Source organism: Paenibacillus sp. 1011MAR3C5 (assembly GCF_003591485.1).
GTDB lineage: Bacteria > Bacillota > Bacilli > Paenibacillales > Paenibacillaceae > Pristimantibacillus.
In genome coordinates this window covers 403,701-458,583 of sequence record NZ_QZCF01000002.1, presented here as the reverse complement: position 1 = coordinate 458,583, position 54,883 = coordinate 403,701, and the positions used below count along the sequence as shown (strand labels likewise).

71 protein-coding genes (2 of these 71 only partly in view) are annotated in these 54,883 nt (G+C 51.4%); 15 read left to right on the top strand and 56 right to left on the bottom strand.

Annotated elements, in window-relative coordinates; translation table 11 throughout:
- From xerD to D3P07_RS07035, 6 genes are all read right to left on the bottom strand, one after another.
- On the bottom strand, window positions 1-450 hold the 5' portion of the coding sequence (xerD, locus tag D3P07_RS07060; RefSeq protein WP_119799483.1) for a site-specific tyrosine recombinase XerD. 441 nt of this gene lie to the left of the window's left edge; 450 of the gene's 891 nt are visible here — the first part of the coding sequence; the start codon lies at window positions 448-450; its stop codon lies beyond the left edge, outside the window.
- A 114-nt stretch (window positions 451-564) separates the two neighbouring features.
- On the bottom strand, window positions 565-798 hold the full coding sequence (locus D3P07_RS07055; protein ID WP_119799482.1) for a DUF4227 family protein: 234 nt from the start codon (window positions 796-798) through the stop codon (window positions 565-567).
- Window positions 799-894: 96 nt separating this feature from the next.
- Window positions 895-2,037 carry an alanine dehydrogenase gene (gene ald / locus D3P07_RS07050; RefSeq protein ID WP_119799481.1) on the bottom strand — a complete coding sequence of 381 codons (1,143 nt, stop codon included), beginning with the start codon at window positions 2,035-2,037 and terminating at the stop codon, window positions 895-897.
- Between the two features lie 160 nt (window positions 2,038-2,197).
- Window positions 2,198-2,659 (bottom strand): ferric iron uptake transcriptional regulator, encoded by a 462-nt coding sequence (gene fur, locus D3P07_RS07045; RefSeq protein WP_119799480.1) that lies wholly within the window; start codon window positions 2,657-2,659, stop codon window positions 2,198-2,200.
- A gap of 92 nt (window positions 2,660-2,751) precedes the next feature.
- Window positions 2,752-3,369, bottom strand: coding sequence for a stage II sporulation protein M (gene spoIIM / locus D3P07_RS07040; protein WP_119799479.1), 618 nt, complete (start codon window positions 3,367-3,369; stop codon window positions 2,752-2,754).
- A 110-nt stretch (window positions 3,370-3,479) separates the two neighbouring features.
- Window positions 3,480-4,043, bottom strand: coding sequence for an NUDIX domain-containing protein (locus tag D3P07_RS07035; RefSeq protein ID WP_119799998.1), 564 nt, complete (start codon window positions 4,041-4,043; stop codon window positions 3,480-3,482).
- Between the two features lie 100 nt (window positions 4,044-4,143).
- On the opposite strand from D3P07_RS07035, the gene mciZ reads away from it, so the two are divergent.
- A complete protein-coding gene (mciZ, locus tag D3P07_RS27855) occupies window positions 4,144-4,311 on the top strand; it encodes a Z-ring formation inhibitor MciZ (protein WP_119799478.1) in 168 nt (55 codons plus the stop codon).
- A gap of 27 nt (window positions 4,312-4,338) precedes the next feature.
- Here the strand turns inward: mciZ and D3P07_RS07025 are convergent, their stop codons facing one another.
- Window positions 4,339-5,475, bottom strand: a complete 1,137-nt coding sequence (locus tag D3P07_RS07025) for a M20/M25/M40 family metallo-hydrolase (protein WP_119799477.1) — start codon at window positions 5,473-5,475, stop codon at window positions 4,339-4,341.
- Window positions 5,476-5,560: 85 nt separating this feature from the next.
- On the opposite strand from D3P07_RS07025, the gene prli42 reads away from it, so the two are divergent.
- Complete coding sequence (prli42, locus tag D3P07_RS26890; RefSeq protein ID WP_165867512.1) at window positions 5,561-5,662, top strand: stressosome-associated protein Prli42; 102 nt, start codon at window positions 5,561-5,563, stop codon at window positions 5,660-5,662.
- Here the strand turns inward: prli42 and lipB are convergent.
- The 5 genes from lipB to lpdA form a co-directional block, all read right to left on the bottom strand.
- A complete protein-coding gene (gene lipB, locus D3P07_RS07020) occupies window positions 5,648-6,364 on the bottom strand; it encodes a lipoyl(octanoyl) transferase LipB (protein WP_119799476.1) in 717 nt (238 codons plus the stop codon). The genes prli42 and lipB overlap by 15 nt on opposite strands.
- A 17-nt stretch (window positions 6,365-6,381) precedes the next feature.
- On the bottom strand, window positions 6,382-7,698 hold the full coding sequence (locus D3P07_RS07015; protein WP_119799475.1) for a dihydrolipoamide acetyltransferase family protein: 1,317 nt from the start codon (window positions 7,696-7,698) through the stop codon (window positions 6,382-6,384).
- A gap of 44 nt (window positions 7,699-7,742) precedes the next feature.
- Complete coding sequence (locus D3P07_RS07010; RefSeq protein ID WP_119799474.1) at window positions 7,743-8,726, bottom strand: alpha-ketoacid dehydrogenase subunit beta; 984 nt, start codon at window positions 8,724-8,726, stop codon at window positions 7,743-7,745.
- On the bottom strand, window positions 8,726-9,760 hold the full coding sequence (locus tag D3P07_RS07005; RefSeq protein WP_119799473.1) for a thiamine pyrophosphate-dependent dehydrogenase E1 component subunit alpha: 1,035 nt from the start codon (window positions 9,758-9,760) through the stop codon (window positions 8,726-8,728). The genes D3P07_RS07010 and D3P07_RS07005 overlap by 1 nt, the downstream gene beginning before the upstream one ends.
- A 99-nt stretch (window positions 9,761-9,859) precedes the next feature.
- Window positions 9,860-11,287 (bottom strand): dihydrolipoyl dehydrogenase, encoded by a 1,428-nt coding sequence (gene lpdA / locus D3P07_RS07000; RefSeq protein WP_119799472.1) that lies wholly within the window; start codon window positions 11,285-11,287, stop codon window positions 9,860-9,862.
- 216 nt (window positions 11,288-11,503) lie between these two features.
- Between lpdA and D3P07_RS06995 the strand changes: the two genes are divergently transcribed.
- Together D3P07_RS06995 and D3P07_RS26885 are read left to right on the top strand one after the other, a co-directional pair.
- Complete coding sequence (locus D3P07_RS06995) at window positions 11,504-11,797, top strand: DUF2627 domain-containing protein (RefSeq protein WP_119799471.1); 294 nt, start codon at window positions 11,504-11,506, stop codon at window positions 11,795-11,797.
- A gap of 138 nt (window positions 11,798-11,935) precedes the next feature.
- Window positions 11,936-12,100 carry a hypothetical protein gene (locus tag D3P07_RS26885; RefSeq protein WP_182914211.1) on the top strand — a complete coding sequence of 55 codons (165 nt, stop codon included), beginning with the start codon at window positions 11,936-11,938 and terminating at the stop codon, window positions 12,098-12,100.
- 17 nt (window positions 12,101-12,117) lie between these two features.
- On the opposite strand, the gene D3P07_RS06990 is transcribed toward D3P07_RS26885, so the two are convergent.
- The 27 genes from D3P07_RS06990 to D3P07_RS06860 form a co-directional block, all read right to left on the bottom strand.
- Window positions 12,118-13,224: a GGDEF domain-containing protein gene (locus tag D3P07_RS06990; protein WP_119799470.1), complete on the bottom strand. Its 1,107-nt coding sequence runs from the start codon at window positions 13,222-13,224 to the stop codon at window positions 12,118-12,120.
- A 249-nt stretch (window positions 13,225-13,473) separates the two neighbouring features.
- Complete coding sequence (gene spo0A / locus D3P07_RS06985; protein WP_119799469.1) at window positions 13,474-14,286, bottom strand: sporulation transcription factor Spo0A; 813 nt, start codon at window positions 14,284-14,286, stop codon at window positions 13,474-13,476.
- Between the two features lie 250 nt (window positions 14,287-14,536).
- Entirely contained in the window at window positions 14,537-15,865 is a 1,329-nt protein-coding gene (gene spoIVB / locus D3P07_RS06980; RefSeq protein ID WP_182914210.1) for a SpoIVB peptidase, read from the bottom strand.
- Window positions 15,866-15,988: 123 nt separating this feature from the next.
- Window positions 15,989-17,698 (bottom strand): DNA repair protein RecN, encoded by a 1,710-nt coding sequence (gene recN, locus D3P07_RS06975; RefSeq protein WP_119799467.1) that lies wholly within the window; start codon window positions 17,696-17,698, stop codon window positions 15,989-15,991.
- Window positions 17,699-17,730: 32 nt separating this feature from the next.
- Entirely contained in the window at window positions 17,731-18,183 is a 453-nt protein-coding gene (gene ahrC / locus D3P07_RS06970; protein ID WP_119799466.1) for a transcriptional regulator AhrC/ArgR, read from the bottom strand.
- 21 nt (window positions 18,184-18,204) lie between these two features.
- Window positions 18,205-18,669: a hypothetical protein gene (locus D3P07_RS06965; protein ID WP_119799997.1), complete on the bottom strand. Its 465-nt coding sequence runs from the start codon at window positions 18,667-18,669 to the stop codon at window positions 18,205-18,207.
- 143 nt (window positions 18,670-18,812) lie between these two features.
- Window positions 18,813-19,643: a TlyA family RNA methyltransferase gene (locus D3P07_RS06960; RefSeq protein WP_119799465.1), complete on the bottom strand. Its 831-nt coding sequence runs from the start codon at window positions 19,641-19,643 to the stop codon at window positions 18,813-18,815.
- Window positions 19,644-19,661: 18 nt separating this feature from the next.
- Entirely contained in the window at window positions 19,662-21,560 is a 1,899-nt protein-coding gene (gene dxs / locus D3P07_RS06955) for a 1-deoxy-D-xylulose-5-phosphate synthase (protein ID WP_119799464.1), read from the bottom strand.
- Window positions 21,561-21,674: 114 nt separating this feature from the next.
- On the bottom strand, window positions 21,675-22,586 hold the full coding sequence (locus D3P07_RS06950; RefSeq protein WP_397334540.1) for a polyprenyl synthetase family protein: 912 nt from the start codon (window positions 22,584-22,586) through the stop codon (window positions 21,675-21,677).
- Window positions 22,587-22,588: 2 nt separating this feature from the next.
- Entirely contained in the window at window positions 22,589-22,843 is a 255-nt protein-coding gene (xseB, locus tag D3P07_RS06945; protein WP_259391386.1) for an exodeoxyribonuclease VII small subunit, read from the bottom strand.
- Window positions 22,833-24,197: an exodeoxyribonuclease VII large subunit gene (xseA, locus tag D3P07_RS06940; protein ID WP_119799463.1), complete on the bottom strand. Its 1,365-nt coding sequence runs from the start codon at window positions 24,195-24,197 to the stop codon at window positions 22,833-22,835. Before xseA ends, xseB begins: the two co-directional genes overlap by 11 nt.
- Window positions 24,198-24,200: 3 nt before the next feature.
- Window positions 24,201-25,061 carry a bifunctional methylenetetrahydrofolate dehydrogenase/methenyltetrahydrofolate cyclohydrolase FolD gene (gene folD / locus D3P07_RS06935; protein ID WP_119799462.1) on the bottom strand — a complete coding sequence of 287 codons (861 nt, stop codon included), beginning with the start codon at window positions 25,059-25,061 and terminating at the stop codon, window positions 24,201-24,203.
- A gap of 89 nt (window positions 25,062-25,150) precedes the next feature.
- Window positions 25,151-25,594: a transcription antitermination factor NusB gene (gene nusB / locus D3P07_RS06930; RefSeq protein ID WP_119799461.1), complete on the bottom strand. Its 444-nt coding sequence runs from the start codon at window positions 25,592-25,594 to the stop codon at window positions 25,151-25,153.
- 113 nt (window positions 25,595-25,707) lie between these two features.
- Window positions 25,708-25,938 (bottom strand): DUF2273 domain-containing protein, encoded by a 231-nt coding sequence (locus D3P07_RS06925; RefSeq protein WP_119799460.1) that lies wholly within the window; start codon window positions 25,936-25,938, stop codon window positions 25,708-25,710.
- 13 nt (window positions 25,939-25,951) lie between these two features.
- Complete coding sequence (gene amaP / locus D3P07_RS06920) at window positions 25,952-26,509, bottom strand: alkaline shock response membrane anchor protein AmaP (protein ID WP_119799459.1); 558 nt, start codon at window positions 26,507-26,509, stop codon at window positions 25,952-25,954.
- Window positions 26,510-26,609: 100 nt separating this feature from the next.
- On the bottom strand, window positions 26,610-27,014 hold the full coding sequence (locus D3P07_RS06915; RefSeq protein WP_119799458.1) for an Asp23/Gls24 family envelope stress response protein: 405 nt from the start codon (window positions 27,012-27,014) through the stop codon (window positions 26,610-26,612).
- Window positions 27,015-27,131: 117 nt separating this feature from the next.
- Window positions 27,132-28,505: an acetyl-CoA carboxylase biotin carboxylase subunit gene (gene accC, locus D3P07_RS06910; protein ID WP_119799457.1), complete on the bottom strand. Its 1,374-nt coding sequence runs from the start codon at window positions 28,503-28,505 to the stop codon at window positions 27,132-27,134.
- Window positions 28,506-28,550: 45 nt separating this feature from the next.
- Window positions 28,551-29,051 (bottom strand): acetyl-CoA carboxylase biotin carboxyl carrier protein, encoded by a 501-nt coding sequence (accB, locus tag D3P07_RS06905; protein ID WP_119799456.1) that lies wholly within the window; start codon window positions 29,049-29,051, stop codon window positions 28,551-28,553.
- A 177-nt stretch (window positions 29,052-29,228) separates the two neighbouring features.
- The gene (locus tag D3P07_RS26880) at window positions 29,229-29,843 is read right to left on the bottom strand and encodes a SpoIIIAH-like family protein (protein ID WP_182914209.1); all 615 of its coding nucleotides are present in this window, start codon (window positions 29,841-29,843) and stop codon (window positions 29,229-29,231) included.
- Between the two features lie 238 nt (window positions 29,844-30,081).
- Window positions 30,082-30,711, bottom strand: a complete 630-nt coding sequence (gene spoIIIAG / locus D3P07_RS06895) for a stage III sporulation protein AG (RefSeq protein WP_119799455.1) — start codon at window positions 30,709-30,711, stop codon at window positions 30,082-30,084.
- 21 nt (window positions 30,712-30,732) lie between these two features.
- Window positions 30,733-31,464 carry a stage III sporulation protein AF gene (gene spoIIIAF, locus D3P07_RS06890; protein WP_119799454.1) on the bottom strand — a complete coding sequence of 244 codons (732 nt, stop codon included), beginning with the start codon at window positions 31,462-31,464 and terminating at the stop codon, window positions 30,733-30,735.
- Window positions 31,465-31,589: 125 nt separating this feature from the next.
- On the bottom strand, window positions 31,590-32,831 hold the full coding sequence (gene spoIIIAE, locus D3P07_RS06885; RefSeq protein ID WP_259391385.1) for a stage III sporulation protein AE: 1,242 nt from the start codon (window positions 32,829-32,831) through the stop codon (window positions 31,590-31,592).
- Entirely contained in the window at window positions 32,828-33,229 is a 402-nt protein-coding gene (gene spoIIIAD / locus D3P07_RS06880; RefSeq protein ID WP_119799994.1) for a stage III sporulation protein AD, read from the bottom strand. The genes spoIIIAE and spoIIIAD overlap by 4 nt, the downstream gene beginning before the upstream one ends.
- Before the next feature lie 9 nt (window positions 33,230-33,238).
- Window positions 33,239-33,442 carry a stage III sporulation protein AC gene (gene spoIIIAC / locus D3P07_RS06875; RefSeq protein ID WP_119799452.1) on the bottom strand — a complete coding sequence of 68 codons (204 nt, stop codon included), beginning with the start codon at window positions 33,440-33,442 and terminating at the stop codon, window positions 33,239-33,241.
- Between the two features lie 15 nt (window positions 33,443-33,457).
- On the bottom strand, window positions 33,458-33,976 hold the full coding sequence (spoIIIAB, locus tag D3P07_RS06870) for a stage III sporulation protein SpoIIIAB (protein WP_119799451.1): 519 nt from the start codon (window positions 33,974-33,976) through the stop codon (window positions 33,458-33,460).
- Entirely contained in the window at window positions 33,973-35,007 is a 1,035-nt protein-coding gene (spoIIIAA, locus tag D3P07_RS06865) for a stage III sporulation protein AA (protein ID WP_119799450.1), read from the bottom strand. The genes spoIIIAB and spoIIIAA overlap by 4 nt, the downstream gene beginning before the upstream one ends.
- Window positions 35,008-35,099: 92 nt before the next feature.
- Window positions 35,100-35,366, bottom strand: a complete 267-nt coding sequence (locus tag D3P07_RS06860; RefSeq protein WP_182914208.1) for a YqhV family protein — start codon at window positions 35,364-35,366, stop codon at window positions 35,100-35,102.
- 134 nt (window positions 35,367-35,500) lie between these two features.
- Between D3P07_RS06860 and comA the strand changes: the two genes are divergently transcribed.
- The 3 genes from comA (at window position 35,501) to D3P07_RS06845 (ending at window position 37,603) form a co-directional block, all read left to right on the top strand.
- Window positions 35,501-36,328: a phosphosulfolactate synthase gene (gene comA / locus D3P07_RS06855; RefSeq protein ID WP_119799448.1), complete on the top strand. Its 828-nt coding sequence runs from the start codon at window positions 35,501-35,503 to the stop codon at window positions 36,326-36,328.
- 17 nt (window positions 36,329-36,345) lie between these two features.
- Entirely contained in the window at window positions 36,346-37,065 is a 720-nt protein-coding gene (locus D3P07_RS06850; protein ID WP_119799447.1) for a 2-phosphosulfolactate phosphatase, read from the top strand.
- 76 nt (window positions 37,066-37,141) lie between these two features.
- Window positions 37,142-37,603: a DUF441 domain-containing protein gene (locus D3P07_RS06845; protein ID WP_119799446.1), complete on the top strand. Its 462-nt coding sequence runs from the start codon at window positions 37,142-37,144 to the stop codon at window positions 37,601-37,603.
- Window positions 37,604-37,684: 81 nt separating this feature from the next.
- Here D3P07_RS06845 and D3P07_RS06840 read toward each other — a convergent pair whose 3' ends face one another.
- The 5 genes from D3P07_RS06840 to D3P07_RS06820 form a co-directional block, all read right to left on the bottom strand.
- Window positions 37,685-38,938: an aspartate kinase gene (locus D3P07_RS06840; protein ID WP_119799445.1), complete on the bottom strand. Its 1,254-nt coding sequence runs from the start codon at window positions 38,936-38,938 to the stop codon at window positions 37,685-37,687.
- 218 nt (window positions 38,939-39,156) lie between these two features.
- Window positions 39,157-39,714, bottom strand: a complete 558-nt coding sequence (gene efp / locus D3P07_RS06835) for an elongation factor P (protein WP_119799444.1) — start codon at window positions 39,712-39,714, stop codon at window positions 39,157-39,159.
- Window positions 39,715-39,742: 28 nt separating this feature from the next.
- Window positions 39,743-40,816: a M24 family metallopeptidase gene (locus D3P07_RS06830; RefSeq protein WP_119799443.1), complete on the bottom strand. Its 1,074-nt coding sequence runs from the start codon at window positions 40,814-40,816 to the stop codon at window positions 39,743-39,745.
- A gap of 13 nt (window positions 40,817-40,829) precedes the next feature.
- The gene (gene aroQ, locus D3P07_RS06825; RefSeq protein ID WP_119799442.1) at window positions 40,830-41,282 is read right to left on the bottom strand and encodes a type II 3-dehydroquinate dehydratase; all 453 of its coding nucleotides are present in this window, start codon (window positions 41,280-41,282) and stop codon (window positions 40,830-40,832) included.
- Between the two features lie 89 nt (window positions 41,283-41,371).
- The gene (locus D3P07_RS06820; RefSeq protein WP_259391384.1) at window positions 41,372-41,884 is read right to left on the bottom strand and encodes a YqhR family membrane protein; all 513 of its coding nucleotides are present in this window, start codon (window positions 41,882-41,884) and stop codon (window positions 41,372-41,374) included.
- A 255-nt stretch (window positions 41,885-42,139) separates the two neighbouring features.
- On the opposite strand from D3P07_RS06820, the gene D3P07_RS06815 reads away from it, so the two are divergent.
- Together D3P07_RS06815 and D3P07_RS06810 are read left to right on the top strand one after the other, a co-directional pair.
- Window positions 42,140-43,054: a DUF1385 domain-containing protein gene (locus D3P07_RS06815; RefSeq protein WP_119799993.1), complete on the top strand. Its 915-nt coding sequence runs from the start codon at window positions 42,140-42,142 to the stop codon at window positions 43,052-43,054.
- 16 nt (window positions 43,055-43,070) lie between these two features.
- Window positions 43,071-43,391: a hypothetical protein gene (locus D3P07_RS06810; protein WP_119799440.1), complete on the top strand. Its 321-nt coding sequence runs from the start codon at window positions 43,071-43,073 to the stop codon at window positions 43,389-43,391.
- A 66-nt stretch (window positions 43,392-43,457) separates the two neighbouring features.
- Here D3P07_RS06810 and mntR read toward each other — a convergent pair whose 3' ends face one another.
- Entirely contained in the window at window positions 43,458-43,880 is a 423-nt protein-coding gene (gene mntR / locus D3P07_RS06805) for a transcriptional regulator MntR (protein ID WP_119799439.1), read from the bottom strand.
- Window positions 43,881-44,106: 226 nt separating this feature from the next.
- Here mntR and splB point away from each other — a divergent pair, with 226 nt between their 5' ends.
- Entirely contained in the window at window positions 44,107-45,177 is a 1,071-nt protein-coding gene (gene splB / locus D3P07_RS06800) for a spore photoproduct lyase (protein ID WP_119799438.1), read from the top strand.
- On the opposite strand, the gene D3P07_RS06795 is transcribed toward splB, so the two are convergent.
- From D3P07_RS06795 to D3P07_RS06745, 11 genes are all read right to left on the bottom strand, one after another.
- A complete protein-coding gene (locus D3P07_RS06795) occupies window positions 45,174-45,887 on the bottom strand; it encodes a cytochrome c biogenesis CcdA family protein (RefSeq protein WP_119799437.1) in 714 nt (237 codons plus the stop codon). The two genes, splB and D3P07_RS06795, sit on opposite strands and share 4 nt — an antisense overlap.
- A 36-nt stretch (window positions 45,888-45,923) precedes the next feature.
- Window positions 45,924-46,730, bottom strand: a complete 807-nt coding sequence (locus tag D3P07_RS06790; RefSeq protein ID WP_119799992.1) for a metal ABC transporter permease — start codon at window positions 46,728-46,730, stop codon at window positions 45,924-45,926.
- Window positions 46,714-47,439, bottom strand: a complete 726-nt coding sequence (locus D3P07_RS06785; RefSeq protein ID WP_483870194.1) for a metal ABC transporter ATP-binding protein — start codon at window positions 47,437-47,439, stop codon at window positions 46,714-46,716. Before D3P07_RS06785 ends, D3P07_RS06790 begins: the two co-directional genes overlap by 17 nt.
- 162 nt (window positions 47,440-47,601) lie before the next feature.
- Window positions 47,602-48,660, bottom strand: coding sequence for a metal ABC transporter solute-binding protein, Zn/Mn family (locus D3P07_RS06780; RefSeq protein WP_119799435.1), 1,059 nt, complete (start codon window positions 48,658-48,660; stop codon window positions 47,602-47,604).
- A gap of 196 nt (window positions 48,661-48,856) precedes the next feature.
- Window positions 48,857-50,842 carry a methionine--tRNA ligase gene (metG, locus tag D3P07_RS06775; RefSeq protein ID WP_119799434.1) on the bottom strand — a complete coding sequence of 662 codons (1,986 nt, stop codon included), beginning with the start codon at window positions 50,840-50,842 and terminating at the stop codon, window positions 48,857-48,859.
- Window positions 50,843-50,846: 4 nt separating this feature from the next.
- Window positions 50,847-51,167 (bottom strand): hypothetical protein, encoded by a 321-nt coding sequence (locus tag D3P07_RS06770; protein ID WP_119799433.1) that lies wholly within the window; start codon window positions 51,165-51,167, stop codon window positions 50,847-50,849.
- A 104-nt stretch (window positions 51,168-51,271) separates the two neighbouring features.
- Entirely contained in the window at window positions 51,272-51,517 is a 246-nt protein-coding gene (yidD, locus tag D3P07_RS06765) for a membrane protein insertion efficiency factor YidD (RefSeq protein WP_220482018.1), read from the bottom strand.
- Window positions 51,518-51,534: 17 nt separating this feature from the next.
- Window positions 51,535-51,972: a Fur family transcriptional regulator gene (locus D3P07_RS06760; protein ID WP_119799431.1), complete on the bottom strand. Its 438-nt coding sequence runs from the start codon at window positions 51,970-51,972 to the stop codon at window positions 51,535-51,537.
- Between the two features lie 75 nt (window positions 51,973-52,047).
- Window positions 52,048-52,272 carry a hypothetical protein gene (locus tag D3P07_RS06755; RefSeq protein WP_147384493.1) on the bottom strand — a complete coding sequence of 75 codons (225 nt, stop codon included), beginning with the start codon at window positions 52,270-52,272 and terminating at the stop codon, window positions 52,048-52,050.
- A 39-nt stretch (window positions 52,273-52,311) separates the two neighbouring features.
- Entirely contained in the window at window positions 52,312-52,512 is a 201-nt protein-coding gene (locus D3P07_RS06750) for a hypothetical protein (protein ID WP_119799429.1), read from the bottom strand.
- A 167-nt stretch (window positions 52,513-52,679) separates the two neighbouring features.
- Window positions 52,680-53,108: an Hsp20/alpha crystallin family protein gene (locus D3P07_RS06745; protein WP_119799428.1), complete on the bottom strand. Its 429-nt coding sequence runs from the start codon at window positions 53,106-53,108 to the stop codon at window positions 52,680-52,682.
- Between the two features lie 132 nt (window positions 53,109-53,240).
- On the opposite strand from D3P07_RS06745, the gene D3P07_RS06740 reads away from it, so the two are divergent.
- The 5 genes in view from D3P07_RS06740 to D3P07_RS06720 are tightly spaced (at most 40 nt apart) and all read left to right on the top strand, a layout consistent with a single transcriptional unit that may run on beyond the window.
- Window positions 53,241-53,474 (top strand): spore germination protein, encoded by a 234-nt coding sequence (locus tag D3P07_RS06740; protein WP_119799427.1) that lies wholly within the window; start codon window positions 53,241-53,243, stop codon window positions 53,472-53,474.
- On the top strand, window positions 53,471-53,671 hold the full coding sequence (locus tag D3P07_RS06735) for a spore germination protein GerPB (protein ID WP_116044940.1): 201 nt from the start codon (window positions 53,471-53,473) through the stop codon (window positions 53,669-53,671). Before D3P07_RS06740 ends, D3P07_RS06735 begins: the two co-directional genes overlap by 4 nt.
- 40 nt (window positions 53,672-53,711) lie before the next feature.
- Window positions 53,712-54,452 (top strand): spore germination protein GerPC, encoded by a 741-nt coding sequence (gerPC, locus tag D3P07_RS06730; RefSeq protein WP_119799426.1) that lies wholly within the window; start codon window positions 53,712-53,714, stop codon window positions 54,450-54,452.
- Window positions 54,453-54,454: 2 nt separating this feature from the next.
- A complete protein-coding gene (locus D3P07_RS06725) occupies window positions 54,455-54,679 on the top strand; it encodes a hypothetical protein (RefSeq protein WP_310732532.1) in 225 nt (74 codons plus the stop codon).
- Window positions 54,669-54,883, top strand: partial view of a spore germination protein GerPE gene (locus D3P07_RS06720; protein WP_182914207.1) — the 5' end (the start) only. The gene runs 268 nt beyond the window's last position; only the first 215 of its 483 coding nucleotides appear in the window; the start codon lies at window positions 54,669-54,671; its stop codon lies beyond the right edge, outside the window. The genes D3P07_RS06725 and D3P07_RS06720 overlap by 11 nt, the downstream gene beginning before the upstream one ends.

The following is a 54,883-nucleotide window of genomic DNA, read 5'->3' as shown; positions in this document are numbered from 1 at the left end:
AAGCTCTGTTACCCGAATTCCGGTTGCGTAAAGCAGCTCAAGCATGGCCTTGTCGCGTTTGCCCGAAGCGGTGGCCGTATTCGGCGTCTCCAGCAGTGCGCTGGTCGAAGCCACAGTCAGGACAAGCGGAGGCTTCTTCTCCTGCTTCGGCGATTCCATATGTATCGACGGGTCCGACACAATAATGCCTCTGAGTGCCAAATAATGAAAGAAAGCGCGCACCGATACGATGTGGCGGGAGATCGTAGCCGCCTTCCGGCCCTGCTCCTTCAGCAGCATCATATATTTGGACAGATGATGGCGATGGACGCTTGCCCATTCCCCGATCCCTTCATCCTGCACATATCGAATGAACCGGTTCAAATCCCGTTCATACGAAGCGAGTGAATTGGGAGACAGCTTTCGTTCCAGCTGCAGATGAGACATATAAAGATTCAATTGAGCTTTCAATTGCAACTTCCTTTCGGGGATAATGCCAATACTTCTAGATGGACCTCCATCATGATTCAACATTCGACAACTATATTCCTGCTTTTGTATCGAATATCATGCGGCTTTACGCCATTATTCCCCGTACCAATAAAACCATCTTAGCCGGTCCGCTCCATACCCGGCCTCAGGCGACTCCGGATCCGTCACAAACACCTTCATCGCAGCGCCCTTCGGCTTCTGATAAGGATGAACAGGCGAAACGATATCGACCAGCCACCGGTAACCACCGACGGCAAAAAACAGCAGAAACCCGAATACGAGCAAGAACCAGATCCGGTTAAGCCAGCCCCGGAATGAAAATACCATGCCAAGCAGCCTCCTCTCCTCATACATCCGCGAATAGTCTGTCCCTATCACAGTATGAGCTAGCTGCCTGGATTATGTTAGCGACCAGTTGGAGCGCTAAGGCTCCAGCGAGTCGTATGCGATGCTCTCCAGAGCCTTCACAATGGGGGTGTAGGTATAACCCGTCGCTGTGGCTACCGCCTCATTCGTCACCATGCCCGCATACGTATTGACACCGCGCTGCAGCGGGAGACTCTTCCGTACGGCCGCCAGTCCATTCGTCGCAAGCTCAAGCGCGTACGGCATCGTCACATTGGTAAGCGCAAAGGTCGACGTGCGTGGGACGGCGCCTGGAATGTTGGCGACCGCATAATGCACGACGCCATGCTTCACATAGACCGGGTCATTATGAGTCGTCGGACGATCCACCGTAGCGATAGAACCGCCTTGATCGACGGCGACGTCTACAATAACGGCCCCTTTCTTCATCCGCTCCACCATCGCCTCTGTCACCAGATGCGGCGCTCTGGCTCCCGGAATAAGCACTGCGCCGATGACCAGATCCGCGTGGCTTACCGCCTCCGCAATATGGAACGGGCTAGACATTAATGTACGGATTCTTCCCTCGAACACTTCATCTATATAGCGCATTCTTTCGGCGCTCCGCTCAATCACGACGACATTGGCACCGAGGCCAAGCGCCATTCTCGCAGCATTCGTCCCGACAATCCCGCCGCCGATCACAACAACCTCAGCCGGCGGAACGCCAGGCACGCCACCCAGCAGCACGCCCCTGCCGCCATTGAAGGCTTCAAGAAACTGAGCGCCAACCTGAACAGCCATTCGTCCGGCCACCTCACTCATCGGCGTCAGCAGCGGAAGACTCCCGTTATCCAGCTGGATCGTCTCATAGGCAATGCCCGTGACGCCGCTCTCCACCAGCGCCTTCACCAGCTCCGGCACAGCAGCCAGATGCAAGTATGTGAACAATAGCAGCCCTTTTCGAAAATAACCGTATTCCGAAGGCAGCGGTTCCTTCACCTTCATAATCATGTCTGCTTCCGCCCATATTTCGGACGCGGCACTGCGCATAGATGCGCCTTCCCTGACGTAATCCTCGTCCTCGAAGCCGCTGCCGGCTCCCGCTCCGGACTCTACGACCACGGTATGTCCCGCCGCCGTCAGCATCGTGACCCCCGCAGGCGTCAAAGCAACCCGATATTCGCTTTGCTTGATTTCCTTCGGAATTCCTACAATCATCTGCCACGCCTCCTAATGGATTGTCACTAAGCGTACCTTATCCAGCATTGGCTTAAATTATGTGTATGCCGGCTGGTGCCGGAACGGAATCCCGCAAGTCTCTCCTATGAACGGCAAAACGGCTCTGCTCTCTACATCCGGTGGATGGATCGCATAGCCGTTATGATGGGCTTGAATGATCGTTTTTCTCTCTGCAGCGCACACAGACGCCTTGGAAGTCCAGTCTATGGTCTACTACGAAGAAACCATATTCCTGTTCCAGCCTCTCTTCCAGCGGCAGCAGCCAGTCTTCCTTAATCTCCTCCATCGTCCCGCACTGCACGCAGATGAGATGATGATGGTGATGCTTATTGCTATCCGTACGAAGATCGTATCTTGCCACACCATCTCCGAAGTTCATCTTCTCGACGACATGCATCTCGCTCAGAAGCTCGAGTGTCCGGTACACGGTTGCAAGGCCAATCTCGGGGGCTTTATCCTTCACCAGCATGAACACTTCTTCCGCGCTCAGATGGTCTTCTTCATTCTCCAGCAGCACGCGAACGGTAGCTTCACGCTGCGGGGTCAGCTTATAACCCTGCGACTGCAATTGTTGTTTGATCTTCTCAATCCGGGCTTCCATGATCTCCCCCCTACCACATGTCCGCGCCTCATACAAGAAACGTTTCCTTTCATTATAGGGGCTAACCGCAGGGAAAGTCAAACAAAATGGTGTCAAACCATGCCGTTACGAGGCGAAAGATAGGGAGCCGCCCAACCGATGACAGCCGGCGAAATAAAGGCTTCCACCAAGGCTGCGCCGGCGAACAAAAGCAGCATAAGCATTGCGGTCGATGTCAGTGCGCCCAATTGAGGCAGAAGCGTCCCCGATTGCTGCAGCAGTCGGTTCTTCACCATGTAGACGCCGAATGAGATGGAAGCTGCGCTAGTAATCATCAAGGCGGGTACAGCAATGGCGTTTTGCGGAGCCAACGTGACAAAAGAGAAAAAAATGCCTTTCCATTCATATTGCTGAATGAGAATTCCGATCGAAAAACCGATCAGCGCGCCTTTTAAAAAATTCAGCACCAGAATGCCCGGTATACCGATCACCGTCACGCCGAGCAGCCAGATGAGCATCAGCCATTTCAGATGAAAGAAAAACCGCTCCCAAAATATATCTTCGGCCGTAGCGCCGAGTCCGATCTGCATGCTCTGTACATAATGCCCCACTTCCGACGCCAGCTCCTGCTGCTGCTCCAGCGTCAGGGCATTGACGAGCAGTGCTCCGAATATGCCCCCTACAGCGAACAATACCGCTACGAACAAATAGAGATTAAAATGAGCCCTCACAACGCAAAGCCCCCTTGCTTACCTCAGAATGTGTACGAACAGTTCTCCCTATGGGGGAGGTTGTCCTTTTCATTCTATGTAAGCAAGGGGGCACTTATGACGTATAACAACTAGAATGCACCTGTAGCCAAATAGAGCTTCCATGCATAAACGGCCAATATCGTCTTGGCATCGCTGATGCGTCCTTCGGCTATATAAGCATCGGCCTGTTCCACCGTAATCGCCTCTACCCGCAAATCTTCATCCTCGTCGAGGCGCTGCTCGCCTGTCTCCAGTTGATCCGAGAAATACAGATACAGCTTTTCGTCCGCAAATCCGGGCGAGGTGTAGAAGGCGCTAACAAGCTTCAGCTCCTTGGCCCGGAAGCCGGTCTCCTCCTCCAACTCGCGCGCTGCCGCTTCCATCGGATCTTCACCGGCGTCAAGCTTGCCGGCCGGAATCTCGATTTGGAACTTGTCCATCGGTTTCCTGTACTGATCGACAACCAGCAGCTTGCCGTCCACCAGGCCCATGACCGCTGAAGCGCCCGGATGCCGCACAATCTCGCGCTTTGCCTGCTTACCGTCAGGCAAAGCGACTGTATCCACCTGCAAAGTAATGACTTTACCCTGGAAGATTGGCTCCGTATGTATCGTTTCTTCACGCCAGATCGGCTTATTATTCCCTGTTTCCATACCGGACACCTCCTGTAGCTGCGCCTGCCGGGCAGGCATAACTTGTCCCCCTTGCGCATACCTATCCAATATCAAAATCATAAGGTAGGAGCGATGGAAGATGAAACAATATATTACATCGAATCAATTAAGGCTGATCGGCAAGGGCTGGGAGATTCGCCATCACTTAAGGAAGCTCACTGCGGCAGGAGACGCTAGGCTTTTGTCTCGGTTCACGAATGAGCTTCCGCCTATTAAAGTGACGCTCGGAGGCTCCCGCCGCCCTTAGCCAATAAATGCTGATTCCGCTAAAAACTTATTTGACGACTCCGGCTTGTTTAATGATTTCGACAACCAGTTCGGCCGTCTTCGCCAGATCGTCTGCTTTGATCTGTTCTTTGGTCGTATGAATATATTCATATCCCACTGCAAGATTGACCGTCGGTACGCCCAAGCCGTTGAAGATGTTGGCATCGCTGCCGCCGCCTGAATGGAATGTTTTTGGCGTGGCGCCAATCGCTACGATCGCTTTTTTCGCCAGCTCCACCACCGCATCCCCGTCTTGATAGAGATACGCCGGATAAATAATGTCGCTTTCGAATTCGGCACGAGCTCCGTATTCCTTCGCTGCGCTTTCGACCGCTTCCTTCATCGCCGCCAGCTGCGCGTCCAGCTTCGGTTGTACAAGGCTTCTCGCTTCTGCATCCAGCTTCACATAGTCGCATACGATATTCGTTGCGCCGCCGCCCTCGAATTTGCCAATGTTAGCCGTCGTCTCGGAATCGATTCGTCCCAGCGGCATGCGGGCGATCGCCTTCGCCGCCACCTGAATCGCACTGATGCCATCCTCCGGATTAACGCCGGCATGTGCCGACTTCCCGAACAGCTTGATCGTCACTTTCGCTTGTGTGGGCGCAGCTACGGCAATCTCTCCGATAGCGCCATTGGAATCCAGCGCATACCCGAATTTGGCTTCCAGCTTGGAAGCGTCCAATGCACGGGCGCCCAGCAGTCCCGACTCTTCGCCGACTGTAATGACAAATTGAATGCGGCCATGGGGAATCCCTTGCTCCTTCAATACGCGGATCGCTTCGAACATGGCAGCCAGTCCCGCTTTGTCATCTGCACCCAGAATGGTAGTACCGTCACTGCGAATATAACCGTCCGCATCCAGCTGCGGCTTAATGCCGTTGCCAGGTGTTACGGTATCCATATGGCTTGTGAAGAAAATCGTAGGCGCATTCGCATCCCCGCCGTTCGCGCTCTCCAGCATGGCGAACAAGTTGTTCGCTCCGTGCCCTGTTTTGGCAGCTGCATCGTCCTCTGTAAGAGTCAAGCCTAGCGCCGCAAATTTCTCCTTCAGCACTTTGCTGATTTCAGCCTCATGCTTCGTCTCGCTGTCCACCTGCACAAGCTCCATAAATTCTTGAACCAAACGATCTTTTTTAATCATTCTGTTTCCTCCGTCCATCTCTATCGTTTACAATAGAATATAGTGTAACTAGTTGTTATTTTTATTCAGAAAGGAGAACTGTCTTATGCGTCAGCAAAAAATGATTCGTATCGTCGCCATCGTCGTCGTTGCCGCGCTTGTTGTTACTACTTTATTTGCCGGTGTCGGCTCGTTATTCCTTGGTTAATGCTTTCTCGGACAATTGGAGTCCAAATTGTTTTAGGAAGTATGGCAGCAATTCAGCAGCCGCAGCCTCCACCGTCATATCCAATCCCGTCAGATCGTTAAAGGAGGTCACGCCGTATTGCTGAATGCCGCATGGCACAATACCGGCGAATCCTTCCGAAGCGATGCCTGACTTTATATTGAGCGCAAAGCCATGGCTCGTAATAAAGCCCCTCCTACGACGGGCTTTATTAAATTTCACGCCGATCGCTGCAATCTTTTCATCCTTGACCCATACACCTGTATATTCCGGCTTACGCCCCGCTTCTATACCATATTTTCCGAGCCAATCGATAATGACCTGCTCCAAGCTTCTCAGATAGGCATGCAGATCCAGTCCGACCGCCTCCAGATAAAGCAGCGGATAACCGACCAGTTGCCCGGGGCCGTGGTATGTAATGTCGCCGCCGCGATCGATCTCAAACAGCGAGATGCCCCTCTCCTTCAGCTCGTCCTCATCCAGCAGCAAATGCTCGGGATGGCGGTCGGAACCCATCGTATAAGTAGGCGGATGCTGAAGAAGGAGCAGCGTCTCCAGACGCTCCTCCCGGTCAATCTCCTTCACATATGCCTTTTGCAGCTCCCATGCGTCCGCATAGGGGACTGTCCCGATGTATCCGGCAGCCACCGGTCTGGAATCAGTATATCGTTCTGTTTCCTTCATGATGGTTACCCCATTTCTTAATACAGTTTGCTGTCGAGCGTGAAGCTTTCCAGATTGTCCTTCACCCGCTGCAGAAATCTGCCGCAAATGACTCCGTCCAAAATACGATGGTCCAGCGACAAGCACAGATTCGCCATTGAACGTACCGCAATCATATCATTAATGACGACCGGACGTTTCACGATGGATTCAAACGTAAGGATCGCGGCTTGCGGATAGTTAATAATTGGATAGGACAAGATGGAGCCGAATGAGCCTGTATTGTTTACAGTGAACGTACCGCCCTGCATATCCGACAGCGTCAGCTTGCCTTCGCGTGTCTTGCGGGCCAGCTCTTCGATTTCCTTCGCCAGTCCTGCGACGTTTTTGTGGTCGGCGTTTTTGATGACCGGCGTCAATACTGAATCTTCCGTGCCGACGGCAAGTGAGATGTTGATATCGCGTTTTACGATAATTTTATCCACAGCCCAAGTGGAGTTCATAATCGGATAATCCTTGATCGCATTGACAACGGCTTTCAGCAGGAACGCCAGATACGTCAAGTTGATGCCTTCGCGCTTCATGAACTCATCCTTCAGTTTGTTCCGCAGGACGACCAGATTCGTCACATCAACCTCAATCATTGTCCAGGCATGCGGAATTTCACTAACGCTTTGTCGCATATTGCGAGCGATTGTATTGCGGATCGGCGTCACATCGATGAAGGTCTCACCGCGTCCTGGCGTGCTGCTTTCGATCTCGATCTTCGGAATACGCGGCGTCTCGGACAAATGGATGCCGGAGGAACGCACCTGCGCTTTCGGATCAATAGATGCAGAGGCGGAAGAAGCCGCCTGCGGACTCGATGATGCATGAGCGCCCGAAGCAACATACGCAAGCACGTCTTTGCGCGTAATGCGCCCGCCAAGCCCTGTTCCCGTAAGTTCACTCAAACGAATGCCATGCTCGGCGGCCAACTGCTGCACTGCAGGAGAGAACCGGTTGCGCATCGGCGCATCTTCTTCGGTCGCCATGGCTACCTGTCCTGCTGCGGTTGCCGCAGGCACGTTAGTTGCCATCTGTCCCGAAGGCTCGGCGGTATCTCCCGCCGCTTCTGTCTCGATGATGCAGACCGGTGTTCCGACAGGTACCGTCTCGCCGCTGCCTACCAATATTTTAACCAGCTTGCCTGACACTGTGGAAGGAAGCTCCGCATTTACTTTATCGGTTAATATTTCGCAGATGGGCTCATAGATATCCACCCAATCTCCCGGCTGCTTCAGCCACTTGTCAATCGTGGCGTTCACAAGCGATTCCGCTAGCTGCGGCACGATAATTTCCGTCAAAGTTTTCATTCAACCAGCTCCTAACTGTCCAAGCCTTAAAGGCCCCGCAATCCTTAATATAATGCCAAATTTTTCATTGCTTCTTTGACTTTGTCCTTGTTCAGGAGGAAGAACTTCTCACCCGGAGGATTAATCGGCATCGCCGGCACGTCCGGTCCGCAAAGGCGCATGATCGGCGCATCCAGCTCATACAGCAGCTCTTCCGCGATAATTGCGGATACTTCAGCTCCCACGCCGCCTGTTTTGTTATCCTCGTGAATAATCAATACCTTGCCCGTCTTGCGGACAGCCTCCAGAATGGCTTCCTTATCAAGAGGCTGCAATGTGCGCAGATCAAGAATATGGGCGCTGATGCCTTCCTGCTGCAGCTCTTCGGCTGCCTGCTCAACGAATCGCAGCGGCATGCTGTAGCCGATAACAGTAATATCGTCACCCTCACGAAGCACATTTGCTTTTCCGATCGGTACGATATAATCCTCTTCCGGCACTTCGCCGTTCACGAGCTTGTAGCACTTCTTGTTCTCGAAGTAGATAACCGGATCTTCGTCGCGCACAGCCGCCTTCAGCAGTCCCTTCGCATCATAAGGGCGATATGGAGCAACAATCTTGAGGCCCGGCGTTCCGAAAAAAACCGATTCCGGACATTGCGAATGGTATAATCCGCCGAACACGCCGCCGCCGATTGGCGCACGGATGACAATCGGACAGGTCCAATCGTTATTGGAGCGGTAACGGATCTTGGCCGCTTCGCTTATAATTTGGTTGGTTGCCGGGAACATGAAGTCCGAATATTGCATCTCTGCAATAGGCTTCATACCATACATTGCCGCACCAATCGCTACGCCTGCAATCGCTGATTCCGCCAGAGGCGTATCCATGGCGCGCAATTCGCCGAACTGCTCGTGCAAGCCTTTGGTCGTCGTAAAGACGCCGCCCTTCACGCCGACGTCCTCGCCAAGCACGAATACATCCTCATCGCGCTCCATCTCTTCCTTCATCGCAAGCCTGATTGCATCAATATAATCCATGACGGCCATTAGCGCAGCCCCCCTTGCTTGTCATCGTTCGCATAGACATGGAGCAGCGTCGACTCCGGCGTCGGGAAAGGCGCTTTGTCTCCGTATTCCGTTGCATCGTCAAGCTCTTTTCGTATATTAGCCAGCATCTCGGCTTCCTGTTCATCATTCCAAATTCCGCAATCGATCAAATATTGCTTGAATTTCGGAATGCCGTCCTTCGCCCGATTCTCATCGACCTCTTCCTTCGTCCGGTAAGCCAGATCATTGTCCGATGTAGAGTGCGGCGACAGGCGGTACATCATCGCTTCGATCAGGGTTGGCCCTTCTCCTGCAATAGCGCGCTCGCGCGCTTCCTTCACAACTCGGTACACTTCCAGCGCATCGTTGCCGTCTACCCGCAAGCCCGGAAAACCATAGCCGATCGCCCGGTCCGACACCTTGCCGCCCAACTGCTTGTGGACAGGAACGGATATCGCGTATTGGTTGTTTTCGCACATCAAAATAACCGGCAGCTTATGCACACCCGCGAAATTGCAGCCTTCATGGAAGTCTCCTTGATTGCTGGAGCCTTCTCCGAACGTCACAAAGCTGACCAACGGTTTTTTCTTCATCTTGGCGGCAAGCGCGATGCCTACCGCATGCGGAACTTGCGTTGTTACCGGACTGGAGCCGGTCACAATGCGCAGCTTCTTATGACCGAAGTGACCCGGCATCTGGCGTCCGCCGCTGTTCGGGTCTTCCGCCTTGGCGAAAACCGACAGAAGCAGCTCGCGCAGCGTCATTCCTACCGAAAGCACAAATCCGTAATCGCGGTAATACGGCAGGAAATAATCCTCATTGCGATCCAGCGCGTATGCCGCGGCTACCTGTGCGACCTCCTGACCGATTCCCGATACGTGGAAGTTGATTTTCCCTGCACGCTGCAGCAGCAGCATTCTTTCATCAAATTTCCTTGCCTTTACCATTGTCGTATACATATCGATAGCTTGCTCATCGCTTAAACCCAATTCCAAATGGCGAGCTTTTTGACTTGCTGAAGAGATTCCGGCCATTCAGGCATTCCTCCTTGTTTGCCAGCTATTATAACCTGGTACTAAGACCTTGTCATACTTATTATAACCGCTTTGCGGGCAAAAAGAAATCCGTCTTCTTTAAAACGCGATCGCCTTCCCGTCTACCGCCAGCATCGCTTCTCCTAACGCCTCCGCCAAAGTCGGATGCGGATGCACCATTGCGCCCACTTCCCACGGCGTGGCATTCAGCCAGCCGGCCAGCGACGCTTCCGAAATCAAATCCGTCGCATGCGGTCCAATCATATGTACGCCCAGAATATCATTAGTTTTGCGATCGGCGATGACCTTCACAAAACCTTCCGCTTCGCCCATTACGATCGCTTTGCCGATTGCTTGGAACGGAACTTTCCCGATCTTGATATCATGGCCTCTTGTGCGCGCACCGTCTTCGGTCAATCCGTATGATGCAATCTCCGGACTGGAATAGATGCATCTTGGGATCCAATGATCCGCTATCGAATGCGGTTTCTCTCCGCAAATATGGTCAACCGCATTCAGCCCCTCATGGGATGCGGCATGCGCTAACTGCACGCCTCCGATTACATCGCCAATGGCATAGATATGCGGCTCAGTCGTCTGGCCGAAATCATTCACTTCAATAAAGCCGTCTTTCGTTCGAATATCCGTATTCTCAAGTCCGATGCCTTCCACATTCGCGATACGGCCTACGGACAGAAGCAGCTTGTCCGCCGTCAACTCAACGTCGCCATCATGCGTCGATGCTTTGATGGAGATACCATTGCCTTCTGCCGCATAGCTGGTTGTATCCAGCTGAACACTGGTTAGAATACGTACGCCGCGGCGTCGCAGCGCCCGCGTAAGCTCTGCCGACACTTCCGCGTCTTCGCCCGGGAGCAATCTTGCGCCAGCTTCTATAAGCGTCACGCTCACGCCAAAGTCATGCAGCATGGACGCCCACTCGACGCCGATGACGCCGCCGCCGACGATCAGAATCGACTCTGGCAGCGCGTCCAGCTGCAGGGCATCGTCACTTGTCAGAATACGGTCGCCATCCGGCGTCAAGCCTGGAAGAGACCGTGGCCGGGAGCCCGTCGCAATAATCAGGTTGGTCGAGACCACAGATTCCATCTCTCCGTCCGCCAGCTCGACAGCAAGCGAACCGCTCTTAGGAGAGAAGATCGATGGGCCAATCACTCGTCCTTTGCCGCTCACAATCTCTATCCCATGCTTTTTCATAAGCCCTTGCAGACCGCTGAACAGCTGGTCGACGGTCGCCGATTTGCGGGTCTGTACCTTCCCAAAGTCTAATGAAACCGCTCCTTCAGCTACTTCAATGCCATACTGCGCTGATCCTAACAATGTCCGGTATACCTCTGCGCTCCTCAGCAACGATTTGCTTGGAATGCATCCTTTATGTAAGCAAGTGCCGCCCAGCTTGTCCATCTCAATGATGGCTACTTTCTTGCCGGCTTGCGCAGCACGTATCGCCGCTGTATATCCGCCTGGTCCGCCTCCAAGTACGGCAACATCTACTGTTATCGCCATTTCCTGTCCCTCCAATTCATGTAGTTCTATTATATGCCTGCCCCACTCTAGTATTCATGCGAAGCAGGCGATGTCTGGTAGATCCGCAGTACCATTGTACCCCTTTTTTCCGTTCATTTCACTGACTTGCAGTAAAATAGACACCATGCGCAGAAAAAGGTATGATAGATACATAAAAAATTCACGACCGTACATAAGCAAGGAGATATCGATCGCATGAAACTAGTTATTGTCCGCTTTATAGCCGTCATTATGCTGGTTATTCCCGGCATTCTCGCGTGTTTCGGATTTCTGAAGATGAAGGATTCGCTATTTATCTACTTCTCCGATTTCGGCAACGACGCCGTTACGCCAAGCTTCGACTGGCTCACTTTCCTGCTTGGATTCGTCATGTTTGCAGCCGGAGCAGGCTTTATTGGCGGCTGGATTTTCTTCCGGGACCGCAAACGTAATTATGTAGCACCTAGATTCAAAGAGAAGCGCCCTCGTCCGCCCAAGCCACAGGCTTAGCGTCGTTGGCGCTTCTTTATTTTACAATGCGATGACGATCGCGTCCAATCTTTACACTTTTACGGAGCTCGATTGATTCATTCGTAACGTTAGAAGCATACAATGGGTACATCGAGCCAAGAAGCGAGGTGAACCCACTTGAATATTGTATTTGACGTCCTGGTTGACGGAAAGAAGCAGGAGACATTGCGGCCGAATAAGCAGAAGCTGCAGGACATCCGAGTATTCGTAAAAGCGGAAGCAGCTAATCTGATTCGCAAATACGGTCGCAACGTCTACTTAAATCGCAGATTTGAATATTAATTCAATCTGCGATTTTTTTATGGACGAAGAACCGCTACCTTCTGATTGGAGCATACCTGGTTTCTCCCGTTGGCTTTTGCCTTGTACAATGCTTCGTCCGCTTGCTCCATCAATTGCTCCCTGCTGGTATAAGGGAAGGTTGCAACGCCGATGGATACCGTCACTTTCAAACTGGTCCCATCCGTCAATTCAAAAAGATGCTTGCTCACAGCCTGACGCATCTTCTCCGCGATGCCAAGCGCATGCTCATGCGGTGTATCATATAGCAATACAGAAAATTCCTCCCCGCCATTGCGGGATACCGTGTCAAAAGCCCTTGCGGTTTCCCTCAATATCATACCCATCTGCTTCAACACCACATCGCCATTCACGTGGCCATATGTATCATTAACCTTCTTGAAAAAATCAATATCGATCAACGCGATCGATAGACATTCCCCTTTTGCTGCTGCAGTTTGAAGCAGGGTCTGATACTTAGTATCGAAGCTCCGATTGTTGCTGAGCCCCGTCAAGAAATCCACAGTCGCTTCCTTTTCATTCCGTTTAAATTGCACATTCGCTTTATTGAGGAAGTCAACCAGGTACGCGGTCAGAAGCCCGCCAATAGTCATCATGACGACAAAGGATGCAATCGGGAAAACCGCCTGTTCACCCACATTAATAATAAAGACGAATGCCGTACACACATTGCAAATCACGATCGAATAGATCCACTTTTTTCTGTATGAAAAAGCCTGATAGCATACCGCTCCTACTGCTAGTGCAATAAGGATCGTATTGCTTGCCGCGATCACCGTAGATATCGTGACCTCGCCAAAGGCGAACAGCCGCATGGCTAAGATCATAACAGCAGCGATCAATGAAGAATAGATCCCTCCATACATAGCTGCGATAATTAAGGCCAGCTGGCGGAAGTCCAGAAGAGTTCCATTCATATGAACCGTGAAGCTCATCAATAGAATGCCAAGCAGCCCTGCGGCAAATCCTACTTTCCATATCATGATGGAAGAGGCTTTCTCCCCCAATTCAATGTTCTTTAATATGAGCTGGTTCGTAAAGAAGAGGTACGCCGTCACGATGGCTAAGTTAGCTACGATGTCTTCGATGGTATCTAGCAGTGTCAAATCTTCCTTCACCTTTCACGTATGAGATATCTGTTCGATTATAGCATAGTTTTCATACCCAATCTCCTTAATCAATCGAATGTTTGGAGATCAAAATAGAGGTTAATATCTCATTTCATCCATTCGTCGAACTTCCTTCAATTCACAAAAAAAAGCCACTTCTGCATTGGTTTAATCAACCAATCCATAAGTGACTTTTCTTCTTAATAGCTGATCATGAGGAATAGAGATGAATCAATCTTCTTTCTTTCACGAAACCTTATGCTCAATTCTCAGCTTGTCTGCTACCATCGCGATGAATTCGCTATTCGTTGGTTTCGATTTGCTGATGTTGATGGTGTAGCCGAACAAGTGGCTGATGCTGTCGATGTTGCCGCGTGTCCAGGCCACTTCGATTGCATGGCGGATCGCGCGCTCAACGCGGGATGGCGTTGTTTTGAACTTTTCGGCGATAGCCGGATATAGCGTCTTCGTAATGGCGCCCAGAATTTCAATATTGTTGTATACCATCGTAATGGCCTCACGCAAATATTGATATCCCTTAATGTGTGCAGGTACGCCGATTTCATGGATAATGCTTGTAATGTTCGCATCCAAGTTTTTGCCTTTGGCAAGCGGCACCACGTTCGACTTGATTGTCGAAGATCCAGCATTGTAATTTGCAGAGCCCGTGAACGTTGTGTTGCCAACCAGTTGGCGGATACGGTTTGCAAGGATATCCATGTCAAACGGCTTCAGTATGTAATAGGAAGCGCCCAGTTGAACGGCCTTTTGCGTAATATTTTCTTGACCGAACGCTGTCAGCATAATAATTTTCGGCATGGGGGACAAATTCATTTCTCTCAATCGTTCAAGTACACCTAAGCCATCCAAGTGCGGCATTATAATATCAAGAATTAGTATATCCGGCACGTTCCTGGATTGCTCCAGGTGACGAATAACCTCTTCTCCATTATACGCGACGCCACTTACATGCATATCACTTTGTTCGGATATGTATTCCGATAACAAGTTGGTGAACTCCCTGTTGTCATCTGCCAATAATACTTCGATCTTATGCAAAGTCTAATCCTCCCTTAAATGATATTTATGTGTTGGTCCATTCGCTGTCTGAGTTTAAGTTTTCGACATCCACAATGGAATTCCTTCTGTCGAAAATCTTTTTTCTTTATTTTTTTATTAGAGTTCGATATAATTAATAATTTATTGCATGAAACGAACAATTTCGGGATGCTTCGACACATTCTTGTCGAATTGGGCTAATAAGAAACGTCTTCCGCGAACTTCCATTCGCAGAAGACGTTTTATCGCATTAAGCCGCTTTATCGTCAAAGCTTCCCGAAGACTTCATCAGAACGCCTGCATCCTGAAGCATCCACTCAATGAAACATCCGTAACCGGAAGATGGATCATTAACGAATACATGCGTAACTGCGCCGACCAGCTTGCCATCTTGAATGATGGGACTGCCGGACATCCCTTGCACAATCCCTCCGGTCTTACTAAGAAGACGTTTGTCCGTTATCTTGATTACCATACCTTTGGTTGCCGGGCCGGATTGCTTGGATACATGCATGATTTCGATGTTAAAACGTTCCACCTTCTGCCCGTTGACCACCGTTAAGATTTGCGCTGGTCCTTCCTTGACATCCTCAGCGAATGCAACTGGCAATGCCTTGCCGCTGTAGCTGTGGGTAGGAGCTTCTTTCATTTTGCCGAATATGCCGAATGGCGTATTCCGTTCAATGTTGCCCAAAACTCTGCTTTCTTTCACAAAATGCGCTCTCTTCTCGCCGGGTTCGCCAGTCTGGCTTTTATTGATGGATGTTACGCTGGATTGCAGGATTTGTCCTTCACCAACCTCAATTGGCGTTTGAGTGTCCATATCTGTGATGATATGTCCCAGCGCACCGTATACGCCTTGATCAGGAGCATAAAAGGTGAGGGTGCCTACGCCCGCAGCGGAATCGCGGATATATAACCCCAAGCGCCACGCTTTGTCGTCTTCGTCATAGACGGGACTAAGCTTTGTACGGTTAAGCTGTCCTCCGCGCTTGTACGTAACCTCAAGCGGCTGCTTCTCTACTCCGTACCGCTCGCATAGCACGCCCACTTTGTGAACTTCGTTCACAGGAGTTCCGTTAATGCTCATGATCAAATCGCCCAGCTTCAATCCGGCTGCCTCGCCTGGAGACTGCTTCGCCCCATTGCGGTCCACCACTTGATGGTGCCCTACGACGAGAATTCCGGCCGATTTGACTTTCACACCGATCGTCTGTCCGCCGGGTATGACGCGAAGATCAGGCACTACATGAACTTTAATCGTTTTGAAAGGAATTTTACCAAATAATTTCACCTTCATGTTGGTATGACCGCTTTGGCTAGGTTGCAGTGATAGCGGCTCGCTCAACTTAACGGATGTGGATTGTCTGGACATGCCGTTAACTTGAAGCATCTGGGGATCGACCGTGACCTCCGCATGAACGGGTACTCCAACCTGCAATCGTTTCATTTGGCCTGAGAATAAACGAAGTTCATTCGGAAATGCGGCGAATTGTTGAAACGGGGTGGAGAAACCGATCAGGCAGACGAAGGACACGAGGATCAACCCAAACCATCGTTTCCGAGGATTGGAGTTCAATGATTTCACGCTCCCTGTCATTCCATCGCATGACGAAAAAGGTTATGTCGCCATTGGCGTACCTTTAAGTTACCCTGCACCCCAGCTTTTATGTCCGCAAAAACATTCCCTGAAACCCTTCCTTTACGCCCCCTTCAATGTATGAGCCAAATCAAGCATTTCTTGTGCGTGATGTCTTGTTTTTTCCGTTACTTCCACGCCGCCGAGCATACGCGCCAGCTCCCCGATTCGCTCTTGATGAAGCAGCTCCGCCACCGATGTGGAGGTCCGATTGTGCTGAATTTGCTTGCGTATCTCATAATGATGATCCGACATACACGCCACTTGTGGCAAGTGAGTAATCGAGAACACCTGACACTTCGCAGCAAGCGCAGACATCTTCTCGGCAATGGCTTGAGCAGCCCTGCCGCTTACGCCGGTGTCGACTTCATCGAATATAAGAGTTGGAATTTGGTCGATCTCTGCAAAAATGCTCTTGAGCGCCAGCATGATGCGTGACATCTCGCCGCCCGAAGCAATCTTATTCAGGGGCTTTAACGGTTCGCCCGGATTCGTCGTCAGCATAAAAGCCGCTTCGTCCATCCCTGTTGCGTTCAGCTTCACCCGTTCGTCTTCAACATCGCCGGCCGAACGATCCAATTTCACCTGGAACTTCGCCGCAGGCATCTGGAGCTGCTTCAGCTCGCCCTCAATTGCATAGGAGAGTCTCTCCGCCGCATGTTGACGCAATTGAGACAGTTCTTTGGCTAGCTTGACGGCTTGAGCAACAAGCACTTGCTCTTGCTTCCTTAATTCCTCAAGCAATTCATCACGATTTTCAATTTTGTCGCGTTCGATAATGGTTTGTTCCAGATAAGCCAATATATCAGGTATAGTCTCACCGTATTTGCGTTTTAATCCGTTAATCATATCCAGCCTGTCCTCAATCATGGTCAGCGCTTCAGGATCGGATTCAATACCGTCCCGATAATCCCTAAGCTGGAATGCCGCGTCCTCCGCCTGGTAAAAAGCCGATTGAAGCTGCTCTATCAAGGGATTGAGTACGGTCTGATCGTAGCTTTGGATATCGCTAAGCTTCGTGATGGCTCGGCTCAGCACATCGAGACCCTGGCCTCCATAGATGAGCGAATAAGCTTCAGATACAGCATCCATACGTTTGCCTGCATACTGCAGCTTGCGCCGCTCTTCCTCCAAGGTCTCATCCTCGGAAGGCTTCAAGTTCGCACTGGAAATCTCTTCAATCTGGAAACGGTACAAATCAAGCATTTGCACATTCTGGCGCGAATGGTCCTCTACTTCACGCAAGGCTTGACGCACACCCACTAATTCGCGGTATACCGTACCGTATTGCCCCTTACGGTCAAGAAGAAGGTCGCCGCCAAACAAATCAAGCCATTCCAGATGCTTGTCCGTACGCAGCAAGGATTGATGCTCATGCTGGCCGTGAATATTGACGAGATGCTCGCCAATGTCCCTAAGCATCGTAATGGTCACCAATTGTCCATTGACCCGACTGCTGCTTTTCCCGTGGGATGACAGCTCCCTTCGAATAACAAGCATCTCTTGCGGATCGTATTGTACGCCCAGTTGCTGTAACTGCTTCCATACAGGATGCTGGGGAGAGAGATCGAACATGGCTTCCATCTCTGCCTTGTCGCAGCCATATCTCACCATATCGGCAGAGCCCCGCCCGCCCACAATCAAACTAAGCGCGTCAATCAGAATAGACTTTCCGGCGCCCGTCTCGCCTGTCAGCACATGAAACCCATGATGAAAAGCAACATGAACCTCTTCTATAACAGCCAAATTTCTAATCGATAACTCACGCAGCATGGTTGATATCCTCCCTGTATGGTTTTTGAATCTTAGTTCATGACAGCTAACAGCTGTTCAACAATATATATGCTTTGTTCCTTCGTGCGGCAAATAATCAATATCGTATCGTCTCCGCATATCGTGCCCATGACTTCAGGCCATTCCATATTGTCAATCAAGCCGCCGATCGCATTCGCCGTTCCCGGCAGGCACTTCAGCACGACCAAGTTATCCGTATAGTCGATATGCGTGAAGTGATCCAGCATAGCACGCTTCAGCTTATGCACCGGATTCTGGCGCTGCTGCTCCATCGGCATCGAATATTTGTACCGGCCCTCATTCAGCGGTACCTTAACGAGCATCAATTCCTTTATATCTCTAGACACTGTCGCTTGCGTAACCTGCATGCCGGATGTCCGGAGCGCCTCCACTAATTCTTCCTGCGTCTCGATTTCTGCATTTGTAATGATTTCTCTAATTTTGAATTGCCGCATACTCTTCATATGTAAGCAACCTCCGCAATGTTAGTCAGCTATATCGAAAGTAATTTTACGTATCAAATTTCCTTTGGGGTCTACATACAGCACGCCTGCGCAATCGGGCAGCAGCAGTGCATAGATTAGCAGCCTGTCCCTGAGCCCGCTTGCCGTCCAATCCATCGGCATACGTTCGCGTGCCGTCTTCACAATGTAAGTCAGATGATCCATCTCTGCGATATAATCGATGAAGATCCTTGTTCCTTTCCCAAGCGGAGCATCATCCAGCTCAACCGGAATCGGAATCACATGCTTGCCGGATACAACGCGATAACCGTTCCTCTCCAGCAGCTGCACATGCTCGTCATCCTCAGCGATTGCTCCGCCCTTGCCGAGCTTGACCTTGTTCATGGTTGCAGGAGCGTGCAGCCAGCGGTAGAAAGCCCCATAGAGCCAAATGGATACCAGCACTCCTGCTATCGCCATAATAAGCCAATCGCCATACTTGTCCATCGTCGCCATACACCTCTTTGCATCGGTATCTTTTTAGCGAACGTTTGTTTGGTATTAGTGTATCAAATAACCGGCATCCCTGTAAAGCAAAAAGATGCCCAAGCAGTTGATACTGATCGGCATCCTTCCTGGCTGCAAGTTATTTATTTGTTGATCTTGAATGTATCGTTCGCTTCTTTGACTACTTCTCTAAGCATGTCCTTATCCGGTGCTCCGCCATCCGGTACACCGTCCCAAATCCAATAGGCCAAAAACTCGATATTGCCTTCTCCTCCCGTTATGGGGGAGAACGTCAAATTCTGAAGCTTGTAGCCGATAGATGCAGCATGACCAAGTACCGTCTCCAATACATTCAGATGAACCCCAGCGTCTCGTACAACGCCGGACTTGCCCACCTTCTCCCGGCCGGCTTCGAATTGCGGCTTGATAAGCGCAACAATTCCCGCACCCTCCGAGATCAGCGTCGCCAGCGTCGGCAAAATGAGCTTCAGCGAAATAAAGGAAACGTCGATGCTCGCAAAGGTAGGAGAAGGACCTTCAAGCTGCTCCGGCTGCAAATAGCGGAAGTTGGTCTTCTCCATGACTTTGACTTGCTCGTGGCTTCTAAGCGACCAATCCAGTTGATTGGTTCCCACGTCGATTGCATACACATAGGAAGCCCCATGTTGAAGCGCGCAATCTGTGAATCCGCCTGTAGAGGCCCCGATGTCGAGCATGACCCGATCCTTCATATCCAAATCAAAAGAGCGTATTGCCTTCTCAAGCTTTAGCCCGCCGCGGCTGACATAAGGATGGATCGCGCCCTTCACCTTAATATCAACCGCTCTTGAAACCTTCATTCCGCTTTTGTCGATGGGCTCATTGTCTACAAGCACAAGACCTGCCATTAGTGCTTTTTTGGCTTTCTCCCTGCTGTCATAAAAGCCCCTCTCGACAAGCAAGACATCTATTCGTTCTTTCCCAGTGTTCGTCATAGCTCTCCCTAGTTGACCCTAAGTCTGTCCGGTAACGCGTTTGATTCTGCGCGGAAGCATGGCGCGCAGCTCGGCTGCAACCTGTTCGGCTGTCAAGCCGACTTCCTCGCGTTGTTGTTGAATGGAGCCGTGCTCAACGAAAATATCCGGAATGCCGATGATTTTGACCGGAACGTCATAGATGCCGCGAATCGAGAAGAATTCCAGAATGGAGCTTCCGAATCCGCCTTGCTGGGAGCCTTCCTCCAAGACAAGCAGACGTTTGCCGGACTCCGCGAACGACAGAAGCATGCGCTCATCCAGCGGCTTGATGAATCTGGCATTGACGATGCCTGCATTAATCCCTTCGCGTTTCAGCAATTCTGCAGCTTGCTCCGCCACTTCGATCATAGGGCCGAGCGCCAATATCTCGAATGCATCGCCTTCACGAAGCGACTCCCAAGTTCCGATCGGGATCGGAGCCGGATCGGCATCAAGCGCGACGCCTACGCCGCTAATTCGCGGATAACGCACCGCAATCGGCCCTTCATCGTAGAGGATCGCCGTCTTCATCATGCGTCTAAGCTCGTTTTCATCCTTCGGCATCATAATGACCAAATTAGGCACATGACGCAAGAACGCAATGTCGTATACACCCTGATGCGTCTCGCCATCAGCACCCACGAAACCGGCGCGGTCAATGGCGAAAACAACATTCAGGTTTTGGCGGCAAATATCATGTACCACCTGGTCATACGCACGCTGCAGGAACGTCGAGTAGACGGCATATACCGGTTTTAATCCTTCCAAAGCCATGGCAGCGGACAATGTCGCTGCATGCTGTTCCGCTATTCCTACGTCAATCATGCGGTTCGGGAACTTCTCTGCGAACTCCATCAGACCGGAGCCGCCCGGCATCGCCGGCGTAATGGCAACGATCCGCTCATCCTCACTCGCCATCTGAATGAGCATATCTCCGAACACCTTCGTATACATCGGTGGCCCGACAGCCTTCACCATCTGACCAGATTCAATCTTGTACGGCGAAGCGCCATGCCACTTATGCGAATCCGCTTCAGCAGGCTTGTAGCCCTTGCCTTTGACCGTCAGTACATGGACCAGCACCGGACCAGGCATAGAATCCGCTTGTTTCATGATTTCCATGAGGCCGTGAAGATCATGGCCGTCCACCGGTCCCAGATAGGTCAGACCGAATTGCTCGAACAAAATACCGCTGACGAGCAAATACTTCAAGCTATCCTTGAATCGCTCGGCTGTCTTCGCCAGCTTGCCGCCTATCGCCGGTATTTTGTTCAGCAGCATTTGGAGCTCATCCTTGGCTTTCTGGTAATGGCGGTCAGTTCGGATCTTGCCCAAATAATGGTGAAGCGCACCCACGTTAGGCGCGATCGACATCTCATTATCGTTCAAAATAACCATCATATTGCGTTTCTCATGACCGATATGGTTCAGCGCTTCAAGCGCCATACCGCCAGTCAATGCGCCGTCGCCAATAACAGCTACGACACGATTGGTACCGCCTTTTAGGTCACGCCCCAGCGCCATGCCCATAGCTGCGGACAGCGAAGTGCTGCTATGTCCCGCTTCCCATACGTCATGCTCGCTCTCCGAGCGCTTAACAAAGCCGCAAAGCCCCTTGTACTTGCGGAGCGTGTCGAATTGATCCTTGCGGCCGGTAATAATCTTGTGAACGTAAGACTGGTGCCCCACGTCGAATATAAATTTATCATCTGGACTATTGAATAAATAATGCATAGCCAGAGTCAGCTCTACGACACCCAGATTCGGCGCCAGGTGACCTCCGGTAATGGAAAGCTTCCCAATTAGAAATTGCCTGATTTCCTCGGCAAGCTGTTCCAATTGAGCGACTGTCAAAGCCTTCAAATCTTGAGGTCCGTTAATATGATCCAGCAGCACGTTGCTTTCCTCGCTTTCGAAAACAGCAGTTAAGCCGTCCTATGAACGTCTACATTTTACTTATTATAACATATGCCCGATTTGATTCCCAATCTTTCGCCATTTTTCCCGATATCAGTGATCGCGCTGCACCAGATAATCAGCAATTTGGAGCAAAATAGAAGGGTTGGACAGGGCGGCATTCCTTACCGCGGACTTCGCTTCCTCAGTTAAACGGTCCACAATTGCCTTGCTCTCTTCCATGCCGACGAGATATGGATACGTCACCTTTTGCTGGTTGACATCGCTATTCGTCTTTTTGCCCAGTTTGCTTTCATCACCGATCAGATCCAGTATATCATCTTGAATTTGGAAGGCGAGTCCGATATTGCGGGCATATAGCGTCAGCTGTTCCAATTGGGATTCTGTTGCGCCGCCGATACGAGCACCTGCTCTAACCGAAAAGACGACCAAATCGCTTGTTTTATGCAAATGAATGTATTCCAGTTCCTTTACTGTCGTGAGGCCTTGCTCACCCAGCATATCGGCCACTTGACCGCCGACCATACCGGAAGCGCCGGCTAAGCAAGATAAATCCTCTACGATTGCAAGCGCCACGTCGAGCGGTACGCCTTGACGGCTGGATTGCGCAACCAGGCTGAACGCATGAGTGAGCAGCGCATCTCCAGCCAGGATCGCCATAGCTTCGCCAAACACTTTATGGTTGGTCAGCTTGCCCCGGCGATAATCATCGTTATCCATAGCGGGCAGGTCGTCGTGAATAAGTGAATACGTATGTATATATTCGACCGCGCAAGCGACTGGTCGCGCTGCGTCACGCGCATCCGACGAACCTCGAATCGCTTCGGCAGCCGTCATCACAAGTGCAGGCCGAATACGCTTGCCGCCTGCTTCAAGGGAATACATCATAGCTTCGCGAAGCGTTGCGGGAATATCCCACTCCCGTGGAAGAGAAGCTTGCAGAGCAGTCTCCACCTCAGATGCGCATTGCTTCAAATATTCTCGGATATCAACGCTAACGTTCAAGTTTATTCCCCTTTGTCTTCGTTTGCCGCTACAAACGGTTTTTTCTGGAAGCCTTGCTCCGACTCCACAAGGAGCTCGATCTTGCTCTCCACTTGTTCAAGCTTGCCGCCGCATAGCTGCGACAGCCTCATGCCTTCCTGAAACAAATCGATCGCTGTCTCCAGCGGAACGTCCCCGCTCTCCAGCTTAGCCACGATACCTTCCAAACGAAGCATCGCTTCTTCGAAGCTTAGCTCTTCCTGTTTCTCAGCTTTCACGTCTCTCGCCTCCTTCAACCGATTCCACGCGGCATACTAATCGGCCATTCATCAATCTCACCTGGACCGTATCGCCGCTATTGGTCTCATTGACCGACTTGATAAGCCGTCCCGAATCGCTGTCATAGACCAAGCTGTATCCTCTCGCCATTACTTTCAAAGGGCTCAAAGCATCCAGCTGGCCAATTGCGCCATTCAGCCGCAATCTGTGTTCCTTCAGCATCGAAGCCACTGACATCTCAAGGCCTCGTGTAACAACCGCAAGTCGTCTGATCGATTGCTGTAAAGTTGCTCCCGGATGCCGCGCAGACAGTCTTGCTTGAAGATGAGACAACCTAGCGTCTTCCTTTGATAGTCTCTTATGCATGCGCTGCTCCAACTGCTCCTTCATGCGATCCAGCCGCTGTGCTTGATCCAGCATATAACGACGGGGTTGCAGGAAGAAAGGAGAACGCCTGATGCGAGCAAGCCGTTCTTTCTCCGCGGTTATCGATCTGTGCATCGCGCCAATGAGCCGCTGACTCATCCGTTCCCGCTGCTGCTTAAGCTCTGCAATATGCGGTACGGCAAGCTCGGCTGCGGCAGTCGGAGTCGCTGCCCTCATATCGGCTACAAAGTCGGCAATCGTAAAATCAGTCTCATGACCGACAGCGCTAATAACAGGAATTGCGGAACCTGCAATAGCTCTGGCTACCGACTCTTCATTAAAAGCCCAAAGCTCTTCCAATGAGCCTCCGCCGCGACCAACAATTAATACGTCGCAATCGCCAAAACGATTCATTGCTTCAATCGCACCGGCAATCGAGGGGGCTGCTCCCTTTCCTTGAACCAAGACGGGATATACATAAACCGGGATAAACGGATACCTTCGTTGAATAGTCGTAATTATATCTCTCACCGCAGCACCTGTCGGGGACGTAATGACGCCAATCGCCTTGGGATAGACAGGCAGTTCCCTCTTGCGGGCGCTTGAAAAGAGTCCCTCGCTCTCCAGCTTGCCCTTCAATTGCTCGAAGGCCAGATACAAGCTGCCGATTCCGTCTGGCTGCATCGCCATCACATAAAATTGATAGTTGCCGTCCCGTTCATAGACCGAAATATTGCCGCGTGCCATCACCTTCGCGCCTTCCTTCGGCTTGAATGGAAGACGTGCGTTATGAGAGGCGAACATGACGCATTTTAAGCGGCTGTCGCTGTCCTTTAACGTGAAGTACATATGCCCACTGGAATGATGGGTGAAGTTCGAGATCTCGCCTCGCAGCCAGACATCGCCAAGCACCAAGTCCGTCTCCAGCTTCATGCGAATATATTTGTTGATTTCTTTGACGGAATAAACTTTGGGTTCCTTCCCCATTGTCTACACCTCGATTCCGTTAGCCCTTTTTGCAGCCGTAATCGTGTTCTTCATAAGCATCGTAATGGTCATCGGACCTACTCCGCCCGGAACCGGCGTAATATAACCTGCTTGATCCAGACAGTCATTGTAATCGACATCTCCAGCCAGCTTGCCGTCCGGCAGGCGATTGATTCCTACATCGATGACTACAGCGCCCGGCTTCACGTAACGGCTGTCAATCGCCTTCGCTTTGCCTATGGCTACGACCAGGATATCCGCTTGCTTCGCAAGCTCCTCCATGTTCGCCGTTCTAGAGTGACAGATTGTCACAGTAGCATTCTCGCGCAGCAACAGCATCGCTACCGGCTTGCCTACAATGTTGCTCCGGCCGATGATAACAGCGTGTTTGCCTGCGATGTCCACACCGCTACGCTTGATCAGCTCAATTACGCCTGCAGGCGTACATGGAAGAAGGCTGTCATCGCCAATTGTCAAATTGCCGACGCTCTCCGGATGGAATCCGTCGACATCTTTCTCTACGCTAATTGCGTCAATGATCGCTTTTTCATTAATATGTTTGGGAAGAGGCAATTGCACCAGGATTCCATTGATAGACGCTTGTCCGTTCAGACGATCAATAAGACCCAATAGCTCAGCTTCCGAAGTATCTGCCGCAAGGCGATGTACCTCGGAGTAGATACCAAGCTGCTGGCATGCCTTTTCTTTGGAACCGACATAAACCTTGGATGCCGGGTCATCTCCTACGAGAACGACCGCAAGTCCGGGAATGACATTTTTAGTTTTCAGAGCCGCAACTTCTTCTACCATCTCTATCCGCATTTGGTCTGAAACTTTTTTACCTTCAATAATTTGAGCGCTCATGCTTGAAATCGTCCCCTTCATCTTTATCGTGTCTGATAGAATGAATTACCGTTTGCCGCAAGCCTCTCCCATCTCTAAGCCTTCAACATCTATGCCTTCAACTCATCGATTTCTTGCAGCAGCTTGCCGAGCACGCCATTGACGAACTTGCCCGATTCATCGGTGCCAAAATGCTTCGCCAGCTCAATCGCCTCATTAATGGCAGCTTTAGGCGGCACATCGCTCCGGAATACCATCTCGTAGCAGGCGAGGCGCAACACTTGACGGTCTACTCTGGACAGCCTGTCCACTTGCCAGCCTGTCAGAAATTGCTGCAGCATGCCATCGATTGCTTGTTTTCTTTCCAACACACCATGCACCAGCTCACGGGCGAAATCGTCCGTGCTTCCAGCTTCCTTCGGATCCGCGCCGAGCTCATTATCCTCGCGGAGCTCTTGCATCAGCATATCGACGGCTTCAGCCGCCGTCACTTCGTTCATTTCCATCTGATATAAGCTTGAAATCGCAATTTCCCTAGCCAACCTACGTTTCATGTGACCTCCACATCCGTTCATGCCAAAATATAGTTTGCATAAAAAACTATGATCTCCTCCTTGCCCCGAATTAGCGGCTGTCCGAAATCCGGAATACGGAGGAGACCACAGAATTAACGAAACGGGCGGAATCGCTCAAGCAGCGCGTACCATAATCGCTGCCAAGGAATAGCCGGACCGTCCGATAGCTCTTTCTGTTTGCCAAACCAATAACCGACAAATACAAGAAGCGCTACAAAAAGCATATCCCAAAAACCGAATGCTAAATAGACAATACCGAAAAACAAACCGACTGCCGCGCCGATCAAACGTTTCCAGTAGATTCCCCAAAAATCCCTCCACATCGGTACGTCACCTCTATTCTACGCGGCTCTTGAATGTATTCGCCTGAATCACGTTTGCGACAAACACAGCGACATTTATAACCGGAATTCCCGTAATGTCTTCAATATGCGTTTTGACCGCACGTTGAATGTCTTCCGTCAATGTCGGAATGGAATGCTCGCCGTCTACAACAGCTCTGAGCACGATCTCCAGTCCCGCATCTGAAGCACGTACGCGTGCGCGCAAATCCTTGACACCGCGCTGCTTGGAAGCAGCTTTCAGCGATAAGTTTTCAATGGTCTCGATCGAAATCCGAATATCGCCGAATTCCGTTCTCTGATCAATGGATTGCGAGGAAGCGGAGCCTCTTGCCAACGAGACAAAAAAGAAGCGCAGGCTGAGCAGGAAGAGAATAACGCCAATTACGCCAATGGTGATGGATACAGAATCATACCGGTAGAAGTCGGTAAGCATATCAGATAACAACTCGCGAGAAATCCAGCCAAAGGCCAAGCTCGCCATAAATACCGACACGGCTCCGATGACGATGCTGTACAAAAACAATAGTAGCTTGTCCACAACTTTTATCAAGTCAGCCAAACCTCCCGGGGGACCGAATGAAAACCCCCTTGCGCCGAGCGCCATGCCCAATCACGAGGGGGTTGTACGAATTAAAGCTTGATATTGATCTTTATTTTACGCGCAGCTGGGAATCGTCATCCTCCAGCTTCTCTGCTGGTTTGAAATAAACGTCATGAATATGAACGTTCACTTCTACGACATGAAGACCGGTCATCATCTCGATAGAACGCTTCACGTTTTGTTGAATCTCGGAAGCAATCTCCGGAATTTTGTTTCCGTATTGAATAATGATGGAGACATCTACAGCCGCTTCTCTTTGACCGACTTCGACTTTAACGCCCTTTGACAAGTTCTTGCGGCCCAACAGCTCCGCAATACCGCCTGCGAATCCGCCGCTCATCCCTGCCACACCTTCGACTTCAATCGTCGCGAGACCAGCAATAACCTCAATAACTTCAGGTGCAATCTGAATCGTACCGATGTCTGTTTTCTCAAATTCAGCTATCGTACTCATGTTCGTTGTACACCTCCCTAATGTTGCGTAGCCTAGCCCAAGGCCAAGCTGTGATCCGCATCTTATTTCTATACTATAACATTCAGCCTGATTTATGACAAACGATTTGGACTGGTATTACTCGACGCCCGCAACCGCTGCCGGAGCGTTAATATCATGCTCCTCCAGGAACTTGATATCGAAGTCGCCCTTTACAAATGTAGGATGATTCAGCAGCTTCAAGTGGAATGGGATCGTGGTCCGGATACCCTCGATCGCAAATTCGGACAGCGCCCTCTTCATGCGGGCAATTGCCTCCTCACGCGTCGCGCCCCACACAATCAGCTTAGCGATCATGGAGTCGTAATGCGGAGAAATCGTATAGCCCGGATATACCGCACTGTCAACCCGAACGCCTGCGCCTCCCGGCGGCAAGTAGAACGGAATGTTGCCTGCCGAAGGCATGAAGTTCCGCTCGGAATCCTCGGCATTGATCCGACATTCGATAGACCAACCATTAATGCTCAGATCTTCCTGTCGGAACGATAGCGGATTGCCTTCCGCAACGCTGATCATTTCTTTGATCAGGTCGACGTTCGTAATCATCTCCGTAACAGGATGCTCAACCTGAATGCGTGTATTCATCTCCATAAAGTAGAAGTTGTCGTCAGGTCCTAGCAAGAACTCCAGCGTGCCTGCACCCGAATATTGCACCGCAAGCGCGGCACGCACCGCCGCTTGACCCATTGCTTCTCTCAGCTCAGGTGAAAGAACAGGACACGGCGCTTCTTCGACCAGCTTCTGGCGTCTGCGCTGCACGGAGCAATCCCGCTCGAACAGATGCACGGCATTGCCATGCTTGTCCGCCATAATCTGAATCTCGACATGCTTCATGCCGGTCAAATATTTCTCCAGATATACACCAGCGTTGCCGAATGCCTTCTGAGCTTCCTGCTGAGCCGTTGTAATTTGGCTAATAAGCGTTTCTTCGTCTTCGGCAATACGGATGCCTTTGCCTCCGCCGCCTGCAGTCGCCTTGATAATGACCGGATAACCGATCTCGCGGGCAACCTCGATCGCCTCGTCCATGCTTTCGATCAAGCCGTCGGAACCAGGGATGATAGGCACATTCGCTGTCTTCATCGTCAGCTTGGCAACAGCCTTGTCGCCCATCTTGCTGATCGCTTCAGGCGAAGGACCGATAAACGTAATATTGCACGACTCGCAAATCTCTGCAAAGTCGGCATTCTCGGCCAAAAAGCCGTAGCCGGGATGAATCGCGTCGCATTCCGTAATCGTAGCGACACTCATAATGTTCGTTAAGTTCAAATAGCTGTCCTTCGATGGAGTTGGGCCGATGCAATAAGCCTCATCCGCAAGGCGGACATGAAGCGAATCGCGGTCCGACTCCGAATATACCGCCACCGTGCTGATCCCCAGCTCCCGGCAGGCGCGAATGATCCGTACCGCGATTTCTCCGCGGTTCGCGATTAATATTTTTTGGAATTTCACGTAGGAACCCCTTTCAGACGTCAGTTACCCTTACCTGGGCATTCGTTAGTCCGCTTTCACCAGGAACAGCGGCTGGCCGTACTCCACCAACTGACCGTTGGAAACCAGAACTTCCACGATCTCGCCATTCACTTCGGCTTCCAGTTCATTCATCAGCTTCATCGCTTCAAGAATACATACGACCGACTTCTCGTGGACGCGGTCGCCTGTTTTCACGAATGAATCTGCATCCGGAGACGGCGCACTGTAGAACGTGCCGACCATCGGCGATACGATTTGGTGAAGGTCCACCGCTGGTGCCTTGGCAGATGCGGATTCCGCAGCCGCCGGCTGAACATCAGGCGAAGCGGCTGGCTGCGGCGGAGCTACCGCTACAGCAGGCTGTGAATATGTATGCGTAATTGGAGCCGCTTGCACATTCACCACTTCAGTTTTGCCTGGTTTACGGATGTGCAGACGCGCGCCTTCGTTTTCAATTTCTAGCTCCTGAACGGATGTTTGATCGACCAGCTTGATCAATTCTTTAATCTCGCTCAACTTGAACATGAACGTAATCACTCCTCTTCTTCACATAACGTTTAGTATTATACCATAAAAAGGCGTGAACACGAATCATTTTTTGGACAAGCCGGTTTTGCTCCTCCCTTATCGAAAAAAACTCCGTTCGCCTTCGGCTATAGCCGAAGGCGAACGGAGCTTGCTGCCTGGCTGCCGCGCCGAATGTTATGGCTCCGGCACATATTGCACGGATACTTGGTTCGGGCTGACTTCCATCACGGTCATTACCTGGTCGATGATGCTGGCTGCTTCCTTCTTCTCCAGCTTCTCGCTGGTGACAACGACTTTATAACGGTCATTTTCTTGCGAGACCAGGGCGATCTCATATTGCTTCATCAGCTCCGACTCCAGCGCTGTAATACGGGAGTTTTTCTCTTCAAGCTGCGCAAGCTCAGCTGCCGCTGCCGCGGAATCTTCCGTACTAATGTTGCTCACATCGGCAAGAACGGTCATAATGCGGTTTTCTTCCTCGCTATATTGCTGCTCTCTCTTCATTAGCAAATCGCTGAAGATGCTGCCTTGGGCATAGCCTTCGCGCTCGATTTGCTCGAGAATCTTTTGGTTGGCCAGGCTCATGCCGTCCGACTCGCCTTGCTGCACCTCATCCACTACAAACTGGCCTTTATCGCTGCCGGCCACTTCCGTCACATTCTCGCCCGGCTTCTCCGACGACAGCTTGTCGGCATCGTTCAGATCCTGCGTGAACAAGTAGTATGCAGAGAGCACAACCATCAAGCTGAGCATGGACACAAGCCAAATCGTTTGTCTTTTGGTATTCATTAATGATTCCTCCTAAAAAGTTTTGTGGTTGTAATCAACGTTTAGTTGATTGGAGCAAAACTTGCTTCGTAAGCATAGGCTAAGTTTTGTGGTTGTAATCAACGTTTAGTTGAATGGAGCAAAACTTGCTTCGTAAGCATGAACTAAGTTTTGTGGTTGTATTCAGCGGCTAGCTGAATGGAGCAAAACTTGCTTCGTAAGCATAGGCTAAGTTTTGTGGTTGTAATCAGCCCTTCGCCTATTGCTTGCTCGGCACAACTGAGATGCGGTTAACCGGGACGCTAAGTCCCTTTTCAACTGCGCTCGTTATGAGGCGTCTGACCGTTGCGTTCTCCGCCCCTTTGGCTACGATTAGAACACCTCGTATTCGGGGATTAATCGTTTTGGTAATGATCGGTTTTTGCTCACCGGATACTTCATATAAGACGACTTGACCATCCTTGCTGATCGACGTAATATGCCTCACCCCCCCGTTCCGATCATTCTCATCGGTAATCGACTGACTTTCTGTCTTGTGCCTCTCGACGACAATCTCTTCCGTTGAATCCACCGTAACCATCACATCAATAGATCCGACTCCAACAATCTTCTCCAGTATTTCTTTGAGACGAGTCTCCAGCGTGCCTTCGACCAATTCAAAGGGAGAGCCCGGAGCAGCGCTGCGGTTCCAAGCTTCCGAAGCTTCTGGCGGAGGATTCGGATCCTGGGCGGAAGGCGCTACATCCTTAAAGGGCAAAAATGAATTGAACAGCATCAGAGCAGCTCCAATCCCGCCAATGATGAGCAAGATCCTAAGCGTCCGAACGCGCTTCGGCCCGCCAGGTCCGCCGCCTACCGCCGATTCCAAACCTTCCAGCCATTTCGCCATTTCGGCTCCCCCTTTCTCCGTCTATTTATATGACTTGGCAGTTGAACCGCCGCTTGACCTTACACGGACATCGACCTTTTCAGCTCTGACACCCCAGCCCCGCGACAATACGTTTTGCACAGCCGTCATTTCCTTCTTATTGGGCGAGATATAGCCATTTTTTTCGGCAGGGTCTGCATTATTGCCTTTCGCATTGTCTCCTACCGTTATATCCACTGGCGCAACTGCCTCGATCTCAATCTGCTTCTGCCCCTTCCCAGACTCCGAATTTTCGGAACCGGCGCTTCCCTTCAGCGTTACCTTGACCGCTGCTATTTCCGGCGCTTCATTTTGTTTTTGCCGATCGTTCCAGGCCAGGGTGACGATTACTCGCTCAACCATTGCCCCCGTCTCGCTTGTGATTGCTTGCCCCATTGCTTCTTCCAGCGTCGCTGCGGTCAGGCGGGCAGCCTCTTCATGCCGTTTGGTTTGAATGTCGTCCGCGCGTCGCTGAATTTCCTCCAAACTTGGCATCTTTACTTGCTTGCTTATGGACCTTTCATTCCAAAGTTCCATTCCGGCGTCCAGCCTGCTGGTCATATCCGTCTGCAGCAGCCGCAAGATAGGCGATAAAATAGTCAGCAGGATAAACAATCCGATAACGAGTCTGGCATACCTTTGCATTGACTTATTAGGAAGCAGCAGCTCTACAAGAACGGCTAGCAAGATGACCGCAATGATATCCCTCAGCCAGTCGCTCAACCAACCGATCACATTTAGCTCACCTCCTAAAAGTTTTGCGAAGCAAAACTTACTTCGTAAGCATTAGCTTAGTTTTGCGGAGCAAAACTTACTTCGTAAGCATTAGCTTAGTTTTGCGAAGCAAAACTTACTTCGCTCTACCTCACCATCAGCGCTGCGTTGCCGGCAGTCAGGATAATCGTCACCGCCAGAAAAAACATCAGGCTGACCGCTGCCAAAGCGGCGAATACAAAAATCATCGTTTTGCCGATCGTCTGTAAGCAGTGAACGATAGGCGAATCGCCGAGCGGCTGCATCACGGCGGCTGATACATTGTAGATGAGCGCCAGCGTTAATATTTTCAGTGCAGGGAATGCACTCAGGAACAGCAGGATGATGACGCCTGCAAGTCCGACCGCGTTTTTCGCCAGCATCGAAGCAGAGATGACTGTGTCCGCCGCATCGGAGAACATCCGGCCTACAACGGGTACGAAATTGCCCGTTACGAACTTGGCCGCCCGGAGCGTTACGCCATCCGTTACAGCACCGGTCGCCCCCTGGACGGATATGACACCGAGAAATATCGTAACCAGGACGCCGAGTGAGCCTACTGCTACATTCCGAAGCAGATTGGCCAGCTGGGTTACCTTGAACTTCTCCGACAGCGCGCTTGCGATATGAAGTACGGCGGAGAAGAACAACAGCGGGAACACGAAGCTGTAGATGACCGTCCCCACAATATGTATCATAAAGATAATCAACGGATGCAGGACCGATACAGTCACGACGCTTCCCATCGAGGCCAGCAGCGTCAGCAGAAGCGGAACCATCGCCAGCATAAAGGCAATCATGCTTTCTATCGCATCCCTGGCATACCCGATCGCAACATGAAAGCTGTTAACTGCAATGATGACCAGCACCATGTAGGTTACGGAATAGGCCACTTTGCTGATGGAATTTCGCTCAAATGCATTCTGCAACGTTTCCAGTACCATGCTGAATACGGTCAGAAGTACGATCGTAACCAGCAGCTTGCCATTGTACAGCACTTCGTGCCAGAGGTACCGAAGAAGCCCCTTTAGCACATCCGTCAGCTTAAGTCCGCCGCCCGGCAGCAGCATCTCGCTGAAGCTCGGAACCTTCTGATCCGGGAAGAAGCCGCCATATTGCTCCCGGAGCTTGTTCCAGTAATCCTCGACAGGCTCCGTCTCCATAAGGCCCGCTTGTTCCTTCATCATTTCGTTGACATCTGTTCCCGCGGCTTGCGGAGCTGCTGCGTAGCTGCCCTCCGCCCCTCTCTCCGCATTCACGCCGACCGGCATGATGGACAGGACGAGAAGAAACAGCCATACCAGCAGTTGCAGCTTTGCGGCGCCGCCGGCACGCGCTTGCGCCATCATGTTCCGCTCCCCGCCGGCAGCAACCCCATAACCGTCTCAACGATGACGCTAATAATCGGGATGGCCATGACGAGAATAAATACTTTGCCGGCAAATTCTATTTTGGACGCGATGCTTTCCTGACCTGCGTCCCGTACAATCTGGGCTCCGAATTCGGCGATATAGGCTATTCCGATAATCTTCAGAACCGTCTTCAGATAAATTGAAGGAATACCCGACCGGTTTCCCAGATCCTCAAGCACCTTGATCACGGCTTCTATCTTGCCGATTACATATAGGAAGATAAACAATCCCGTGAATGCCGCTAGAAGGAAAGCGAACATCGGCTTCTGCTCTTTGACGACCAGGATCAGCACGGTCGCCATCAGACCGAGGCCAACGATTTGTATCATTTCCACCGCGTTCACCTACTGGAACAGAAAGATCGTTTTTATTTCCTGGAACAAGTCATTCAGCAGCCGAACAACCATAAACAATACGACGACAAATCCGATTACGGTTACCCAATGCGCCATGTCTTCCTTCCCCATCTGCTTCAGAACGGAATGAATCATTGCAATAATGATGCCGATTCCAGCGATTTGAAATATGGCGCTGACATCCATGTTCATAAGTAGCGCACCCTCTTACACCATCAAAATGATGATCAGCACAGCGAGCAATGCTCCGAGACTTTTCCACATCTTTTCATATCGCCCCTGGTCGTCCCTTGCCGCGTCCTCTTCCGATTTCAGTTGCAGCAGCGCAAGCCGCAAGTGCTTCATCTGATCTTCCTTGTCACTGATGCCAAGCGTTGATCCAAGCCGGAGCATGACCGCTTTTTCGCTCGCCTTCATCGAGGTTTCGATCCAGCATTTCTGAATGGACCGTTCCCAGCATTCTTGAAAGGATAAGCCTTCTTCTCCGTTCAATTGCTCGGATGCGTTCCGAAACAGCGCGGCGATCGGCTCCGCAGAAGCTTCCGCCGTGCGCTCCAGCGCTTCTGGCAAAGGCGTATGACCATAACCGATCTCGGTCTCGAGCCGCTGCAGTGCATGAGCGAGCTGCCTCAGCTGTCTGGGTCGTTCCGCAAACTTCGCGGCTTGCTGAAAACCGATTAGCGTACCGGCTACCAGGATGAGCACTGCGCCGATCAGCTTGATCATTCCTCCCTCCGGAAAACTCCGGCTTCAGCCAGTTTCATAACGAAGGGTTGTTCCTTGCTCTTGGCGCTGGCGGCTTGCTGCAGCACACTTGCACTTACGATGCGGTGCATGATGCCGTCCAGCGACCGCTTCAGCTCTACGATATGGGCGAATGCCCCTTCCTGAATAAGCCTGTACAACTCCGGTCTTCCTTTGGCATCCTGCACATCGAAGGCATGAGCGGTTGCGACGACACTTACCCCGGCGTGACTTGCCTCCCGAATCGCATCGATATCCTCAGGCCGGCCAATCTCATCGACAATCAGCACCTCGGGAGACATGGACCTCAGCAGCATCATCATGCCTTCCGCTTTCGGGCAAGCATCCATGATATCCGTTCGCGGACCGACGTCGAACGTCGGTATGCCTCTGACGCAAGCGGCAATTTCGGAGCGTTCATCTACAATTCCTACCTTTTTGCCCGCAAAAGCTCCTCTTTCGCTCCCCATCTGGCTGCCATAGCTAAGTGTTCTGGCGATATCCCGGATCAGCGTCGTTTTGCCTTGCTGCGGCGGAGCCAGTATAAGCGTGGACCCAACACTGCCTCGCGCCTTATCGATGAGCTTGGGCAAAAGATGGGTCGCCGCGCCAATCACCTCTCTTGCAATCCGGATATTGAAACCGCCAATATCCCGAATGCCGCGGACGCTGCCGCCATCGAGAATCGTGCGGCCGGCTAGTCCGATTCGATGTCCGCCCGATACGGTAATGTAGCCTCTTCTCAGTTCTTCTTCCATGGCATAAAGCGAATAATTCGTAATGCGCTCCAGAAGTTTGCGGCATTGCTCGGCCGTGGGTTTTAAGGAACCTTCTGAATGAAGCTTCAAACTTCCGTCAGTCCCCACAAACCTATACCCTCCGCGATAGGAGATCTCAAGCGGTCGATTCTCCCGTATGCGTATTTCCTCAAGCGAACCTTTTACATCTGCCGGCAATCCATCCAGCAGCTTCTTCAGTTCCAGCGGCAACAAATGGGATACATGGGACAGCATGCTTCCTTCACTCCCCAATGTTTGTCTTATGTCGTTACATGTGTATGCTTGTCTGCTGGAAATATGAACGGATTTGCTAGATTCGCACTCTACTATTTTTTTAATATGCCAATCATCAGGCAGATGACGCCGACAGCTACCCATACGAACTTGGATGCCGACAGCTTGTCGGACAGTCCGACAAGGCCGATGGTAGTCGTCGCGATCAAGATTATCGGACCCACAAACGCGAGCGATGAATTCACGACAAGCGCCTTGTCGATCTGATTCATCCTGAGCATGATTAAAGCTGCGCAAATCTCGATACTGCCAGACAACAGGCGCAGCATCGCCATACTTAGAACGATTTTGTTCAGCAACGTAAAGAACCTCCTTTCGTTCCAAAGGCTTTTTGTATGTATATGCATGCTTGTCTCCTATTCATGCCGGGCACCTGCCCAGTGCCATCCGCATATAGTGTTGGAAGATCAATCAAGCGAGGAGAACTGAGAACATGAAGAGTGCTGTACTGGACAACTGGCATCAGCTCTTAAGAGACCCTAGCGGCCGCAGGATCGCGGAGCGGAGAAAGGGGCTTGGCAAAACGATGGTCATCGACAAAGGGATGGGCTTAAACGCCTTTACCGATTTCATTCAAACCGCGGGACCATTCGTCGACATCGTCAAGCTTGGATTCGGAACCGCCGTCCTGTATGATCAGGATTTATTGCGCAAAAAGCTGAAACTCGCTTCCGATTCCAATTTGGTCATGATGCCCGGCGGTACGCTGCTGGAAGTTGCCATCCAGCAAGGAGCGGTCGCGTCGTTTCTCGACAGAATCTGCTCGCTTGGCTTTACCGGCGTCGAGATCTCAGACGGCACCATCGAACTGGACCGTATCCGCCGGACTTCACTCATTAAGGAATGCGTCAGCCGAGGGCTGATCGTAGTAACCGAATACGGCAAGAAAGCGGCTGGTTCCGAGATTGACCCGGAGGAGCTTGCCTTCACAGCCCACTGCGACTGGGAAGCCGGGGCAGAGATGGTCGCGGTAGAAGCCAGGGAGTCGGGAATCAATATCGGTCTCTTCGATGAGCACGGACATTGCAAGGAAAGCATTCTCGAAGATGTGCTTGGCAAAGTCGATCAAGCAAGCCGCTTAATATGGGAAGCTCCCTTGAAGAATCAGCAAGCAGAACTTCTGCTGCAATTCGGCGCCGGGGTCCATCTGGGCAACATCGCTCCCGGCGAAGCGTTGTCCCTGGAAGCGATGCGCCGTGGACTGCGCGCAGACACCTTCGGATTCGGCCAGCAATCGGCCGATCCCGATTATATGATTTAAGGAACGGAGAATGGATTATGCACGTCCAGGTAATATCCAGCGTGAACGAGGCATGTTCGGCGAACTTTCATCATAAAACAGCCTTCGCAATCGATGTTCTGAGAGCGACGAGTACGATCGTTACCGCCTTATCCGCAGGAGCCGCCAGCATCGTGCCAGCCGAGACAGTGATGGATGCCCGCTCGCTTCAGCGGCCTGAGGACTTGATGGGCGGAGAACGCTTTTGCCGTAAAATTGCCGGCTTCGATCTTGGAAATTCGCCAAAGGAGTATCATGCGGACGTTGTGCGTGGACGCAGAATTATATTGACCACCACGAATGGCACAAGAGCCATTCATAAGTCCACAAAGGCGGAGAGCATTATAGCCGCATCACTGTTGAATGCGGCAGCTGCAGCCAAATATGCTCTCCATCTGCAAAGAGATGTGGTCCTGCTATGCGCAGGCAGCCATGATGATTTTGCGATTGAAGACGGACTATGCGCCGGGCTGCTTATCGAGGAATTGTTGAAGCTAAAAGGCGGGAATATCGAGCTGGACGACTTCGGAATTGCAATGCACGCCTTGTATCGAGATCGAGCTGAGGATATTCTGGAGACACTGATGCACAGCCAATCCGGCAAGAGACTGCTCAAGCTGGGATTAAGGGAAGATATCGAGGCATGCGCGCGCGTGAATGTACTGAACGCCGTACCCTGCCTTTCAGGCGACCGTCTCATCCTTCGCGAGTTGTCATAACGAAACGAGCCCGTCCATATAATGAGGTAGGCTGCTCCGCGGGAGCGCCGCGTTGGATAGGATAGGAGCTCATTCTATGGTTGGAGAACTGATTCTCGTCATTCTTATTCTTATAGGCGTTATTGCCCGCTCGCCCATCATTGCTACGGCCGCTTGCTTGCTGCTCGCGATCAAGCTTGTTCATCTGGAGAGATTTTTGCCTGCGATTGAGCGGCGGGGGCTTGAGCTTGGATTGTTGTTTCTGACGGTGAGTGTACTGGTTCCTTTCGCGGCCGAACGCATTCAATTCAAGGATTTCACCGCAGTGCTTACCTCATGGCCCGGCATACTTGCCTTGACCGGTGGAGCACTTGCTACCTTCATTAACAGCAGAGGGCTGGATCTTCTGAAGATGGACCCGCAGATTGTCGTAGGTCTCGTGCTCGGCTCGATTGTCGGAATCATATTGTTAAGAGGCATACCTGTCGGGCCGTTGATGGCGGCAGGCATTACAGCCATCTTATACAAGCTGTTCAAGTTGTTTGGCGGATCTCCATAGCCGATATTTGCTCGTTCAGACAAAAGAGGGTGCCCCCATCGGGACACCCTCTTTGTTCAACAATTATGTGAATAAGTGCAATTAACGGCGTTCGGACGGACCGCCGACATATACTTGCTCTGTCGTATCAAGTCCATACGCCGAGTGAAGAGCGCGAACAACTTCATGCAGCGGCTCTGCCGCAATTACGCAAGAACATTTGATTTCGGAAGTGCTGACCATCTTGATGCTTACGCCAAGCGTAGAAATGGCCGAGAACATTTGAGCCGCTACGCCAGGGTTGCTGACCATGCCAGCTCCAACGATTGACACTTTCACAAGGCCGGATTCCGAGGTGGTTTCTCTATACGTCACAAGAGAGCGAACGCCTTCAATGACTTCAATCGCTTTCTCTCTGTCGTCTCCCGACAGCGTGAATGAGAAGTCGGCTTTGCCGTCCTGCACACCGCTCTGAACGATTATATCTACGTCAATGCCGTTGTTGGCAAGCGCGCCGAATACGTTAGCCAGAACGCCCGGCACATCCTCCACGCCCATAATACTGATTCTAGCCACGTTTTTATCAAAAGCGATTCCGCGCACGACCACGCCTTGTTCCATGACCGCATCCTCCTTCACACTTGTACCTTCATTCTGCGTGAAGCTCGAACGAACGACCAGCTTCACATTGTAGTGCTTCGCATATTCAACGGCGCGAGGATGCAGGACAGCCGCACCCAAATTCGCCAATTCGAGCATTTCGTCATACGAAATTTCATTCAGCTTGCGGGCGTTCTTCACCACGCGCGGATCAGTCGAATATACGCCGTCCACATCCGTGTAAATTTCGCATACATCGGCTTTGACTGCTGCCGCAAGCGCAACAGCTGTTGTATCGGAACCGCCGCGTCCAAGCGTTGTAATCTCGCCGTCTTCACTCATGCCCTGGAAACCGGCAACCACTGCCACATTTCCCGCCTCAAGCGCTTTGAAAATCCGACTTGGATCAATATCGGTAATTTTGGCTTTGCCGTGAACCTCGTTCGTCTTCATGCCAGCTTGCCAGCCAGTCAGCGACATGGCCTTGCCGCCTAACTGATGAATGGTCATTGCAAGCAAAGCTATCGAAATTTGTTCACCGACCGTCATCAGCATATCCATCTCGCGGGCAGGCGGATTCAGGTTCAGCCCCTTCGACTGATCGATTAAATCGTCTGTCGTATCACCCATGGCAGAAACCACGACAACGATATCGTTGCCTGCTTGCTGCCTCTCCAATATACGTTTTGCTACACGCAGCATTCGCTCCGGCGTACCCACGGAGCTGCCGCCAAACTTCATCACGATCAAAGACAAAGCTGTTTCACTCCCAACCTTGACATCTACATACAAGTTCATATTATACCACAGGAGCCCTGCCCATGGGTATAGCTCCGAACAAAAAACATTTCCGCCCTGCCGCGTTATCGTATGAACGCGTACATTTATGCACGATGAGGACTCTGACACAAAAAAAACCGTCTCCCGGTCGTATAATGACCTTGGAGACGGCTTGATGCGACATCGAAGCAAGATTACGCTCTGGAGATATATTTGCCTTCGCGCGTATCGATCAGGAGCACATCGCCTTCGTTGATGAACAACGGAACTTGTACCGTCAGACCTGTTTCTACCGTTGCATTTTTCGTAGCGCCTTGAGCGGTGTTGCCTTTTACGCCAGGCTCAGTCTCTGTTACCTTCAGATCCACGCTGTTCGGCATTTGGATACCGAGGATTTCGCCTTGGTAGCTTGTAATGTTAACGGTCATGTTTTCTTTCAGGAAGTTAAGCTCCCACTCAAGCTGTTTCTTGTCCAGGTTGAACTGGTCGAACGTCTCGTTGTCCATGAACGTATATTCGGAACCGGAGTTGTACAGATATTGAACCGCTCTGTTCTCGATTTGGGCGCGGCCGATCGTCTCGCCTGCACGGAATGTTTTCTCGACAACGTTGCCGTTGCGAAGATTTTTCAGCTTGGAACGCACGAATGCAGCGCCTTTGCCCGGTTTTACGTGCTGGAAGTCCAGGACGGTGAAGATGTCGTTGTCTACTTGTACAGTCAAGCCTGTCTTAAAATCGTTTACTGAAATCATTGCTGATTCCCTCCTGAATGAATAGTTCCTATCCCAGGCAGATGAGCTCCTTCGGAGATGAGGTTAATATTTTAATACCGGATTCCGTAATGACGATATCATCCTCGATGCGTACGCCGCCAAAGCCTGGGACGTAGATGCCGGGTTCTACCGTAACGGTCATGCCGGGGGTTAAAATCGTATCGCTGAGACGCGAAAGTCTTGGCGCTTCGTGAACCTCCATGCCAAGCCCGTGTCCTGTACCGTGTCCGAAGTTATCGCCGTAGCCATGCTTCGTAATAATGTCGCGGCAGAGCGCGTCCGCCTCCATGCCGGTCATGCCGGGACGGATGTTCGCGAGCGCATGCAGCTGCGCTTCAAGCACGATATTGTAGATTTCCTTATGTTTGTCGCTTGGCTTGCCGATGACAACCGTTCGGGTCAAATCAGAGCAATACCCGTTGTAGTAAGCGCCAAAGTCAAGCTTCACGAATTCGTCCGAGCCAAGCCTTCGGTCGCTTGCCACGCCATGCGGCAATGCAGAGCGCTCTCCGGAAGCGACAATGGTATCGAAGGATGAACTTGTTGCGCCATTGCTGCGCATAAAGACTTCCATCTCAAGCGCGATATCGGACTCCCGAATTCCAGTCGCCAGAACGCCAAGTATGTGCTGGAACGTCCTATCTGCCAGATCGGCAGCCTCCTGCATCACTTGCAGCTCCGCATCATCCTTAATCATACGCAGCTTCTCGACCAGTGCTGCAGCGGGCTTCAGCTGGATGGCCTTCAGCGTCTTGCCCCACTGGAGATATTCGCCATAGCTTACATGCTCCTGCTCGAACCCGAGCGAAGCGATGCCTTCTTTCTCCAGAATCCCCCGAATGTCATCAATCGGGCTTACTCCATGCTCGATGACCTGGAATCCTTGAACCTGCTTCGCCGCTTGCTCGCGATAGCGGAAGTCTGTCAGGAAATAGTTATCCCCGGAAGTAATGAGTACAAAACCTGCCGAACCTGTAAAACCGCTGATGTAGCGTCTGTTATGCGGGCTTGCGATCAGCAGTGCATCCAGGCCGTTCTCTTCCAGCAGCTTGCGCAGCCGCTCTACTCTTTTTGTCGTCATATCGCTCTCCCTCTCATTCCTCGCTGCTCTCGCTTCGAAGTTTGCGCACCAGCACGTCCAGAGCCATCAGATACCCCGATGCTCCGAAACCCGCGATCTGCCCGAGGGCGATCGGAGCTACGACGGACACATGCCGGAACGCTTCTCTCTTATGAATGTTGGATAGATGCACTTCCACGATCGGCACCGATATTGCGCTAAGCGCATCACGGATCGCGTAGCTGTAGTGGGTCCATGCACCGGGGTTAATAATGATGCCGTCCTCGCTGCCATATGCGCTATGTATGCGGTCGATCATGATGCCTTCATGATTGGTTTGGAAGCATGAGACCTGGATTCCCAGCTCATCTCCCTTGCTCTTGACCTGCGCCTCAATCGCGGATAGCGATTCATTGCCGTATACGCCAGGCTCGCGTATGCCCAGCATATTTAAGTTAGGACCGTTAAGCACTGCAATTCTGAGCATGCCTGCACCTCCTGGGCGAACGATGGTCAATCTCGTCGAAGATCACAAGACATTTTACCACAAATGCCCGCCCCTTGAGAAGTAACAACTCAGTTCTTCGCTCCCATCGGCTCGCGCGACACCTCATCCGTAAACTCAAAGGCGATAGAATAGCCGATAAACACACCCCATAGCGTCGATATGCATAGCTCTGTATAGATCGTATTCCAGCCGATTTGTGTCAGCCACCCCATCATGCCGATAAGCGGACCGATGCCGATGTATAAGACTGCCCATACAGCCAGCCCGAAGAAGATGCCGGGCCAAGGCCCTTTCAGCCTTCTCAGCACCACCATGTACAGAAGGGCCATCACGATCGAGAATACGATGAAGGCGGCAATGCCGGCGACATAACCCCATGCCGACTTCAAGAACAAATGCCGGAAGAACGGATCCAGCATAAATCCCGGAAGAAGCGTTGTAAATCTCATCTCATAGCATATCCACCGAAGGATGCCAAAAAATAAACCGGCAAAAAAACCGATCTGAATGGCATACAGCCATGGATTCGTTCGATGGCGTTCATCCCTGCTCCTTCTATGATGGTCATGTGCATTAGCCATAGCGATCGCTCCTTTGCGCATTTTACGTGGCAAGCCTTGCACCTCTTTCTTCTAGTATGCGACAAAGAGTGGACCTGTAACCGCTCGCTATCCGATCATCCAAGTCCTTGCAAGGCTGGTGCGACTCGCAATTAGACGACAGATCAAGTACAATAGAAGCAAGACTATTTTAGAAGAGAATTCGAGGAAGGTGACACGCTTTTGTCTCAGGACCCACGTAATATTTATGGCGGACAAGCCGTCATTGAAGGCGTCATGTTCCAGGGCAAGCACGTGAACGTGACAGCCGTAAGACGCAAGAACGATGAAATCGTATTTTACGAAGTACCAAGAACGACACAGCGTTGGCTGACTCCCTTTAAGAAAATCCCGTTTCTGCGCGGCGTAATCGGTATTGTAGAATCCAGCGCCAAGGGCTCTCAACATTTGAATTTCTCGATGGAAGCCTATGCGGAGGATGAGACAGAGGAAGACGCGAAGAACGGCAAGCCTGTAGAGAAGGCTCCGCCTAAGGAAGAAAAGAAAAGCGGCCTAAGCGCCGGCATGATCGTTAGCGTTGCCGTCGCAGGCGTCCTGTCCTTTATTGCAGGCAAGGTTCTGTTCACGGGCGTACCGGCGGCACTGGAAGAATTATTGTTCAGCGGGTTATTCGAAAGCTCCGTCGGTCATAATTTATTAGAAGGACTCATCAAGATCATCTTATTGCTGGCTTACCTGTACTTCATATCGATGACTCCGCTTATTAAGCGCTTGTTCCAATACCATGGGGCAGAACATAAAGTCATCAGTGCTTACGAAGCAGGCGAAGAGCTTACTATCCGCAATGTTCAAAAGTACAGCAGACTTCATTACCGCTGCGGCTCCAGCTTTATGGTATTCACGATTATCGTAGGCGTGGTCATCTACTCGTTGCCGATATTTGAATGGCAAGGCTTATGGGACCGCATCATTATCCGTCTTGCATTGCTGCCTATCGTGCTGGGCGTCTCTTATGAAGTGCTTAGATTAACGAACGCTGTACGCGAAGTGCCTTTCCTTCGTCTCCTCGGCTACCCTGGCCTATGGCTGCAGTTGCTGACGACAAAAGAACCAAAAGACGAGCAGGTTGCGGTATCGATTGCGTCCTTCAACCGGATGCGCGAGCTGGACCAGCAAATGTCCAAATCTTAATAAAGGCGTGATGAGGATGTACAATCGAGGAAAAAGATGGAGCCCTGGCGCCATAATCATATTTGCTCTATTGGCGATCGGCATTGTCGTGGGCATTACGAGATTCGCTATTTCCCTGATTTTGCCCATCGTCATCCTTGGCGGCATCTTTCTGCTCTACAAATACCCCCCTTCCTTCCTGTCCGGCCGGCGCGGAGGTGGCAGTCAGACACGCACGCATGTGACGCAGAACCGCACGTCGGCCAAGCCAAGACGGGATCGCCCGCGATCCAAGACCGTACCATTCCGTGTCATTGAGGGCGGCAAGGACGACGATGATATGCCAAAATATCATTAATCGAATGTCTGATACAACAGAAGGTCAGCGGAATCCGTTCCGCTGACCTTCTTTATTGCCTATGTATTATTCGGTATCCATCTCCGAACGCAACGCCTTCAAATCTTCCAGTCTGGATTCATCCCTGCGGAAATATTCCACCAGCGTCTCGATGCAAGTAATGGAATCCCAGCTCAGATGATGCTCAATACCTTCTACATCTGTATAGATATTATCGTCCTGCACGCCGATAATCGTCAAAAATGATTCCAGCAGCTGATGACGGTCAACCAGCCGTTTCCCCATCTTCTTCCCTTTGTTCGTGAGGACCAGACCGCGGTACTTCTCGTATATAAGATAATTGTCCTTATCCAGCTTCTGAATCATCTTCGTTACGGAAGACGGATGGACCTCCAGCCCCTCGGCTATATCCGATACGCGCGCGTAGCCCTTCTCATCGATGAGCTTATAGATTCGTTCCAAGTAGTCTTCCATGCTCGGAGTCGGCACCCAAGAACCTCCTTACCTTGCTTCATTACCCAATTGCTCGGCTTTACTCTATGTATCATACACTGTTCAATAGATCGTCTGCAACCCGTCCGACAAATTTGGACGGCAATCTCAGCAGTTGGTGATCTTACCTGTTTACCCGGGTGCCCGTTACGGAAAGCTAGCTGTTATAGAAATAATTCTAATGTTAGTCCGGCTAACCAATTCCTGAATAGGAGGCAACTTTATGACCCAGCAAATCCTATCGCGCCCTCCAAGAGTCGACCGCAAGGCCCTGTCCTTCGTACCGGAGCTTGTCTATTTCGAGCCCGCATCGCTGGATTACCCCAAGGGCAAGCGGATCTTTGAGTGGGTTAAAAAAGAAGGCATTCCGTACCGTATGACCTCCTCCCACAACCGGATCATGAATTTGCCGGGCGATTCGGAGCTGGAGAAATACAAAATCGCCAAACGCACGCTTGTCGTCGGCCTGCGGAAGACGCTTAAATTCGATACGTCCAAGCCCTCTGCCGAATATGCGATTCCAATCGCAACAGGCTGTATGGCTCACTGCCATTATTGCTATCTGCAGACGACGCTCGGTGCAAAGCCTTATATCCGCGTATATGTCAACATTGACGATATCCTGGAAGCCGCCCAAGGTTATATCGACGAGCGGGCTCCCGAAATTACGCGATTTGAGGCCGCCTGTACATCCGACCCTGTCGGTCTGGAGCCGATCACCGGCAGCCTTCGCGAGTTAATCGAATATATGGGTCAGCAGCCGCTCGCCAGGCTGCGCTTCGTCACCAAGTTCCATCATGTCGATTCCCTGCTGGATGCCGAGCATAACGGCCATACGCGCATCCGCTTCAGCGTGAACAGCAAATACGTCATCAAGCACTTCGAGCCTTCCACCTCCCGCTTCGAGCAGCGGATTGAAGCCGCTGCAAAGGTTGCCAAGGCCGGTTATCCGATCGGCTTCATCATTGCCCCGATTATATGGCATGAGGGCTGGGAGGAAGGCTACGGTGAGCTGCTGGAGGCGCTGAATGCCGCATTGCCCCAAGACGTCAGAGGAGATCTGACGTTCGAGCTAATCCAGCATCGGTTTACGAAGACAGCAAAAAGTGTGATTGAGAAGCGATATCCGAAATCGAAGCTGGAGATGGATATGGAGAAGCGCAAGTACAAATGGGGACGCTGGGGCCAAGGCAAGTACGTCTATCCCGATGAACAAGCAGACGCGCTCCGCATGTTTATATCGGAGCGCGTCTTTGAGCATTTTCCAGATTCGAAAATAGAATATTTCACTTAAAATTTCAAAAACTCAGGTGTAATCTGGTTGAGCCAAATGGTGATTTTAGTCATTTGATCCGTGAATAGCAGAACCCCCATCAAAATCATAACGCCGCCGCCGATCTTCATGACGATGCTGGAATACTTCAAGATCCAGCGAGCCGTCCCGAGGAAAAAGGCAAGAATAAAAAACGGAATAGCGAAGCCTAATGCATAAGCCGAGGTTAAGCCGAACCAAGTGCCCGGCTCTGCTGCGGCTAACCCTAGAATAGCCGTAAGCGCAGGACCGATACAAGGCGACCAGCCTGCCGAGAAGCCAATGCCGAAAATAAACGAGCTGAGATAGTTAACCTTCTTAGGCATCAAGTTCATTCTGCGTTCTTTCATCAGCAGCTTTGGCTGGAAGATGCCCATCAGGAACAGGCCCATCAATATGATCAGTATGGCGGATAATTGCCGAATCAGTGTATTGTATTCACTGAAGAATTCGCTGAATACATTCGTTCCGTAGCCCAACGTATAATAAACCGTGCAAAAGCCAAGTACAAAAAACAGCGTATGCGTCATCATGAGCATCCGTTTTTTGTTCGTAAGCTGCGCATCCTTCAGTTCAGAAACAGAGATGCCGGTTATGTACGACAGGTAGGACGGATAAAGCGGCAGGCAGCATGGCGAAATAAACGAAGCAAAGCCCGCTCCGAACGCCAGCCAAATATTAATGTCTGACAAGATATGCACCTCTTTCGCAATACCTATTGGCTGATGCTAACCGCCAAGTCTCAGGGTGCGCCGGAACATAAGCAGCAGAAGCAGAATGGCAATCAGAAGCAATACGACCGTTCCGCCTGGCGCCAAATTCCATATACCTGCAATCATCAAACCACCGATTACGGCCAATTCGCCGATCAGAACGACGGTTACGATGCTCTGTTTGAAGCTGCGGGCGATAATAAGGCTGCATGCCGCCGGAATCGTCAGCAAGGCAGATACAAGGAGCGCGCCTACAATCTTAATCGCAACGCTAATCACTAGTGCGGTAAGCACGCTAATCATAACATTATAGAATCGCACGGGCAAGCCGCTCACAGAAGCCGCCTCTTCATCGAATGACAGGAGGAACAGCTCCTTGGCCTGCAAGCCGACTACAAGCAGCACAATAAGTGTGACACCGCCGATGGTGTACAGATCGGTCCCGTCCAGCGTATAGATGCTACCGAACAAGTAGCTGTTCACGTCCATGAAGCTGCGGCCCATGGTAAACAGCAAGGATGCCAGCGCGATTCCGCCGGACATAATAATGGCGAGCGACAGCTCCGCATAGGTCTTATAGGCTTTGCGGAGCTTCTCTATAGCGAAGGAAGCAGCAATGGCGAATACGAGTCCCGCCGCAATCGGATAGACACCGATAATGTATCCCAGCGCAACACCCGCTATCGCCACATGGGACAATGTATCCCCAATCATCGAAAGTCTTCTCAGGACAAGAAACAATCCCATAAGCGGGGCAGTTATGCCGATCAATACGCCGCCGAGGAGCGCTCTCTGAAAAAACTCGCTAGTTACGATCTCCAATGCCAACAACCTCTCTCCCGCTTTCCAATTGCTCCCGAAGCCCCCGCAAGCTATGGGCCAGATTATGCTCTACGCAGTCTTGCGTATCATGCGAATGCCGGATATAAAAATTCAACTTGCCCGAATTGGCCGCCGGCTCTTGCCCAAGATAAGCTCTAATCATATCCATATCATGCGACACCATCAGAAACGTCATATTATGATGCTGATGCATATGCTTGATCATATGAAAGAAGCTTTGCTGCGTCTCGGCATCGATACCTACAGTCGGTTCGTCCAGAATGAGCAGCGAAGGATTATTAATCAACGCCCTCGCCAAAAACACCCGCTGCTGCTGTCCGCCGGACAGCTGCCCGATCCGCTTCTCGGCCAGATCGGTAATGCCCATCGCCTCTAGTGCATCCGCGGCTTTGGTGTGGTCTGCTTTGCCGATCGGCCGGAACAAGCGCTTGCGTCCGTATAGCCCGGACATAACCACTTCTCGCACCGTTGCGGGGAATTGGGGGTTAAGCGAATTTTTTTGCGGCACGTAGCCGATCCGGTCCCAATCCTTGAACTTCTCCACAGGCACGCCGAATAGCCGGATCTGCCCCTCGGTTGGCCGAAGCAGGCCGACAATCATCCGTAGAAGGGTTGTTTTGCCCGCACCGTTCGTACCGATGAGTCCGATAAAATCCCGTTCCTTGACGCTGAACGATACATCCGTCATCACCGACTTATGCTGATAGGAGAACGACACGCCGTCCACGCCGACCACTTCGCGATGACAGCCTTGCGCGCTCTCGTTTTTTTCGTTTGATAGAAGCATAGTACCTCTCCTTAGCGCAAAAAGGGAGCCATCACAGCTCCGTTTTCGCCAATTGAATCTATTCTATTGTAATGCCTTCGTCAAGTTTTGCAAATTGCTTTCCATCAGAGTCACATAAGTCGCCCCTGTTTGTTCTTGTTCCTTCGTTAGCCCTTCCAGCGGATTAAGCACCATCGTCTCTACGCCAGCTTCGCTCGCCAGCGTCTTCGCCAGGCGGTCCGACACCAGCTCCTCGAAGAAGATATACTTGACGCCGTTCTCCTTTACAAACTTGGCAATCTTCAGAATGTCCTGCGCTCTCGGCTCTGCATCCGGGCTAAGACCCATAATGGAAGTCTGTGTAAGTCCATAGTCTCTCGCCAAATAACCGAATGCCTGATGCGATACGACCAAGTTTTTCTGTGACGCTTTCTCAAGCACCTCTGTATACTTCTGGTCCAGTTGGACCAGCTCGTTCTTCACCGTTTCAAACCGTTCAGTATAATAATCCTCATGCACAGGGTCCGTCTCAATCAGGCTGTACTTTACGTTCTCTGCCAATATGATAGCCGATTTCGGGCTTACCCATGTATGGGGATCGGTGTCATGGGAATGCGAATGGCCTTCTTCCGCATCATGATCATGGTCTTCGCCGTCATGGTCGTGAGCATGATCATGATCATCGGCATTACCGCTAATTAACGAAATGCCGGCGCTCATTTCCTTGGTCACGACCTTGCTGTCCTTGGAGAGGCCTTTCAGAAACTGGTCAATCCACAGTTCGAGTCCCGCTCCATGATACAACAGCAGTTGCGCATTCGACGCCGTGCTTAGATCCTTGCTCTTAGGCGTCCAGTCATGCGGCTCTACGCCCGCTGCAATCAGATTAACGACCTCTACATGCTCTCCGCCAATCTCGCTTGCCAAATAATAGAGAGGATAGAAGCTCGTAACTACCTGCAGCTTAGGCTGCGAAGTTTCTTCCCCGTTGTCTGCTCCATTGCTTGCGGTTTGTGAAGGCTCTGCCGGTGGGCTTGCGCCTTGATTGCTTGAATTACTCTTTCCGCATGCACTCATAACAAGAACGACCGACATCAACATTACGAACATAGTTAACCATTTACTGCGATTTCTTTTCAGCATGTGTATACTCTCCGATTCTCTTTATAGTAATCGTTATGATTACGTTTAGTATTATACGTCCGCTTCTTTACTCTGTCAACCAACTTTTTAGAAACCTAAACCATACAACTGCCTACTTACAAGCCATACGCCAAAAAAAGCCGTTCCATACCTCCCATTAGGGAAGCGGAACGACTTTTTCTACCTTCCTATGTTGCTACTTCACAACAGCGCCGTTCGGCATATCGTCCGGCACCGTGGCAAGCGTGAGCTGATCACCGTGGGAAGCGGCCAGAATCATGCCTTGCGACATCTCTCCGCGCAGCTTCACCGGCTTCAGGTTCGTTACGCAGATAACCTTGCGTCCAACAAGTTCCTCCGGCTTATAATACTTGGCGATGCCCGATACGACCTGACGCTGCTCATAGCCCAGATCCAACTGGAGCTTCAACAGCTTATCCGCCTTCGGCACCGGCTCCGCAGCAAGCACCTGGGCAACGCGAAGCTCCACTTTGGCGAAATCATCGATGCCGATCTCTTCCTTGTCCGACGGCTCCGGTCCACCGCTGCCGGCAGGCGCTGCTGCCGGCGCTTCCGCCTGGCTTGCAGCGGAGCTGCCCCCGCTCATTGATGCGGCGATGAATGCCGCTTCCTCCTCTGTCTCCAGACGCGGGAAGATCGGCGTGCCTTTGCTGACAGTCGTGCCGCCCGGGAGCCTGCCGAAGGTGCGCATGCTATCCCATAAGGTCAGCTCGCCTTCCGTAAGCCCAAGCTGACGCCACATCTCGCGAGGAGCATGAGTCAAAAACGGCTGCAGCATAATCGAGATCAAGCGCAGCGATTCGGCAAGATGATGCATAACGGAAGCCAGCTCGGCGGATTTGGCTTCATCCTTGGCCAGTGTCCACGGCTGCGTCTCGTCAATATACTTGTTCGTTCTGCTCACGAATTGCCATAACGACATAAGCGCCACGGAAAACTCCATCCGCTCCATCGCCTTTTCTACCGATGTAATCGTCTCGCTTGCAAGCTGCTGCAGGCTGGCGTCGAACGGCGTAACCGATCCCGTGAACGGAGGGATGCTGCCTTCGAAATATTTGCCGATCATCGCAACTGTACGGTTAAGCAAATTTCCGAGATCGTTAGCCAGGTCGAAATTAATGCGCTCGACGAAGTTCTCCGGCGTGAATGCGCCGTCGGAGCCGAATGGCACTTCGCGAAGCAAGTAGTAACGCAGCGCATCCAGTCCGTAGCGGTCGATTAATACGACAGGATCGACGACCGTGCCTTTGGACTTGGACATCTTCCCTTCTTTTGTCAGAAGCCATCCATGGGCAAATACTTTCTTCGGCAGCGGCAGTCCAAGCGCCATCAGCATAATAGGCCAGTAGATCGTATGGAAGCGAACAATCTCCTTGCCCACCAAATGAACGTCAGCCGGCCAGAACTGATTGTACTTTTCATTATTTCCTTCTTCACCGAAGCCAAGCGCGGTAATATAGTTGGACAAGGCGTCGATCCATACATAGATGACATGCTTAGGATCGCCTGGAACCTTAATGCCCCAATCGAAGGTCGTGCGGGATACCGCCAAATCCTCGAGCCCGGGCTTGATAAAGTTGTTGATCATCTCATTCTTGCGGGATTCCGGCTGAATGAAGTCCGGGTTCTCTTCATAATGCTTTAGAAGACGGTCTGCGTATTTGCTCATCCGGAAGAAATAGCTTTCTTCCTTCACCAGCTCTACCGGTCTGCCGCAATCCGGGCAATTGCCGCCTGCAAGCTGGCGCTCCAGGAAAAATGATTCGCAAGGCGTACAATACCAGCCTTCATATTCGCCTTTGTAGATGTCATCCTGCTCCAGCAGCTGCTTGAAGATGCGCTCGACAACGACCTTGTGACGGTCTTCCGTCGTCCGGATGAAATCATCATTCGAAATTTCCAGCTTCGCCCACAATTCCTTAATGCCGACTACAATATCGTCAACAAACTGCTGAGGTGTTTTATCTTTCTCCTTCGCCTTGCGCTCGATCTTCTGACCATGCTCGTCCGTGCCTGTCAGATACCATACCTCATAACCCCGAAGACGCTTGTAACGGGCCATGGCGTCACCCGCAACTGTTGTATAGGCGTGGCCGATGTGAAGCTTGTCGCTCGGATAATAAATCGGTGTCGTAATATAAAAGGATTTTTTGTCAGACATCTTCTTATTCCTCCTGCCGCCTTCTGGCGATTTTGTTTTGGAAAAACGCAAAAAACTCCCGTCCAACATGGGACGAGAGCTTATACTCACGTGGTACCACCCAAATTCCGGCCGCGCATACTTCTAGTTGCCGCACAACCCGATTAAGGTTGGCACAAGCCGCGCTGCCGCTTCGTAGGCCGTCTGCCGACGGCAAGCCCTTAACGCAGGCCTTACGCCGCCCCCTTACCGGATCATCATCCCCCGGCTCGAAAGCAGTGCCTCCCGGACCATCTTCCAGCTTCGCTCCTTGCCGGCTTGCACCATGACGCCCGGCTCTCTGCAAAGGACTGCTCCGCTGTACTCATCCATTCATTGGCATGTAGCTATTTTATTGAATATACCGAATCTGCTCCCCGCCTGTCAAGGCGGCATGCATCCGGTCTCATCTTACTCCCCGTTGCGGTCTCCGGAAGCCGGAAGCTTATCGGGGACTGGATCAAATCCTCCCGGATGGAAGGGATGGCATCTGCCGATTCGTTTTGCCGCCAGCCAAGCCCCCTTCGCTGCCCCATGCACTTCGATCGCTTCCAGCGCATAAGCGGAACAGGTCGGATAAAATCGGCAGCTTGGCGGCTTCAGCGGCGAAATATACTTACGGTAGACATGGATAGGCGCTTGCAGCGCGCGCCTCATGAACCGTCGCTCCGGCTTCATGCCTCGTTTGCCGCCGCTTCTTCCTGCTCGCATGATTTGCAATATCCGAACACCTCGAATTTATGCTTGACCACACGGAAATCCTGAGGAACAGAGGTCTGCTCCATCGGGCAGAACGTAATGGGATACGTATGACCGCACTGCAGGCATATCATATGATGATGATGATGCTCTTCCCTGCAATGCAGCTTGAACTTCACGCCTTCCTCGAATACAACCTGCTCCAGCACGCCAAGCTCCTCCATAACGCGCAGGTTCCGATAGACGGTATCGAAGCTGAGACCGGAATAAGTTTTCCCCATATATTCATAAACATCCTTGGGCGATAGATAACCAGGCGTATCTGCGAACAGCTTGGCCAGCGTTTTTCGTTGATCCGTAACCCGCAGCCCGCGGCTCGACATTCGCCCGACGATTTCTTCCATTGTATGCATAGCCGAACCTCCGAATTTGAAAGTTTCTATCTACCATAATGCCGAAAAAAAGAGCTCTCGTCAATGAGAGCCCCTTTATCCGTTCACCTTCATATTGATTACAAAGCTGGCGCACATCGCAATAAACGTCACAATGCTAACAATACCCATGACCATACGACGGCGCTTCAGCGTCAGGATTCGATCTGACCCATCTCCTTGCAATTGTCCCTGGGTTACAAATCGGTGCATAAACAAAAACACGATAATCGATGCCACAAACAGCATATTTGTGATAAACCAAACTGCAGTCCAGTACAAGTCCATACCCCCGGTTCTTCGTCTTATGCTTGTCCGGCTCTAGACATACCATCGGTTCAGCACGTACATGAATACGCTGAAGCTGACGATTGCACCCGCAAAACAAATCCATCCGTACTTGAACTTCTGCTGGAACATCCGCAGAATACCCAGGCTAAGCAGACCGAATACAAGCAATATAAAGACGACTCCCAATATAAATAGCGAAGGAGACACGCTGCTTACATCAACTAACGACACGACGACACTCCCTTTGCGAGACAATATGTATATTCCAATTAAACATTATAAGGGAAAGCCCGTCCGTTAGCCAGCCGCTAGAGGAGGCAAAAACGGACTATTTCGTGACAAAATAAATAACGCAGGCTCCCAGCAGAGCCGATTCCCGCTCCGGTTCACCTGCGCCGCTAAGGCCAATTGATGGAATGCTCATGGTAAGCTCGGCTGATCGGCCGCTTCCGCAGCTTCACATGCAAGGTCCCGTCCTTTACCGCCGCCTGACATATTCTCGGCTTGACGAGCTTCGGCAGCTTCACAATCTCATGCTTTCCGCCTGGCAATCCGTCTATGCGCAGCGCGTCCTCCCTCACCCTCAATCTCAGCAATTCCTTGTTGCTATCGGGAGGCAGCTTGAACTTGACGCCAATATACAACTTCGATTCCGACGTCTGCGCCGCCTTCGTACCCGTCATATGTCCCGCAACATCAGGAAGCGCCTTCGTCATCAACTTTCTGACGAACTTCTCGACCCAATCGGGCTCGCGCAGCACCTCGAAACCCCGGGGCAGCTGCTGCCCTTCCATCCAGCGCTCCAGATCGTCCCAGTTCGAAGCCATAGGGCATCCCTCCTTCCCCCATCCATATACCATATGCGGGCGCCCAGCAGCAGGATACATGATCCCCATTCACCTCTGGGCGAATGCCATCATAAGATACGATATACAAGAAGATTACGGGGAGTGAAGCTCATGCCAGCTGTTGTCGGATTTGTCAAAATCGTAAGCGTCGGTTCTGCTTCCATCGTCCAGTTTGGAGATACACTGCAAGTAACGCCATCAAGCAATACAAAGACCTATGCGGGCTCCGGCTCTTTCCTGACAGGCAGCTTAACCAATTCCAACAACGCCGTCAGCTCCACCAATTCCATTGACCCGGATATTCAGGACAATACCAACGTGCCGAACGGAGCGAATCTGGTATGAGCTGGACGATCAATCAAACGATAACCATTCACCAGATTCGGGTAGACAGCGTATCTAACAGCTCCGTTCTGCAGATCGGAAGCGCGGGAGCCATCCGCTCCCTCTCTCAGCTGTACAATACAGGCGGATTCACAGGTCCAGCCCCGATGCTGGAGGAGAATCCGCTCTCCTTCGTGCCGCTTCCCAATCCGGCTTAACGCCCCTTAGTCCGCCGTATGATGAGAGGAGATGGATCGGATGAAAGATGAAAACCAGCTGTCTCCGTGGCAGGCATGGTCCTTCGAGGTGATGAAGAAGCTAAAGGCTCAGCAGGAGCGGATTGAAAGGCTGGAATGTACGGTTGACGATCTGTGCAAGCAGCTGAAACAACTGGAGTCCAAGCCGGCATACACCATCGAGAACATCCAATACCACTTTGATCAGCTCAAGGTGGAGAAGCTGGAAGGAACGCTTAATATCGGCATGTCATTGCCTGACGCTGACGCGTTCGGAAACGAAGAAGGTAACGGAAGCAATAACGGCAATGCAGGCAATGGCGGCAGTGGCGGCAGTGGCGGCAGTGGCGGCTCGGGCAATATCGATCAATTCTCCGTCGGTCAAGGCAGCGGCAATGTCTTTCCGCAAGCAAGTCCCGCGATCACGCCTCCCCCGGAGCCTTACAACGGCATCTATCGGCGCTTAACCCAATATCTCGACTCAGAGGCTCATCAGACACTGTTGAAGTGTGAGAAGGAGCTGGATTTGCCGCTTGATCCCTATCATAGACGAATTATTCTGGAAGATGTCAGAAAGCAGATGCCTACGCGCATTCAATTTTACTGGCAAATGCAAACAAAGGATGGCTCCGATACAGCAGCGTTATATCCCGATCTCATCGCGGATCGCGTCTTTGACAAGACAAAGCGTGATGCGGAGACTGCCATCGACGCTTATATGAAAAGCCTGAAAGCAGGCAATCCAATAAACGGAGGAGCTTGATCATGCTGCATTTTCATGTGACGAATCACTCCCTTGCCGTCGGTCAGATCGACGTGCTAGGCATATCCAGTTCCTCGATGCTCCAAGTGGGCGATACCGATTGTGTGGCGTTGTATTCCATGTTCGATACGCCCCCCGAATCTGTCGTCGTCGGGCCGCTGGCACCGCTTCCCGAGCCGGAAGGCGCGCGGGACGCAATAGGCGAATCTAATGTCCATGCGCCATAATCATTCGGCGAGCGAAGACGCCAGCTGCATACACCATCCAACTCGCACGTCACAGGTCGGAGCAATCTGCATAATCAGCGCCTCATCCTCCACCGCCATCCAGTTTGGCGACCGCTGCCGTACGGACGCTCGTCTCCTTGCGCTTGCCGTACAGCGCAAGGAGGATCATGCTACGTCCGGCGATGTGTATTTTGAATCATACCG

Excerpts from the sequence above, each read along its gene's own strand:
- D3P07_RS07055 (WP_119799482.1), bottom strand. The coding sequence starts at position 798 with ATGGTATTTTCATTCCGGGGCTGGCTTAACCGGATCTGGTTCTTGCTC.
- ald (WP_119799481.1), bottom strand. The coding sequence starts at position 2,037 with ATGATTGTAGGAATTCCGAAGGAAATCAAGCAAAGCGAATATCGGGTT.
- fur (WP_119799480.1), bottom strand. The coding sequence starts at position 2,659 with ATGGAAGCCCGGATTGAGAAGATCAAACAACAATTGCAGTCGCAGGGT.
- D3P07_RS07035 (WP_119799998.1), bottom strand. The coding sequence starts at position 4,043 with ATGGAAACAGGGAATAATAAGCCGATCTGGCGTGAAGAAACGATACAT.
- mciZ (WP_119799478.1), top strand. The coding sequence starts at position 4,144 with ATGAAACAATATATTACATCGAATCAATTAAGGCTGATCGGCAAGGGC.
- D3P07_RS07025 (WP_119799477.1), bottom strand. The coding sequence starts at position 5,475 with ATGATTAAAAAAGATCGTTTGGTTCAAGAATTTATGGAGCTTGTGCAG.
- prli42 (WP_165867512.1), top strand. The coding sequence starts at position 5,561 with ATGCGTCAGCAAAAAATGATTCGTATCGTCGCCATCGTCGTCGTTGCC.
- lipB (WP_119799476.1), bottom strand. The coding sequence starts at position 6,364 with ATGAAGGAAACAGAACGATATACTGATTCCAGACCGGTGGCTGCCGGA.
- D3P07_RS07015 (WP_119799475.1), bottom strand. The coding sequence starts at position 7,698 with ATGAAAACTTTGACGGAAATTATCGTGCCGCAGCTAGCGGAATCGCTT.
- D3P07_RS07010 (WP_119799474.1), bottom strand. The coding sequence starts at position 8,726 with ATGGCCGTCATGGATTATATTGATGCAATCAGGCTTGCGATGAAGGAA.
- D3P07_RS07005 (WP_119799473.1), bottom strand. The coding sequence starts at position 9,760 with ATGGCCGGAATCTCTTCAGCAAGTCAAAAAGCTCGCCATTTGGAATTG.
- lpdA (WP_119799472.1), bottom strand. The coding sequence starts at position 11,287 with ATGGCGATAACAGTAGATGTTGCCGTACTTGGAGGCGGACCAGGCGGA.
- D3P07_RS06995 (WP_119799471.1), top strand. The coding sequence starts at position 11,504 with ATGAAACTAGTTATTGTCCGCTTTATAGCCGTCATTATGCTGGTTATT.
- recN (WP_119799467.1), bottom strand. The coding sequence starts at position 17,698 with ATGCTGCGTGAGTTATCGATTAGAAATTTGGCTGTTATAGAAGAGGTT.
- ahrC (WP_119799466.1), bottom strand. The coding sequence starts at position 18,183 with ATGAAGAGTATGCGGCAATTCAAAATTAGAGAAATCATTACAAATGCA.
- D3P07_RS06965 (WP_119799997.1), bottom strand. The coding sequence starts at position 18,669 with ATGGACAAGTATGGCGATTGGCTTATTATGGCGATAGCAGGAGTGCTG.
- D3P07_RS06960 (WP_119799465.1), bottom strand. The coding sequence starts at position 19,643 with ATGACGAACACTGGGAAAGAACGAATAGATGTCTTGCTTGTCGAGAGG.
- xseA (WP_119799463.1), bottom strand. The coding sequence starts at position 24,197 with ATGGGGAAGGAACCCAAAGTTTATTCCGTCAAAGAAATCAACAAATAT.
- folD (WP_119799462.1), bottom strand. The coding sequence starts at position 25,061 with ATGAGCGCTCAAATTATTGAAGGTAAAAAAGTTTCAGACCAAATGCGG.
- nusB (WP_119799461.1), bottom strand. The coding sequence starts at position 25,594 with ATGAAACGTAGGTTGGCTAGGGAAATTGCGATTTCAAGCTTATATCAG.
- D3P07_RS06925 (WP_119799460.1), bottom strand. The coding sequence starts at position 25,938 with ATGTGGAGGGATTTTTGGGGAATCTACTGGAAACGTTTGATCGGCGCG.
- D3P07_RS06915 (WP_119799458.1), bottom strand. The coding sequence starts at position 27,014 with ATGAGTACGATAGCTGAATTTGAGAAAACAGACATCGGTACGATTCAG.
- accB (WP_119799456.1), bottom strand. The coding sequence starts at position 29,051 with ATGTTCAAGTTGAGCGAGATTAAAGAATTGATCAAGCTGGTCGATCAA.
- D3P07_RS26880 (WP_182914209.1), bottom strand. The coding sequence starts at position 29,843 with ATGAATACCAAAAGACAAACGATTTGGCTTGTGTCCATGCTCAGCTTG.
- spoIIIAG (WP_119799455.1), bottom strand. The coding sequence starts at position 30,711 with ATGGCGAAATGGCTGGAAGGTTTGGAATCGGCGGTAGGCGGCGGACCT.
- spoIIIAE (WP_259391385.1), bottom strand. The coding sequence starts at position 32,831 with ATGATGGCGCAAGCGCGTGCCGGCGGCGCCGCAAAGCTGCAACTGCTG.
- spoIIIAC (WP_119799452.1), bottom strand. The coding sequence starts at position 33,442 with ATGAACATGGATGTCAGCGCCATATTTCAAATCGCTGGAATCGGCATC.
- spoIIIAB (WP_119799451.1), bottom strand. The coding sequence starts at position 33,976 with ATGATCAAGCTGATCGGCGCAGTGCTCATCCTGGTAGCCGGTACGCTA.
- spoIIIAA (WP_119799450.1), bottom strand. The coding sequence starts at position 35,007 with ATGCTGTCCCATGTATCCCATTTGTTGCCGCTGGAACTGAAGAAGCTG.
- comA (WP_119799448.1), top strand. The coding sequence starts at position 35,501 with ATGAAGAGTGCTGTACTGGACAACTGGCATCAGCTCTTAAGAGACCCT.
- D3P07_RS06850 (WP_119799447.1), top strand. The coding sequence starts at position 36,346 with ATGCACGTCCAGGTAATATCCAGCGTGAACGAGGCATGTTCGGCGAAC.
- D3P07_RS06845 (WP_119799446.1), top strand. The coding sequence starts at position 37,142 with ATGGTTGGAGAACTGATTCTCGTCATTCTTATTCTTATAGGCGTTATT.
- efp (WP_119799444.1), bottom strand. The coding sequence starts at position 39,714 with ATGATTTCAGTAAACGATTTTAAGACAGGCTTGACTGTACAAGTAGAC.
- D3P07_RS06830 (WP_119799443.1), bottom strand. The coding sequence starts at position 40,816 with ATGACGACAAAAAGAGTAGAGCGGCTGCGCAAGCTGCTGGAAGAGAAC.
- aroQ (WP_119799442.1), bottom strand. The coding sequence starts at position 41,282 with ATGCTCAGAATTGCAGTGCTTAACGGTCCTAACTTAAATATGCTGGGC.
- D3P07_RS06820 (WP_259391384.1), bottom strand. The coding sequence starts at position 41,884 with ATGGCTAATGCACATGACCATCATAGAAGGAGCAGGGATGAACGCCAT.
- D3P07_RS06815 (WP_119799993.1), top strand. The coding sequence starts at position 42,140 with ATGTTCCAGGGCAAGCACGTGAACGTGACAGCCGTAAGACGCAAGAAC.
- D3P07_RS06810 (WP_119799440.1), top strand. The coding sequence starts at position 43,071 with ATGTACAATCGAGGAAAAAGATGGAGCCCTGGCGCCATAATCATATTT.
- splB (WP_119799438.1), top strand. The coding sequence starts at position 44,107 with ATGACCCAGCAAATCCTATCGCGCCCTCCAAGAGTCGACCGCAAGGCC.
- D3P07_RS06785 (WP_483870194.1), bottom strand. The coding sequence starts at position 47,439 with ATGACGGATGTATCGTTCAGCGTCAAGGAACGGGATTTTATCGGACTC.
- D3P07_RS06780 (WP_119799435.1), bottom strand. The coding sequence starts at position 48,660 with ATGCTGAAAAGAAATCGCAGTAAATGGTTAACTATGTTCGTAATGTTG.
- metG (WP_119799434.1), bottom strand. The coding sequence starts at position 50,842 with ATGTCTGACAAAAAATCCTTTTATATTACGACACCGATTTATTATCCG.
- yidD (WP_220482018.1), bottom strand. The coding sequence starts at position 51,517 with ATGAGGCGCGCGCTGCAAGCGCCTATCCATGTCTACCGTAAGTATATT.
- D3P07_RS06760 (WP_119799431.1), bottom strand. The coding sequence starts at position 51,972 with ATGCATACAATGGAAGAAATCGTCGGGCGAATGTCGAGCCGCGGGCTG.
- D3P07_RS06745 (WP_119799428.1), bottom strand. The coding sequence starts at position 53,108 with ATGGCTTCGAACTGGGACGATCTGGAGCGCTGGATGGAAGGGCAGCAG.
- D3P07_RS06740 (WP_119799427.1), top strand. The coding sequence starts at position 53,241 with ATGCCAGCTGTTGTCGGATTTGTCAAAATCGTAAGCGTCGGTTCTGCT.
- D3P07_RS06735 (WP_116044940.1), top strand. The coding sequence starts at position 53,471 with ATGAGCTGGACGATCAATCAAACGATAACCATTCACCAGATTCGGGTA.
- gerPC (WP_119799426.1), top strand. The coding sequence starts at position 53,712 with ATGAAAGATGAAAACCAGCTGTCTCCGTGGCAGGCATGGTCCTTCGAG.
- D3P07_RS06725 (WP_310732532.1), top strand. The coding sequence starts at position 54,455 with ATGCTGCATTTTCATGTGACGAATCACTCCCTTGCCGTCGGTCAGATC.